At 54.0% G+C, this 56,376-nt stretch carries 57 protein-coding genes, 1 tRNA gene and 2 pseudogenes (2 of these 60 cut by a window edge); 32 read left to right on the forward strand and 28 right to left on the reverse strand.

Annotation, left to right across the window (positions count from 1 at the left end; genetic code table 11):
- Positions 1-23 carry the final stretch of a linear amide C-N hydrolase gene (locus V0288_RS01790; protein WP_332863289.1) on the forward strand. 1,096 nt of this gene lie to the left of the window's left edge, so 23 of the gene's 1,119 nt are visible here — the last part of the coding sequence; its start codon lies off the left edge, out of view; its stop codon occupies positions 21-23.
- Positions 24-217: 194 nt separating this feature from the next.
- On the opposite strand, the gene V0288_RS01795 is transcribed toward V0288_RS01790, so the two are convergent.
- Both V0288_RS01795 and V0288_RS01800 read right to left on the reverse strand, forming a co-directional pair.
- The gene (locus tag V0288_RS01795) at positions 218-1,201 is read right to left on the reverse strand and encodes an ABC transporter ATP-binding protein (protein WP_332863290.1); all 984 of its coding nucleotides are present in this window, start codon (positions 1,199-1,201) and stop codon (positions 218-220) included.
- Between the two features lie 134 nt (positions 1,202-1,335).
- Complete coding sequence (locus tag V0288_RS01800; RefSeq protein ID WP_332863291.1) at positions 1,336-1,917, reverse strand: HdeD family acid-resistance protein; 582 nt, start codon at positions 1,915-1,917, stop codon at positions 1,336-1,338.
- Positions 1,918-2,164: 247 nt separating this feature from the next.
- Here V0288_RS01800 and pgsA point away from each other — a divergent pair, with 247 nt between their 5' ends.
- Together pgsA and V0288_RS01810 are read left to right on the forward strand one after the other, a co-directional pair.
- A complete protein-coding gene (pgsA, locus tag V0288_RS01805; protein WP_332863292.1) occupies positions 2,165-2,683 on the forward strand; it encodes a CDP-diacylglycerol--glycerol-3-phosphate 3-phosphatidyltransferase in 519 nt (172 codons plus the stop codon).
- A gap of 275 nt (positions 2,684-2,958) precedes the next feature.
- A complete protein-coding gene (locus V0288_RS01810) occupies positions 2,959-3,921 on the forward strand; it encodes a calcium-binding protein (protein WP_332863293.1) in 963 nt (320 codons plus the stop codon).
- Between the two features lie 35 nt (positions 3,922-3,956).
- Here the strand turns inward: V0288_RS01810 and V0288_RS01815 are convergent, their stop codons facing one another.
- The 4 genes from V0288_RS01815 to ribH form a co-directional block, all read right to left on the reverse strand.
- Positions 3,957-5,204 carry a glutamate-5-semialdehyde dehydrogenase gene (locus tag V0288_RS01815; RefSeq protein ID WP_332863294.1) on the reverse strand — a complete coding sequence of 416 codons (1,248 nt, stop codon included), beginning with the start codon at positions 5,202-5,204 and terminating at the stop codon, positions 3,957-3,959.
- A gap of 9 nt (positions 5,205-5,213) precedes the next feature.
- Positions 5,214-5,621 carry a hypothetical protein gene (locus V0288_RS01820; protein WP_422661865.1) on the reverse strand — a complete coding sequence of 136 codons (408 nt, stop codon included), beginning with the start codon at positions 5,619-5,621 and terminating at the stop codon, positions 5,214-5,216.
- Between the two features lie 139 nt (positions 5,622-5,760).
- Positions 5,761-5,832: transfer RNA gene (locus V0288_RS01825), tRNA-Gly, on the reverse strand.
- 65 nt (positions 5,833-5,897) lie between these two features.
- Positions 5,898-6,473, reverse strand: a complete 576-nt coding sequence (ribH, locus tag V0288_RS01830) for a 6,7-dimethyl-8-ribityllumazine synthase (protein ID WP_422661866.1) — start codon at positions 6,471-6,473, stop codon at positions 5,898-5,900.
- An 11-nt stretch (positions 6,474-6,484) separates the two neighbouring features.
- Between ribH and V0288_RS01835 the strand changes: the two genes are divergently transcribed.
- On the forward strand, positions 6,485-6,622 hold the full coding sequence (locus tag V0288_RS01835; RefSeq protein ID WP_332863296.1) for a hypothetical protein: 138 nt from the start codon (positions 6,485-6,487) through the stop codon (positions 6,620-6,622).
- A 129-nt stretch (positions 6,623-6,751) separates the two neighbouring features.
- Here the strand turns inward: V0288_RS01835 and psbZ are convergent, their stop codons facing one another.
- Complete coding sequence (gene psbZ / locus V0288_RS01840; RefSeq protein ID WP_332863297.1) at positions 6,752-6,940, reverse strand: photosystem II reaction center protein PsbZ; 189 nt, start codon at positions 6,938-6,940, stop codon at positions 6,752-6,754.
- 233 nt (positions 6,941-7,173) lie between these two features.
- On the opposite strand from psbZ, the gene V0288_RS01845 reads away from it, so the two are divergent.
- Positions 7,174-9,885, forward strand: a complete 2,712-nt coding sequence (locus V0288_RS01845; protein WP_332863298.1) for a CBS domain-containing protein — start codon at positions 7,174-7,176, stop codon at positions 9,883-9,885.
- On the opposite strand, the gene V0288_RS01850 is transcribed toward V0288_RS01845, so the two are convergent.
- Both V0288_RS01850 and V0288_RS01855 read right to left on the reverse strand, forming a co-directional pair.
- On the reverse strand, positions 9,882-10,043 hold the full coding sequence (locus tag V0288_RS01850) for a hypothetical protein (protein WP_332863299.1): 162 nt from the start codon (positions 10,041-10,043) through the stop codon (positions 9,882-9,884). The genes V0288_RS01845 and V0288_RS01850 overlap by 4 nt on opposite strands.
- 108 nt (positions 10,044-10,151) lie before the next feature.
- The gene (locus V0288_RS01855; RefSeq protein WP_332863300.1) at positions 10,152-10,442 is read right to left on the reverse strand and encodes an RNA recognition motif domain-containing protein; all 291 of its coding nucleotides are present in this window, start codon (positions 10,440-10,442) and stop codon (positions 10,152-10,154) included.
- Positions 10,443-11,055: 613 nt separating this feature from the next.
- Between V0288_RS01855 and V0288_RS01860 the strand changes: the two genes are divergently transcribed.
- The 8 genes and pseudogenes from V0288_RS01860 (at position 11,056) to V0288_RS01900 (ending at position 18,765) form a co-directional block, all read left to right on the forward strand.
- Entirely contained in the window at positions 11,056-11,724 is a 669-nt protein-coding gene (locus tag V0288_RS01860) for a hypothetical protein (protein WP_422661867.1), read from the forward strand.
- Between the two features lie 219 nt (positions 11,725-11,943).
- Positions 11,944-12,498: pseudogene (locus tag V0288_RS25040) on the forward strand (hypothetical protein).
- Positions 12,499-12,605: 107 nt separating this feature from the next.
- A complete protein-coding gene (gene pyk, locus V0288_RS01875) occupies positions 12,606-14,384 on the forward strand; it encodes a pyruvate kinase (RefSeq protein ID WP_332863304.1) in 1,779 nt (592 codons plus the stop codon).
- 356 nt (positions 14,385-14,740) lie between these two features.
- On the forward strand, positions 14,741-15,235 hold the full coding sequence (locus V0288_RS01880) for a gluconokinase (protein WP_332863305.1): 495 nt from the start codon (positions 14,741-14,743) through the stop codon (positions 15,233-15,235).
- Between the two features lie 30 nt (positions 15,236-15,265).
- Positions 15,266-16,081 carry a HEAT repeat domain-containing protein gene (locus tag V0288_RS01885; RefSeq protein WP_332863307.1) on the forward strand — a complete coding sequence of 272 codons (816 nt, stop codon included), beginning with the start codon at positions 15,266-15,268 and terminating at the stop codon, positions 16,079-16,081.
- Complete coding sequence (locus V0288_RS01890; RefSeq protein ID WP_332863308.1) at positions 16,081-16,716, forward strand: HEAT repeat domain-containing protein; 636 nt, start codon at positions 16,081-16,083, stop codon at positions 16,714-16,716. The genes V0288_RS01885 and V0288_RS01890 overlap by 1 nt, the downstream gene beginning before the upstream one ends.
- 54 nt (positions 16,717-16,770) lie before the next feature.
- On the forward strand, positions 16,771-17,544 hold the full coding sequence (locus V0288_RS01895) for an ABC transporter permease (RefSeq protein WP_332863309.1): 774 nt from the start codon (positions 16,771-16,773) through the stop codon (positions 17,542-17,544).
- 282 nt (positions 17,545-17,826) lie between these two features.
- Entirely contained in the window at positions 17,827-18,765 is a 939-nt protein-coding gene (locus V0288_RS01900) for an ABC transporter ATP-binding protein (protein WP_332863310.1), read from the forward strand.
- Here V0288_RS01900 and V0288_RS01905 read toward each other — a convergent pair.
- From V0288_RS01905 to V0288_RS01915, 3 genes are read right to left on the reverse strand one after another with little or no spacing between them, the layout of a single operon-like run.
- The gene (locus V0288_RS01905; RefSeq protein WP_332863311.1) at positions 18,735-19,529 is read right to left on the reverse strand and encodes an aldolase/citrate lyase family protein; all 795 of its coding nucleotides are present in this window, start codon (positions 19,527-19,529) and stop codon (positions 18,735-18,737) included. The two genes, V0288_RS01900 and V0288_RS01905, sit on opposite strands and share 31 nt — an antisense overlap.
- A 56-nt stretch (positions 19,530-19,585) precedes the next feature.
- Positions 19,586-20,353, reverse strand: a complete 768-nt coding sequence (locus V0288_RS01910) for a Uma2 family endonuclease (protein ID WP_332863312.1) — start codon at positions 20,351-20,353, stop codon at positions 19,586-19,588.
- Between the two features lie 47 nt (positions 20,354-20,400).
- Positions 20,401-21,930, reverse strand: coding sequence for a YifB family Mg chelatase-like AAA ATPase (locus V0288_RS01915; protein ID WP_332863313.1), 1,530 nt, complete (start codon positions 21,928-21,930; stop codon positions 20,401-20,403).
- A gap of 661 nt (positions 21,931-22,591) precedes the next feature.
- Between V0288_RS01915 and V0288_RS01920 the strand changes: the two genes are divergently transcribed.
- The 3 genes from V0288_RS01920 (at position 22,592) to V0288_RS01930 (ending at position 23,880) form a co-directional block, all read left to right on the forward strand.
- On the forward strand, positions 22,592-22,933 hold the full coding sequence (locus V0288_RS01920; RefSeq protein ID WP_332863314.1) for a histidine triad nucleotide-binding protein: 342 nt from the start codon (positions 22,592-22,594) through the stop codon (positions 22,931-22,933).
- Positions 22,934-23,051: 118 nt separating this feature from the next.
- The gene (locus V0288_RS01925; RefSeq protein ID WP_332863315.1) at positions 23,052-23,582 is read left to right on the forward strand and encodes a retropepsin-like aspartic protease family protein; all 531 of its coding nucleotides are present in this window, start codon (positions 23,052-23,054) and stop codon (positions 23,580-23,582) included.
- Positions 23,583-23,685: 103 nt separating this feature from the next.
- Positions 23,686-23,880, forward strand: coding sequence for a hypothetical protein (locus tag V0288_RS01930; protein WP_332863316.1), 195 nt, complete (start codon positions 23,686-23,688; stop codon positions 23,878-23,880).
- Here V0288_RS01930 and V0288_RS01935 read toward each other — a convergent pair.
- The 4 genes and pseudogenes from V0288_RS01935 to psbU all read right to left on the reverse strand — a co-directional run bounded on the left by V0288_RS01935 (position 23,877) and on the right by psbU (position 28,407).
- On the reverse strand, positions 23,877-24,941 hold the full coding sequence (locus tag V0288_RS01935; RefSeq protein ID WP_332863317.1) for a glycosyltransferase family 4 protein: 1,065 nt from the start codon (positions 24,939-24,941) through the stop codon (positions 23,877-23,879). The genes V0288_RS01930 and V0288_RS01935 overlap by 4 nt on opposite strands.
- Positions 24,938-26,020, reverse strand: coding sequence for a HEAT repeat domain-containing protein (locus V0288_RS01940; RefSeq protein WP_332863318.1), 1,083 nt, complete (start codon positions 26,018-26,020; stop codon positions 24,938-24,940). Before V0288_RS01940 ends, V0288_RS01935 begins: the two co-directional genes overlap by 4 nt.
- A gap of 247 nt (positions 26,021-26,267) precedes the next feature.
- Positions 26,268-27,893 (reverse strand): annotated as a pseudogene (nadB, locus tag V0288_RS01945) (L-aspartate oxidase); the annotation flags it as partial.
- Between the two features lie 112 nt (positions 27,894-28,005).
- Positions 28,006-28,407 (reverse strand): photosystem II complex extrinsic protein PsbU, encoded by a 402-nt coding sequence (psbU, locus tag V0288_RS01950; RefSeq protein ID WP_332863320.1) that lies wholly within the window; start codon positions 28,405-28,407, stop codon positions 28,006-28,008.
- A gap of 524 nt (positions 28,408-28,931) precedes the next feature.
- Between psbU and V0288_RS01955 the strand changes: the two genes are divergently transcribed.
- The 3 genes from V0288_RS01955 (at position 28,932) to V0288_RS01965 (ending at position 31,101) form a co-directional block, all read left to right on the forward strand.
- Positions 28,932-29,567 carry a peroxiredoxin gene (locus tag V0288_RS01955; protein ID WP_332863321.1) on the forward strand — a complete coding sequence of 212 codons (636 nt, stop codon included), beginning with the start codon at positions 28,932-28,934 and terminating at the stop codon, positions 29,565-29,567.
- A gap of 188 nt (positions 29,568-29,755) precedes the next feature.
- Positions 29,756-30,103 (forward strand): DUF4359 domain-containing protein, encoded by a 348-nt coding sequence (locus V0288_RS01960; RefSeq protein WP_332863322.1) that lies wholly within the window; start codon positions 29,756-29,758, stop codon positions 30,101-30,103.
- 35 nt (positions 30,104-30,138) lie between these two features.
- Entirely contained in the window at positions 30,139-31,101 is a 963-nt protein-coding gene (locus V0288_RS01965; protein ID WP_332863323.1) for a bifunctional riboflavin kinase/FAD synthetase, read from the forward strand.
- 15 nt (positions 31,102-31,116) lie between these two features.
- Here the strand turns inward: V0288_RS01965 and V0288_RS01970 are convergent, their stop codons facing one another.
- Positions 31,117-31,296, reverse strand: coding sequence for a hypothetical protein (locus V0288_RS01970; protein WP_332863324.1), 180 nt, complete (start codon positions 31,294-31,296; stop codon positions 31,117-31,119).
- Here V0288_RS01970 and cax point away from each other — a divergent pair.
- The gene (gene cax, locus V0288_RS01975) at positions 31,290-32,372 is read left to right on the forward strand and encodes a calcium/proton exchanger (RefSeq protein WP_332863325.1); all 1,083 of its coding nucleotides are present in this window, start codon (positions 31,290-31,292) and stop codon (positions 32,370-32,372) included. The genes V0288_RS01970 and cax overlap by 7 nt on opposite strands.
- A 130-nt stretch (positions 32,373-32,502) precedes the next feature.
- On the opposite strand, the gene ahr is transcribed toward cax, so the two are convergent.
- A complete protein-coding gene (ahr, locus tag V0288_RS01980) occupies positions 32,503-33,507 on the reverse strand; it encodes an NADPH-dependent aldehyde reductase Ahr (protein ID WP_332863326.1) in 1,005 nt (334 codons plus the stop codon).
- 309 nt (positions 33,508-33,816) lie between these two features.
- On the opposite strand from ahr, the gene V0288_RS01985 reads away from it, so the two are divergent.
- Positions 33,817-34,980 (forward strand): hypothetical protein, encoded by a 1,164-nt coding sequence (locus V0288_RS01985; RefSeq protein ID WP_332863327.1) that lies wholly within the window; start codon positions 33,817-33,819, stop codon positions 34,978-34,980.
- A 194-nt stretch (positions 34,981-35,174) separates the two neighbouring features.
- Here the strand turns inward: V0288_RS01985 and V0288_RS01990 are convergent, their stop codons facing one another.
- Complete coding sequence (locus V0288_RS01990; RefSeq protein WP_332863328.1) at positions 35,175-37,361, reverse strand: lytic transglycosylase domain-containing protein; 2,187 nt, start codon at positions 37,359-37,361, stop codon at positions 35,175-35,177.
- Positions 37,362-37,539: 178 nt separating this feature from the next.
- Between V0288_RS01990 and cysC the strand changes: the two genes are divergently transcribed.
- Positions 37,540-38,085, forward strand: coding sequence for an adenylyl-sulfate kinase (gene cysC / locus V0288_RS01995; RefSeq protein ID WP_332863329.1), 546 nt, complete (start codon positions 37,540-37,542; stop codon positions 38,083-38,085).
- 56 nt (positions 38,086-38,141) lie between these two features.
- Here the strand turns inward: cysC and V0288_RS02000 are convergent, their stop codons facing one another.
- Positions 38,142-39,332, reverse strand: coding sequence for a class I SAM-dependent methyltransferase (locus V0288_RS02000; protein WP_332863370.1), 1,191 nt, complete (start codon positions 39,330-39,332; stop codon positions 38,142-38,144).
- 82 nt (positions 39,333-39,414) lie between these two features.
- Entirely contained in the window at positions 39,415-39,825 is a 411-nt protein-coding gene (locus V0288_RS02005; protein ID WP_332863330.1) for a response regulator, read from the reverse strand.
- Between the two features lie 406 nt (positions 39,826-40,231).
- Here V0288_RS02005 and V0288_RS02010 point away from each other — a divergent pair, with 406 nt between their 5' ends.
- Positions 40,232-41,020, forward strand: coding sequence for an SAM hydrolase/SAM-dependent halogenase family protein (locus V0288_RS02010; RefSeq protein WP_332863331.1), 789 nt, complete (start codon positions 40,232-40,234; stop codon positions 41,018-41,020).
- Positions 41,021-41,109: 89 nt separating this feature from the next.
- Here the strand turns inward: V0288_RS02010 and hemH are convergent, their stop codons facing one another.
- Positions 41,110-42,273 (reverse strand): ferrochelatase, encoded by a 1,164-nt coding sequence (gene hemH / locus V0288_RS02015; RefSeq protein ID WP_332863332.1) that lies wholly within the window; start codon positions 42,271-42,273, stop codon positions 41,110-41,112.
- A 113-nt stretch (positions 42,274-42,386) separates the two neighbouring features.
- Here hemH and V0288_RS02020 point away from each other — a divergent pair, with 113 nt between their 5' ends.
- Positions 42,387-43,010 carry a class I SAM-dependent methyltransferase gene (locus V0288_RS02020; protein WP_332863333.1) on the forward strand — a complete coding sequence of 208 codons (624 nt, stop codon included), beginning with the start codon at positions 42,387-42,389 and terminating at the stop codon, positions 43,008-43,010.
- Positions 43,011-43,089: 79 nt separating this feature from the next.
- Here V0288_RS02020 and V0288_RS02025 read toward each other — a convergent pair whose 3' ends face one another.
- Positions 43,090-43,401: a hypothetical protein gene (locus V0288_RS02025; RefSeq protein WP_332863334.1), complete on the reverse strand. Its 312-nt coding sequence runs from the start codon at positions 43,399-43,401 to the stop codon at positions 43,090-43,092.
- 4 nt (positions 43,402-43,405) lie between these two features.
- The gene (locus V0288_RS02030) at positions 43,406-43,744 is read right to left on the reverse strand and encodes a type II toxin-antitoxin system RelE/ParE family toxin (RefSeq protein ID WP_332863335.1); all 339 of its coding nucleotides are present in this window, start codon (positions 43,742-43,744) and stop codon (positions 43,406-43,408) included.
- A 299-nt stretch (positions 43,745-44,043) separates the two neighbouring features.
- On the opposite strand from V0288_RS02030, the gene V0288_RS02035 reads away from it, so the two are divergent.
- The 3 genes from V0288_RS02035 (at position 44,044) to V0288_RS02045 (ending at position 46,577) form a co-directional block, all read left to right on the forward strand.
- A complete protein-coding gene (locus V0288_RS02035) occupies positions 44,044-44,598 on the forward strand; it encodes a YqeG family HAD IIIA-type phosphatase (RefSeq protein WP_332863336.1) in 555 nt (184 codons plus the stop codon).
- Between the two features lie 353 nt (positions 44,599-44,951).
- Positions 44,952-46,070, forward strand: coding sequence for a glutamate 5-kinase (proB, locus tag V0288_RS02040; RefSeq protein ID WP_332863337.1), 1,119 nt, complete (start codon positions 44,952-44,954; stop codon positions 46,068-46,070).
- Between the two features lie 90 nt (positions 46,071-46,160).
- Complete coding sequence (locus V0288_RS02045) at positions 46,161-46,577, forward strand: DUF1816 domain-containing protein (RefSeq protein WP_332863338.1); 417 nt, start codon at positions 46,161-46,163, stop codon at positions 46,575-46,577.
- A gap of 25 nt (positions 46,578-46,602) precedes the next feature.
- Here the strand turns inward: V0288_RS02045 and V0288_RS02050 are convergent, their stop codons facing one another.
- Positions 46,603-46,797 carry a hypothetical protein gene (locus V0288_RS02050; protein WP_332863339.1) on the reverse strand — a complete coding sequence of 65 codons (195 nt, stop codon included), beginning with the start codon at positions 46,795-46,797 and terminating at the stop codon, positions 46,603-46,605.
- Between the two features lie 501 nt (positions 46,798-47,298).
- Here V0288_RS02050 and V0288_RS02055 point away from each other — a divergent pair.
- A complete protein-coding gene (locus tag V0288_RS02055; RefSeq protein WP_332863340.1) occupies positions 47,299-47,790 on the forward strand; it encodes a hypothetical protein in 492 nt (163 codons plus the stop codon).
- A 293-nt stretch (positions 47,791-48,083) separates the two neighbouring features.
- Here the strand turns inward: V0288_RS02055 and V0288_RS02060 are convergent, their stop codons facing one another.
- The 3 genes from V0288_RS02060 to V0288_RS02070 all read right to left on the reverse strand — a co-directional run bounded on the left by V0288_RS02060 (position 48,084) and on the right by V0288_RS02070 (position 51,344).
- Positions 48,084-49,739 carry an NAD(P)H-quinone oxidoreductase subunit 4 gene (locus tag V0288_RS02060; RefSeq protein ID WP_332863341.1) on the reverse strand — a complete coding sequence of 552 codons (1,656 nt, stop codon included), beginning with the start codon at positions 49,737-49,739 and terminating at the stop codon, positions 48,084-48,086.
- Between the two features lie 123 nt (positions 49,740-49,862).
- On the reverse strand, positions 49,863-50,564 hold the full coding sequence (locus V0288_RS02065; RefSeq protein ID WP_332863342.1) for an ABC transporter ATP-binding protein: 702 nt from the start codon (positions 50,562-50,564) through the stop codon (positions 49,863-49,865).
- Entirely contained in the window at positions 50,565-51,344 is a 780-nt protein-coding gene (locus V0288_RS02070) for an ABC transporter ATP-binding protein (RefSeq protein WP_332863343.1), read from the reverse strand.
- 207 nt (positions 51,345-51,551) lie between these two features.
- Here V0288_RS02070 and V0288_RS02075 point away from each other — a divergent pair, with 207 nt between their 5' ends.
- The 4 genes from V0288_RS02075 to V0288_RS02090 all read left to right on the forward strand — a co-directional run.
- Complete coding sequence (locus V0288_RS02075; protein ID WP_332863344.1) at positions 51,552-52,082, forward strand: 2TM domain-containing protein; 531 nt, start codon at positions 51,552-51,554, stop codon at positions 52,080-52,082.
- 68 nt (positions 52,083-52,150) lie between these two features.
- Positions 52,151-52,909, forward strand: coding sequence for a Uma2 family endonuclease (locus tag V0288_RS02080; protein WP_332863345.1), 759 nt, complete (start codon positions 52,151-52,153; stop codon positions 52,907-52,909).
- A gap of 252 nt (positions 52,910-53,161) precedes the next feature.
- Positions 53,162-54,553: an efflux RND transporter periplasmic adaptor subunit gene (locus V0288_RS02085; protein ID WP_422661872.1), complete on the forward strand. Its 1,392-nt coding sequence runs from the start codon at positions 53,162-53,164 to the stop codon at positions 54,551-54,553.
- Between the two features lie 110 nt (positions 54,554-54,663).
- Positions 54,664-56,376, forward strand: the 5' portion of a protein-coding gene (locus tag V0288_RS02090) for an efflux RND transporter permease subunit (RefSeq protein WP_332863347.1). Its footprint extends 1,353 nt past the window's final position; 1,713 of the gene's 3,066 nt are visible here — the first part of the coding sequence; its start codon is at positions 54,664-54,666; the stop codon falls past the right edge of the window.

The raw sequence follows: 56,376 nt of genomic DNA on the forward strand, positions 1-56,376 counted from the left end.
GAGCGGCGAAAGCGCCGTTTTAATTGTCTGTTTGCCGATCGTCTAGCGCGGGCGATCGGTAATATTTCCCTCTCGATCGAGCCGGAGAATTAATTATCGTAATGAAACCGACAGGAAACGATTAATATTTCCCCGCCACCATCTCTATATACTCAACGATGTCCCTCCGCACTCCGTCGCGACCGATAGCCGAACTCGCGCTTTCCTGTTTCGTTTCCTAATTCACCGCGCCCCGCGTGAATAGTTGTCCGATCACTTCCTCGATCGGTGGGTCGTTTACACTCAGATCTAATACTTCAAAATTAGCCAGAATTCGCGATACCGTCGCCGTTAACTTTTCCCGCGGGACGAGAAAACGGGCTTCCTGCCCCTCGATCGCCTGAATCTCCCCGAACTCTTCCAATAAATCCCGACTCACCGAATGTCCGAATTCCACTTTCACCTCGCGACAGGGAGCGAATTTTTCCAATAATTCCTCTAAATCCCCGTCATACATCAATTGTCCCTGATGGATCAACAGCACCCGTTTACAGAGTGCCGTAATATCCGCCATATAGTGACTGGTGAGCAGAATCGTCGCCTGATAGCGTTGATTGTACTCGCGTAAAAAATCCCGAACCGCCACCTGCGCGTTCACGTCTAAACCTAGCGTCGGTTCATCGAGAAACAATACCCGCGGGTGATGAATTAGCGCCGCGAGTAATTCCGCTTTCATCCTTTCCCCTAACGATAATTTCCGCACCGGTTGGGTTAATTTTTCCCCCAGCGAGAGCATTCCCGCGAGTTCGTCCAAACGTCGATCGAACACCGTTTCCGGAATATTATAAACCGCCGCGTTAATACGCAGGGAATCGAGCGCGGGCAGATCCCATAGCAATTGTTGTTTCTGCCCCATGATCAGGCTCATTTTCTCTAAAAAACCCGCCTGACGACGGAAGGGAACGTATCCCGCCACCCGCACCGTACCGCTAGAAGGATGGATCAACCCCGTCAACATCTTCAGCGTGGTGGTTTTTCCCGCGCCGTTGGGGCCGAGAAAACCGACGATTTCCCCCTCCTCGATCGAAAAAGAAACCTCCAGAACCGCTTTCACTTCCCGATAAACGCGACGGAAAAAATGCGCGATCGTTCCCTGTAATCCCGGTTGTTTGACGGCGACGGGATAAATCTTACTGAGATTCTCGACGGTAATAATAGCCATACAACGGAAACGGAGAGAGCATTTCTATCTTACTGAAACGCGCGGGCGATCGAGGGGAAAAGGGACAAGGGGAAGGGGGAAAGGGAAAAGGGAAAACACTACTTTTCATCCCCCCATCTCCCCGTCCCCGAAAACTATGCCCCGGTAGCCGAGGGATCGCGATCGGGCATTCCGGAAATCGATCGACCGTTCAACGACATCATCACCCGCGAGATCCCCGTCACCAGTACACTCGCGCCGACAAACGTACCCAGCAACCAGGGCGCGTTAAACGGCCACTGGAACCAGATCAGTAAACCGATAGCGATCGTGACCAGTCCGTTAATCAGCGCCCACGTCCAGTTATGTTCCGGACGGAGACGGAAGGCGAGAATTAACTCGAACGTCCCTTCCGTGAGCAGGAAAGCCCCTAAAAACAGGGTTAGCGTCAGAATCCCGTTGAAAGGGTTGAAAAATAGCAGAGCCCCGGTCAGCACGTAGAGAACGCTGAGGAGGATTTTCCAAATAAAGCCCCCGCGCTCGCGCGTTTGGAAGGCGTAAGCGAATTTCGCCCCTCCCGCGGTGACGAGCATTAACGCGATCCACGCTTCCACTACCAGCGTCGAGAAGTTCGGGAGAACGATCCCGATGATTCCCAGCACGATCAGCGCGACACCGATCCATAAGGGTGAATTCGGGGCTTTTTCGGGCAGATTCTCGGAAACATTGGTGGTCATGAAATTTTCCCCTGGAGAAAGTACAGCTTAAATTCAGGCTAAAGAATTTTCGCGAGCGTCACCAGATTCCCCGGACAGACGCGCGGGGGGGAATTTTTCTTGTCGATCGCCCCGCTATCTCTGACAATGGGGGATGGACAGACGAGAGAAAACCTGTCGCCCTTCCAGGAGAAAAGTACCGCGTGGGAGTACAAGCTTTCGCCCCTCCTGCCTCCTGCCTCCTGCCTATTGCCTCCTCTGACCCCCGATGAATATCCCCAACTGGATCACCGTTTCGAGACTGTTAGGACTGCCGTTGATCCTTTACTGGTTACATCAGGATAGCGAGATCGATCGATGGTTGAGTTTGACGGTGTTTCTCGCGGCCGCCAGCACCGACTGGCTAGACGGTTATCTCGCGCGAAAATTAAACCAGATTACCGAACTCGGCAAGTTCCTCGATCCCCTCGTGGATAAATTACTCGTCCTCGGGCCCCTTCTCGCCTTGATCGAGATCGGTTCCGTTCCCGCGTGGGGGGTGTTTCTCATTCTCGGCCGGGAACTGGCGATCGCCGGTTGGCGCGTCAACCCGAATTTAACAGGAAACGCTGACATTCAAGGAGCGAACTGGTGGGGAAAAATCAAAACCGTCTCGCAAATTGTCGCGATCGCGTTTTTAATCGCTCCTCTGCCCGATTCTTACGGCCCGATCGGTTCGATCGCTTTCTGGCTTTCGGTCATTCTCACCCTAGTTTCCGGTGTGATTTATATAACACCGAAAATGTGATTTTTTTGTTAAGTCGAGAGATCGTTGATTTATTCTAAAAAAAATTCACGAGTTTTTGGAATTGATAATCCCACCTTATCAAGACATCTCACGAGACGGAAACCTAAAGCGGGACGAATTTTCGCGGATAGTTACGGATAGGGAAAAGTTGATGACCAATGGCTTCCCGCTAGATCGGAGAAATCACGGTTGTTATCTTACAATGAAAACGAGAGGATCACCAGAGAACCTAGTGCCTTCCCTTCAGCAAAGACGTTATTCAAGGAACGATCGAAATGGTTAATATTATCATCTCCGCCCCTCTTGGCCTCACGGGTAACACCACGGGTTATACGATTAACGCCCCGACCGCTTCAACCATCGGTGCTTATATGACCGATCTCGCCAATGTCAAATTAGCGGTCTCCATCCCCCAATCAGCTATTATCACTTCAGGCCCGGCGGACACCAGACGGATTTTTTCCTCGATGGGAAGAACTACCGGGGTGGGTACTACTTGGAGATTCCGTAACGGGGTCGGACAGTCAGATGTCGCTTCCGCGACCCTATCCGCTTACGGTGGAGGGTTCAGCGAACAGTATTTTCTACCCACGGGTATGGATACCTTCATTACATCCACGGTTATCTCGGGTTCCGCCACTCATCTTCTCAACTTTCCAGGCTTTAGCAACACGAAAGCGGCGGATAACCGCGCGGTAAGCTCTATCTACACGATACAAGCCGCGGATACTTTCGAGCTTAGAGGCGCGGGTGGCGCCGATATCCTCAACGGCGGCGATCGGGTCGATACTTTAATCGGGAACGCGGGTAACGATACCCTCACGGGAAACGCGGGAAACGATATCCTTACCGGGGGAAGTGGTTCCGATACCTTCGTTTTCACCGATACGTTTCAAGATTCAATTACGGATTTCACGAACGGTACGGGAGGAGATGTATTCGGGTTTCGTGGGGGCGTGGATTACCTTGATGTTCCCGCCCCCGGCACGACCCCGACCCTCGTAGACGCGGCAAATGCCCAAGACGATTCCAGCTACATCGTCGTTGATTCCCTCGCGAATATTCAAGGTATAGCTTCAGAGTTCTTTTTTCTTCGTTTCGCCTACGCGACCGACCTCAATCAGCTTCTCTACTCCTCGGATGGGTTTGGCACTATCGAGACGATCGCCAATGTCACTAACCTAGCACCCAATACTATAACGACCTCATCAACTTCTAACTTCGCTTTCGTCGCGTGAACTCTCCGGCGCGTCAACCCCGGCGCGCCCCCTCTTTACCCCTGTACCACCTGTTTCAGCGTGGTAAAGGTTTCTAGATTAATTAACCCCCGGCGCTGTCCTTTCTGATTGGAAACGCCTAGAAACACCGATTCTCCCTGTTTGGGATTGCGGGAAAAGCGCGGGGAAGAGTTGATGTACAGTAGCGCGCTATCGGTTTCCATCGCGAACTGACGGCTCTCGCGATAGGACTCGGTAACGATACAATCGGCGTGGCCACTACTGTACTTATTGATCCAGGCGATCGCGTCGCCGAGATTATCCACCAGTTTAAACGCGACAATTTTTTCTAAATAGGGCCGATGCCAATCGTTATCGTTGGCCAGCGTCAGGTGATCGGGAAAATCGTTCGTTAGCACCGCGTCCCCCCGTAATTTAAACCCTTTCTCCTGCAAGCTATTAAACAAGCGGATCAGCGACGAGGAATTCTGATGCGGGCTGATCAGTACCTTCTCGATCGCGTTCACCGGGTCGGGTACACTGGCGTGACTATCGATAATCACCTGCCGGGCCAACTCCAGATCCCCGCTAGGCGACCAGTATAGATAACAGTTTCCCATCGCCGCCCGCAGTACCGGAACCGTGGCCAACTGACTCACCTGACCGATCAGGCCGGGACGACCGTAGGGAACGATCAGGTTGACGTACTGTTCCTGGGTGACTAATTCCTCTAGGGAGGGATTGCCATCGCAGGGCAGACCGTTGACACAGCCGGTCGGTAATCCCGCCCGCTCTAACGCCTCCTGTAAAATCTCGATAATTACCGCGTCGGAATGACTGGACGAACTGGAACCCCTCACGATTAAACTATTACCGCTTTTCAAGCAAAATGCCGCCGCGATGGTTCCCAGTTCCGGAAAACCCTCGTAGATAAGAGCGATAACGCCCAGGGGCATCCGTTGACAGTAGGTTTGCGAGGGGTTGAGTTGATCGACGGCGTTGATCACCTGTTGTAAGGGGTCGGACGCTTTGGCCAGTTGCTGTAAAACCTCTACGGTGGTTTCCAGACGTTCGGGGGTCAGTTTCAGCCAGCGGATCATCTGTTCGGAAACCGCCATTTCCCGACTTACCTCAAGATCGAGGGTATTGGCTTCGAGAACCCGATCGAAACTCGCTTTGAGTCCGTCGGCCATCGCGATCACCCCGCGATCGCGTTCGTTCCCGTGGAGTTCGCCCAGTCTCAAGAAAGCTTCATAAGCTTGTTTGACCGTCGCGAGGGGACTTTTCGGAGAGTTAGCGATCATAGGTTCCGTTTAGCGTCGATAGGCTAACCAAAGGATGAGCGCGGGCAAAATAACTAATAGCATAACCAGAATCGCCCCGAAAATCACGCCCACGTTCGGGGGGGACTTGAGAATCAGCGGGAGCCAGACGATCGACAGTAACAGCAGAATCCCGAGAATCACCGGCAAAACGCCCTCTTCCAGTCGTTGATTCCCGTTCACCCAACGGAATCCCGTCCAGCGCCACGTCCGCTTATAGGGATAGTGGGAGGATAACTGCTCGATCGTCTGTCCGTTTTCCTGGACGACAAAGATCTGCTGACAGCGATCGCATCCGAACGCCTCGGTCAGAATAATCGGCTGAAGTTTCCCTTTCCGACGGCACGGACAGGGATATTCTTGATTTTGATCGATCTTCACATATTTCTGCGGTCGCACGAGCTAAATTTGCTAAAACAGGATAAAAAACAGTATCTAGTCTATTTTTAGAAAATCTCTGGAGAATTTCTATACCGATCATTACCCATGTTAATGGATTCGATCGGAATCTTCATCCTCTCTTTAGTATTCTTTGGGAAGCGGGCAACGCGATTCGAACGCGCGACATTCACCTTGGCAAGGTGACGCTCTACCACTGAGCTATGCCCGCAAATTTCATACTTTTTTTAGTATCGCCCGAATTCCCGGATCTGTCAAGAAAGTTTTTCGATCGATTTACTCGACCTCGACACTTTTAAGACGCTGGGGTTCGCCGTCGCGACCGGTACCGGGCAGGACGGGAACGACATTTCCCCCGTTTTCCCCCTCCTGGTGGCGCAATTGACGCATGAGACTGGCCATTTCCAACGCCGACAGCGCGTAATTCCAGCCCAGATTGCTCTTGATGCCGGCGCGCTCTAAAGCTTGCTGGAGGGTATCGGTGGTGAGAATGCCGAAAATCACGGGAACTCCCGTCTGGAAACCGGCCGCCGCGATTCCCTTGGCCGCTTCCGCCGAGACATAATCGAAGTGGGGCGTTTGACCGCGGATAATCGCCCCCAGACAGATCACCGCGTCGTAGCGATGGGATAGCGCTAACTGACGGGCGACGAGAGGCACTTCAAAACTGCCCGGAACCCACACGTAATCGACCTGTACACCATCGGGATCGACATCGATGCCGTGACGCTTGAGACAATCCTGACAGCCGGATAATAGCTTATCGGTGACGAGATCGTTAAAGCGGCCGATCACGATCGCGAAACGCAGGGCAGAAGTATCCCCCGCGAAGGTTCCCTCGAATACAGTCATGAAAATTACCCTTGTTGTCGTCAGGAGGCAGGAGGCAGGAGTCAGGAGTCAGGAGGCAGGAGGCAGGAGGCAGGAGTCAGGAGTCAGGAGTCAGGAGTCAGGAGTCAGGAGTCAGGATTAAAAAACTTAAAATCCACAAATCTGGTTAATTCTCTATTTTTATCGAGAAATCTGACACTTTTTCTCGTGATCTTCTTTTCTGGCCGATCGAAATTTTGCCGGATTCGGAGTGTCGGCGATCGATCTCGAACCCGGATCGATCGCCAGCCGACCCTCGGTTAGATGACCAGAAAGTTCAAGATACCGACGATGATCACTAAAATCGCCCAGATCCCGGAGCCGAGATACAGCAGGGGTTTGGACTGATCCCAGTTTTGGGGCGAAGCGTAGGCAACGGGAACCCCGATCACCATCAGTAACGAGAATAGAACGAGCGCGATGAGAAAAAACTGGAAGATGATAGACATCGTTCGGTTCTCCTAAAGCAATTGATATTAATGAATTCTCTCTGATATAGTACCCTACCAAACTTTGCCCCCTAGCGCGAGAAAAAGGTGAGAGTGGGGGGATGGGGGAGGTGAGGGAAATGGGGAGGTGAGGGAGATGGGGGAGATGGGAAAGATATGATAGAGAGAAAGAATTTGATTTCCTGGCTCCTGGCTCCTGCCTCCTGCCTCCTGACTCCTGACCCCTCGAACCAATGGACTTAATTCTGTGTCATCAAACGGCGGATTTCGACGCTTTGGGAGCGGCGGTGGGGTTGTCGCGGTTGAAGGCCGGGAGTCGGATCGTGTTGACGGGGGGAGCGCACCCGACGGTGAAAGAGTTTCTCGCCCTGCATCGGGACGAGTTCCCGCTGATCGAACTCCGCAGTGTTAACCCGGAGACGATCCGATCGATCGCCATCGTCGATAATCAGTGGCGCGATCGTTTGGGAAAGGCGGGGGAATGGCTGGATCTGCCTCATTTACAGGCGATCGAGATTTACGATCACCATCTCGACGGTCGATCGAGTTCGGATATTCCGGCCACGAGCGTTCAAGTGGAGGCGGTGGGCGCGGCGACGACGCTGATCGTGGAAGCTCTGCAAAAAGAGGGTATCGAACCGAATTCGATCGAATCTACGGTGATGGCGCTCGGAATTCACGTCGATACGGGATCGCTCACCTTCGGGGGGACGACGGCGCGGGATGTCTACGCGCTGGGCTGGTTGATGACGCGGGGCGCGAACCTGAAAACGATCGCCCGCTACTGTGAACCGAGTTTTTCCCCGCGACTGCAAGAACTTTTCGGCGAGGTGTTGGAAACCGTGGAAACGGAGACGGTGCGAGGCTATAAAATCGCCCGCGTCCTCCTCACCACCGAAGATTTTATCCCCGGTCTATCGGGATTGGCGGAACGTTTGATCGATCTCGCGGACGCGGACGCGCTCCTGTTCGGTCACACCTACTCGAAAGGCGAGGAAGAAAGCGCCCGGCATCGTCTGACGGTGATCGGTCGTTCCCGCGTGGACGGGGTGAATTTAGCCACCTTATTCGCTCCCTACGGGGGTGGGGGACACCCGCGGGCGGCTTCGGTCAGTTTTCGGGACGTGGAACCGATCGAACGGTTACACGAGCTTTATAACGGTTTACTCGAACAGATCCCCCATCCCCCGACGGCGCGGGATATCATGTCCTCCCCGGTGCGTACCATCCGTCCCGATACCTCGATCGAACAGGCCGAGCGCGTCCTTTTCCGTTACGGTCATTCGGGCCTATCGGTGGTGGACGAGAGCGATCGACTGGTGGGGGTGATCTCCCGTCGCGACCTCGATCTGGCTCTCCATCACGGTTTCCGTCATGCGCCCGTGAAAGGATACATGACCCGCGACCCGAAAACGATCGCCCCGGATACCTCCCTCCCGGACATCGAATCGCTGATGGTGACTTACGATCTCGGTCGTTTACCCGTCCTCGATAACGGTCAACTGGTGGGGATCGTCACCCGTACCGATGTTCTGCGGCAGATCCACCGGGAACAGAAAACCCGTTCCGAAGCGAGTTACCCGCTGATCTCCTGTCTTCTGCCCTCCCTACAAGCCCGGCTCGCTCCCGTTTTCTGGGAATTCCTGCGATCGGCGGCGAGCGCGGCGGAAAAACGGGGCTGGCATCTGTATCTCGTCGGCGGCGCGGTGCGCGATTTACTACTCGCGGAAAACGCGGGAACCCTCGTTTTACAGGATATCGATCTGGTGGTGGACGGTTTCCATCGATCGACGGACAGCCGCGCGGGGGTGGAACTGGCGGGCGATTTACAAAAGCTGTACCCGGAGGCGCGGGTTTCGATTCACGGGGAATTTCAAACCGCCGCGCTGTTATGGCACAAAGACGAACGTTTCGGTTCGTTATGGGTGGATATCGCGACCGCGCGCACGGAATTCTATCCCTATCCCGCCGCGAACCCGCAAGTGGAATCCAGTTCCATCCGTCAGGATCTCTACCGCCGCGATTTCACGATTAACGCGCTGGCGGTACGCTTGACCTCGCCGAGACCGGGGGAGGTGTTGGACTTTTTCGGGGGAATTCTCGATTTAAAATCCCGGCAGATCCGGGTATTACACGCGAATAGTTTTATTGAAGACCCGACGCGCATCTATCGCGCGGTACGTTTCGCGACGCGGTTGGGATTCTCGATCGAACCGATGACGGAGGGCTATATCCGCTACGCGATCGAGAGCGGGGTGTTCGATCGATCCCGCGGCGAGAATCTGTCCGTTCCCGCGCTGGCGACGCGATTGAAGGCGGAATTAAACTATATTCTGGAGGCGGATTACTGGAAAGCGGCGCTGAAATCGCTCGCGGCTCTAGACGCGCTGAAGTGTTTACACGCGGATCTCGTTCTCGATGGCGCGCTCTGGTGGCAGGTTCGTTACGCGAGTCGCTGGTTACATTTTTCCCGCGTCGAACCGCCGTTAATTCCCTGGTTGACGCGTTTAGAGGTATTACTCGCCAGTTTACCCGATCGGGATCGACGGGCGATCGCCCTGAATTTACAACTACCGAAGGATAGTATCGAACGGTTAGGGCAGTTAGACAACGCGGAGAGGGAAATCGCCGCTCGTTTGCCCGAGTTACGAAGACCGAGCGAGATCGTCCGTTTTTTACGGGCTTATAAACCCGGACTGTTATCGCTCGTCGCCGCGCAGTCCGCGAGGGAGATCCGATCGATCCTCTGGCGTTACCTGAGTCGGTGGTCGAGAGTTCGCGCCCCTCTCGACGGTAACGATCTCAAGGCGATGGGATACAAGGCGGGGCCGCGGTTCGGAGAGATTCTAGACGCGCTCCTAGCCGCTACCCTGGACGGGAAGATCGGCGATCGAGAGACCGCGATCGCTTTTCTAGCGCGATTTCCCGCCGCTACGCGACGTTAGGTGTCGGCGGCCCCTTCATTCTCGTTGGATTTGTTACGCTCTCCCCCGAAACGCCCTCTTCCTTTGGTATTATTCCGAGAGGAGGACGCTCTAAATTGACGGGCGTAGGCTCGGTTGCGCTCGGCTTTTTCTTTTTTGAGATTACGACGTTTGGCCACTCGTTTTTCCTCGTGTTAGACGACAGGTAAATCGGAAAGCGATCGCCGCTTTCCGAGGGGAACGCTGAAAGCGGGCTAGGGAATTATAACCGATAACCGGCTCGAAATTTAGAATCTCCGGTCGCGATAACCGCCCCCGTTAAAGGAGCCTTTGTTCTCGCGCTCGCGGGCTTGATTGACTTTCAATTGCCGCCCCATCCACTCGGCCCCGTCGAGGGCGGTGATGGCGGAACTTTCTTGGGAAGCGGATTCCATTTCCACGAAGGCGAAGCCGCGTTTGCGACCGGTTTCTCGATCGATGGGGAAATGGACGCGTTTAACGGTTCCGTACTCGGTGAAAACTTCTTCTAAATCTTCTCGCTCGACCTCGAACGGGAGATTACCCACGTAAATTGACATAAACTGTATCCTCGTGAGGACGTGTAACGGTAAATGTGTAGAGAACCAAGATTTCGGGGACTAGCTGAACCAATACAAAACAGAAACGACTATAAACTCTAATTCGTTTTAATACTGACAACGAACTCGAACGCCGACTTTCATTCTCGATCGCTATTCTAACACGCGGGTTCGGCCCGGTTCTCGAACCGCTCCCCTTCCCGGGCCGCTCCCGCGCCGTCGGGCGGGTCTTCGGGGGAAGTTCTCGATCGCCCGAGGAAAATCTATTTCTTTAGATAGAGGGAGGGAAAGGGTCTCGCGATCATTGACTGATTCTTATATTCATGATACTAGAAGAGGTAGATAGCTGTATCGTTACTAACCAATGAGATAGGTAGCCGTCCGGGCTAGAGAACCGAACCTCGGGAGAACGTTCCCGCTATCGAGAAATCCATCCAAATTTTCAATGGCATCGATAGAAAATCCCCCGGATTCTCTTCGAGCGATTCGCCCTTCGTTCCCCGAGCCGGGATCGAGAAACGTTCCCGATATCCGGAGAAAGTCCGGGCGAATCTAGACCATCGGCGAGGTTACTTAGATTACCCCCATCGACCGACCCGTTTTCTGGAAGCTCATGACCGCGATCGTTGAAGAGATAACCCGTATGCAGATAACAACCATTCTGAACCGGTACCGATTCGAGATGCGAGGGTACAACACTCAGGAACTGCTCGATCGGTGGTTGCCGACGTACTCGCTCGACTGGATTCGTATGGCGGTACTAGAAGCCTTGTACCGGGGACGTTACAAGGCGATCTCGGTGGAAGAGATCTTGAAAACCTGGCAGAAACGGGGATACCCCACCTACAATTTCACCCGTGAATTCGAGCGTCTGGTGTGTAAGAATCTGCCCGGCGGGGCGATCGAGTCGAACGAACCGATCGGAACGGTCGAGACTCCCGCGCCATTGGTCAGAGGCAAGCGCGAGACGGACAAAGTAGCCCCACACCCGAGCGAGACCGCGCCCCTCCCTCTCACCCCCTTAGAACGCCCGGTTTTCGACGATCCTCGCAAGAAAATGAGCGATATCGGCGAATTATTTTCTAAATTGACCGTGGAAAGCGAGATCGTTACGGGAGAGAGCGAGAGCGACGGTAACGAGAGCGAGGGCAACGGCAAGGAAACGAACGGGGCGGACGGGCCGAGCGGTCCCTCGATCGACCAATTTATTCCCCTGTTAGACGGCTCGGAATTGTATTCTAAATTAAAGGCCGTGGCTCGATCGGGTTATGGCGATCGGTAAAATTCGATCGGGAAAATTCTCGCTCGATCGACGCTAATTCGTGACCGGAAACCGACGGTTTACAGTCTCCCTTTTCAGGGGAAAAGTTTTCGCCCGGAGATGGGGAAATTTTTCGGGGGAAAAGGCCACCGGAAAAGGGAAAAGAGCTTTCTTAAGCATTTCACCTTTTCCCTCTCTCACCTCCTGCCTCCCGCCCTCTCGGACGTTATCGCGATCGATATGACCCGTCAATTTCACGATCGATTCGCCAAGGATTACCTAGAGGAATTATTATCGCCTCTCGGAACGGTGAAAACGAGCGAGAAGGTGAAGGGGGAGATACGGGAAATCGATGTTCGGTTCGAGCCGGATTCGATCGGTCTCGCGCGAGATCTGCCGTTAGGGTTGTTCGGAAAAATCGCGGTCACATCCTGTTCGATCGAACCTTTCCGTAATCCCCCCTCGGAAATCGAAATTCGCGGTTGTTCGCTCAAATGATACGCGGTTCACGGCCATCTCATCCGAAAGGCGAAACGGGACAGGGGAGCGTATTTCCTGCCGAGTACCCTGAAGGCGGCGATCGTCGTTATCCAGTGGAAACAGAAAGGCACGATCGAGGGACAGCGATCGATGATCGCCGGCCTTCTCGAAGGACGGTTCGGAACGCTCGACGCGGAAATGTCGGGTTTGGTGGACGAGATCGCCCGAATGCCTTTACCGGAACCTTCCCAGTTACTGCTGTCCCTGATGGATTTATCCCGCGAGGACTGGTTAGCCCTGCTGAGAGCGAATTAATCGATCGACGGAAAGATTTAACGGGAAACGACCGGCCATTCGTGAGAAGATGGGCGAAGGTATTCCCGGCGCTATTCTATTGATCCGGCTTATTTTTACTCTCGTCTATGCACTCATTGTCTTGCCCCCGTCGCACGAAAATTGTCGCCACGATCGGCCCCGCCACCCAGAATAAAGAAACACTACGCCAGATGATCAAGGCGGGGGCGACAACGTTTCGCTTGAATTTCTCCCACGGCGATCACGACTATCACCGCAACAGTATCAACCTGATCCGCCAGTTAGCCTTTGAACTCAACCAACCGGTCGGTATCCTGCAAGATCTCCAGGGTCCGAAAATCCGTCTGGGAAAATTCGGCTGTGGTTCGATCGATCTCAAACCCGGCGATCCCTTCATCCTGACCTCGCGGGACGTGGAGTGCGATCGGGACATCAGTTCGATCAGCTATCCCTATCTCGCCCAGGAAGTGCCGTCCGGTTCGCGCATCCTCCTCGACGATGGTAAGGTCGAGATGCGCGTGGAATCGGTCGATCCCGACCAAGGGGATCTGTACTGTCGCGTCGTCGTCGGGGGCGTGTTATCGAGCAATAAAGGGGTGAATTTCCCCGGTGTCTATCTCTCGGTAAAAGCGCTCACCGATAAGGATAAAGAAGATCTCATGTTCGGTCTGCGCTGGGACGTGGATTGGGTCGCGCTCAGTTTCGTCCGCAATCCCCAGGATATTTTAGAGATTAAAGATATTATCGCGAGCGCGGGGAAATCCACGCCCGTGATCGCCAAGATCGAGAAACACGAGGCGATCGAGGAGATGGACGCGATTCTCTCCCTCTGTAACGGGGTGATGGTGGCCCGCGGCGATCTCGGGGTGGAATTACCGGCCGAAGACGTGCCGATCCTGCAAAAACGCCTGATCAGCACCGCGAATAAACTGGGAATCCCGATTATTACCGCCACGCAGATGCTCGATAGTATGGCGACGAATCCCCGTCCCACCCGCGCGGAAGTGTCCGACGTGGCTAACGCCATTCTCGACGGGACGGACGCGGTGATGCTCTCCAACGAGACCGCGGTGGGGAAATACCCGATCGAGGCGGTCGCGACGATGGCGACGATCGCCGAACGGATCGAGCGCGAGCAGATCAATACTCCCGCGGTCTCCGGCGGCAAACAATCGATCCCCAACGCCATTTCCTCCGCCGTCAGCCAGATCGCCGAACAGTTAGACGCGGCGGCGATTATTACCCTGACGAAAACGGGAGCGACGGCGCGTAACGTCTCCAAATTCCGCCCGAAAACGCCGATCCTCGCGGTAACGCCCCATCGGGAGGTCGCCCAGCAGTTACAGCTAGTCTGGGGCGTGAAACCGATGTTATTGATGGATCTGCCCTCGATCGGCCAGACGTTCCAGGTGGCGATGAATCTCGCCCAGGAAAATCATCTACTCGCGGACGGAGATCTGGTGGTGATGACGGCCGGAACTCTACAGGGGGTAGCGGGTTCGACGGATCTGGTGAAAGTCGAGGTCGTTAAATCGATCCTCGGGACGGGAACGGGAATCGGTCAGGGAGCGGCCAGCGGTCGCGCGCGGGTGGCTCACGCGGCGCGGGAAGTGGGCAGTTTTAACCCCGGCGAGATCCTCGTGGTTCCCTCCACCAGCGCCGAATACGTGGAAATGATGCGAAAAGCGGGGGGAATTATCACGGAAGATCCCTCGATGAGCAGTCACGCCGCGACGATCGGCTTAAAGCTGGGAATTCCCGTGATCGTCGGCGTGCAGGACGCGACGAAAATCATCCGCGAGGGGGTGATTATCAGTCTCGATGCCAAGCGCGGCTCGATCTACTCCGGCGCGACCGCGAGAGTGGCTAATAACGGCACGAGTTGAGCCGGGAAGTCAGAGGAGTCAGGAGTCAGGAGTCAGGAGTCAGGAGGAAATAATATTGTAATTCCATCTCCCTAGCTCCTCATTTCTGCATCTCCGCATCTCCTCGCAAAAACTTTTCCCGTCTCAAGAGGCTTGTAACCCGTTGGTTTCGGGTCAAGAACCTCGATCGATCTCCTGCAACCGTGAGAATCGAACGTCAAAATCAACTCGAAACTTATTTTTTCAGATATATTGGTTGAAAATAGGAATTTTTTACTTTTACAAGCTCTTTACTTCTTCTTTATCCTCCTGGCTCCTGAATACTGGCTCCTGTCTCCTGTCCCAACCAAAAATTTTTGATTTTTGCAGGAAGTTTGATGATTTGCGTCCTCATGGGAGTATCGGGATCGGGAAAATCGACGATCGGCCAGTTACTCGCGGAGCGTTTGGGCTGGCCGTTTTACGACGGGGACGATTTTCACCCGATCGCCAATATCGAGAAAATGCGTCGCGGCATTCCCCTGACGGACGCGGATCGTCTGCCGTGGTTGAACGCGCTACGGAAGAAAATGCGGCAGATCGATCGGGACGCGATCTTCGCCTGTTCGAGTTTAAAAAGCGGTTATCGGGAGTATTTACGGGAAGGGGTTGCCGATATCGTCTGGATTTATTTAAAGGGCGATTATTCCCTCCTCCGGGAAAGAATGCGGGGGAGAGAGGGGCATTTTATGAAGGCGGAAATGTTGCGATCGCAGTTAGAAACCCTAGAGGAACCGACGGACGCGCTGATTCTGGAGATCGATCGATCGCCGGAGGAGATCGTCGGGGCGATCGTCGATTTTCTGGAAAAGCGCGACCGCGAACCGCGATAAAATCGGGAGAGCGAAACGTGATCCCGAACCATGAGCGATTCCCCTTCCCCCCCGAACAACGACGCGCCCGCGATCACCGTCGAACAGGCGATCGCCAACCTCCGACAGACCGAGGACTCCGGCGCGAGATATTACGCGGCCTGGTGGCTGGGACGCTTTCGGGTGCGGGAGGACGGGGCTATAGACGCGTTAATCGAGGCGTTACGCGACGAGATCGATCGAACTCCCGACGGCGGTTATCCCCTACGTCGCAACGCCGCCACCGCGCTGGGAAAACTAGAGAATACCCGTTGTGTTCCCGCGTTGATCGAGTGTCTTTCCTGCGAGGATTATTACGTGCGCGAATCCGCCGCCCAAGCGTTAGAAGCGCTGGGAGATAAACGCGCGATCGAGCCTTTAGTTAAACTACTCGACGGGGGAATCGAGGCGGCGGTTCTGGTACCCGGAAAACCCCATCTCGTACAACCCTACGAGGCGATTATCGAGGCGTTGGGAACCCTGGGAGCGACGGAAGCGATCGGGCTTATCGAACCCTTTCTAGAGCATTCCGTCGAAAAAGTCCGTTACGCCGGCGCGCGCGCCCTCTACCAGTTAACCGGACGGGCGGAATACGCGGAAATTCTGGTTAACGCCCTGCGGGGAAAAGAATTACAATTGCGCCGTTCCGCTTTAATGGATCTGGGCGCGACCGGCTATCTACCCGCGGCGGGATCGATCGCCGGCACGTTCGCGGAAAATAGCATCAAACTCGTCTCTCTCAAAGAACTTCTCGAAACTCACCTCCGCGCTTTCCCCGATTCCCAACAGGGTCGAGAGGTGCTGGATTTAATGGATAGCTTGCTCTAATGACCACATCGACCACCGTACAAGACCTCATCCACGCCGTCGAAAAAGCGGACTCGGCTCAAAAACTCACGCTCGCCGTCGTCAATTTAGCCGCCCTCCGCGATAGCGCGGCGATCCCTACCCTGATCGACGTGCTGAGATACAACAACCCCGGCGCGGCCGTGGCCGCGGTCGAGGGTTTGATCGCGTTGGGAAAAGTCGCGGTTCCCCCCCTGCTCGAACATCTTGACGGCTACAACTACGGGGCTAGAGCCTGGGCGACGCGGGCGCTCGCGGGTATCGGCGACCCGCGGGGATTGGATCTATTACTCGACGCGGCGGTGAATGATTTTTCCTTTAGCGTGCGTCGCGGGGCGGCTAGAGGCTTGGGACGGATTATTTGGTCTGATTTGGAGGAAAGTCGGATTAAAGAGGCTCAAGAGGCGGTTTTTCGGGCGTTGGAGGGACTTTCGCGCACCGATCCGGAATGGGTGGTACGGTACGCCTCGATCGTCGGCTTGCAGGGGTTGGCGGAATCGGTCGTCGAATTCCGCGGGCGGGCGATCGAACTGTTAGGACAGCTTCGGGAGACGGAGAGCGAGATCGTGATCGTCGCCCGGATCGATCGCTCTTTGGAACAGTTAACGACTGCCTAAGTCAAAGGAAAACGGTATAATCTGTCGGAAAAGATCTATTCCGAACGAACTTGTATGAAATATTGGCGAGAAACGATCGCGATCGCGGGTCGAATTTTGGTGGAATTAATTCGGCGCGGCCGTAGTTTGGTTCTCTGGGCGATTTTCCCGATCTCGGTTCTCCTGCTCAACGGCTATATTATGTCGGGAAAAGGCAATATTCCCCTTTCTGAAGCGATGGCTCTCGCCTGCCCGCCCACTCTGGTCGGGGCGGCTCTTTTCTTTAGTTGTTTGGGCGGGACGGTGGCGACGGTGGTAGCGGAACGAGAACAACAGACCCTAAAACGCCTATTTCTGTCCCCGTTAAGCGGGGTTTCCTATTTCGTGGGGATTTTTCTCGCGCACAGCGCGATCGCGGTCTTTCAGACGCTGTTAGTCTATTTCGTCGCTTCGGGATACGGGGCGACTTTCAAGGGGTCGTTTCTCGGGGAATCGGTGATTATTTTTCTGAGTGTGGCGGCTTATGTCGGGTTAGGGTTTATTCTCGGCACGAGACTGGCGAAACGTACCGAGGATGTCAATTCTCTCGTGGGATCGTTCGGGGTTCCCTTGTTGATTTTGGGCGGCGTTTTCCTGCCGACCGCTTTATTCCCGAAAGAATTAGTCGATCTGGCGCGTTTTAACCCGATCTATCACATGAACGAGGCACTGATCGCGGTTTGGGCGAAGGGAGAAACGCTACAGGAAGTAAGCTCGCATTTTCGTTTCCTGTGTATCTTCGCGCTGGTAACGGTGGCGGGGGGATGGTTGACCTATCGACAGATGTTACACCTCGAACGAAGATTGTAAGTTATAGACACCGTTCGTCGGAAGATCCGAGGGTTTCCCGTTGATTTTTTAGCCCTTCCGCGTTTACATTACCTATAGCACTAAGCTTTCAGTTTCCTGCTAGAAGTTGACCGATCGAAGGTAACAGGCTTTTTCTCTGTATTAACCGAAAGCCGTAGCGCTAGGTCATCGCTCTCCCTACACCTTACATCCGCTCCTAGCGGCTCTTCTAAAGGTTGAAAAGCTTATTCGCCGTTAATTTCATTAACTTTAAATTTCAACAATTTTGTCAATCTACTGAGAATGCTTCAACTTAATAATGTTAGAAAACGCTACGGAAAACGTCAGGTTTTAGAAAATTTAAGTTTCCAGATCGAATCGGGGGAAATTTACGGTTTACTCGGTCCCAACGGCGCGGGAAAAACGACCACGATCAATTTAATCTGTAATTTATTAAAGCCCGATTCGGGGAAAATCACTTTTAATAATCTACCGATCGAACGGGTTACGAAGGCATGGATCGGGGTCGCGCCACAGGAAAATTTACTCTATAAATCTTTAACTTGCGAGGAAAATCTCGATTTTTTCGCCCGGATTTACGGCTTGGATAATCAGAAACGTCGCCATCGGATTAAAACCTGTTTGAACGCGGTGAATCTGCTCGATCGAGCGAAAAGTCCGATCGAGACGTTAAGCGGGGGAATGCAGAGACGGATGAATATCGCGGTGGCGATCGTCCATCAACCGAAGTTATTAATTCTCGATGAACCGACGACGGGTTTAGATATCGAGTCCCGTTATGAAATCTGGGATCTAATCGAGCAGTTACGGGAACAGGGGATGACGATTTTATTAACCACCCATCTCCTCGATGAAGCGCAACGTCTCTGTCAATCGATCGGCATTTTAAAACAGGGTCGAATTATCGCCGAGGGCAGTTTAGCGCGCTTGCGTCAATTGATTCCCGCGCGGGAACTGATTACCCTCGATACGGAGGATACCGCGACGGCGATCGAACGGGGAATCGAATTAGGTTTCACCCCGAAATTTTACGGTAAGGTATTAAATTTTTGGGTATCTAAGCCGATAGAATTCAGCGAGATCGTTACCGCTTTCGAGGGAATCGAGATCCGATCGCTATCCCGACAATCGATACAGTTAGAGCATATTTATATCGAAGTGATGGAGCGGGGAACGATCGAGGATTACGATTATAACGCTCCCTCGATCGAGTTCCGGTAGCGCTCTTCAAGAGTTGCCAGACGCGCTTCATCCTGCCGATCGATCGCCCCGTAATAATGCTGTTTATTTTTCAACCAGAGAATCTCGAATTCGAGGGCTTTCTGAAAAGCTACCGCGGGATTTTCTAACGCTTCGGGAGCGCGAAAGACGACCTTACGGGTTTCAAAGCGATCGATCTGCCCGACGGGAAAGGTTTTCAAAAACGGTAAAGAGAGAAAAGAAATTCCACCCCCGATCGCTACTTCCAATCCCGCCGTTTTCGCTTTTCCCGCCATTTCTAACGCGAGCTTTCCGATAATTTCTCCCTCGACCTCTTTCGAGGATAATCCCATCGATCCCGCTAGATCGGAACGTCCGATCACGATACCATCGAGCGCGGTGATTTCGGGAATCGATAGCATCTCGTCCAGGTTTTTAAACGCGGTGATCGTTTCTAAATTGACCGAGAATTTTACCCCGCTCTTTCGCGCGAAAACGGTATCGATCGCCAGAAGATATTTCTGTAACGCGTAGGCGGTTTCGACCATCGGCGCGACCACTCGATCGACCCCCAGATCGATCGCCTCGAATAAATCTTTAATCGCCCCACACCCCCCGATTTTTAAGGTAAAATCTAACCCCACTTCCCGGCTGATTTCCCGGAGACGAGAGGCTTCCTCTAACCGAGTTCCTTCCGTCTCGAATTCCGCTTTCACCCCGATGACGTGATATCGTTCTCGAAGTTCATCGAGAAGTTCGAGCATCCGTTTTTCCGTTCGATTCATATTCGCGATTTCTGATGTAGAACCCTATCTTTCGAGAAAAATCCCGAAATCTTCGTTTATAAATTTTCGGGATCGACCCCCATCTCCCGTAATTTTTCCGCTAATTGTTGACGGGCGATCCGCTCTCGATCGAGTTCTCGTTCGGCCTGTTCCGCGCGCTCACGTTCCTGTTCCAAGCGTTCGCTCCCCCATAATAGTAAATTTCCCGAGCTATCCCACCAACGCAACCAATAGGCGGTGTTTTCGGCTTTTTTGCCCTGCCACACTCCCAGAAACAAGTTCATTTCCTCGATCCGGTAGCGATGATTTTCGTCGGGAACTTGTTGCTCGTATTTTCCCGAAACTAAGCGATAAAACTCTAAATCTCCTGTTTTGGGATGAAAAATGCCGTAAATAGGAACCTGTAGGATTCGCTCGTAAAAATACCATTTCCCGTAAGGATAGTGGGGGTTGATCGAGTATTCTCCCCCCTCGGTTTCCGAGACAAATTCGAGAACCACCAGCGGGAGATCGCCCTCTCGACAGGGGGTGTAACTCCGTCGGATCGCGCCCTCGGTCACGGGAATCACCGAGGGGATATAGACCCAATCGGGGGCTTTAACGACGATTTTATCGTCTACCGTGGCGCAGATGCCGAAATTCGTGGCGATTATCATAGATTCTAGAATTAATCCCGCTAGTTCTAGAGATTCTCGTAAAGCGGCCGCGAATAGAGGTTGTAGGAGATTGTCCGCGGGGTCATCGGGTAGGATAAAGTCTTCGGGCAGTTTTTCCCAGGTGATCGCGGGGAGGGAGGGGGATTTGCGGATCGGTGTGGTAGTCATGGGAAAGATCGCGGGGAGAATCGATTCGGGGATATCTTACAGTTACCTTAACTCATTCGATCGAGCGTCCGGTATTGAATCGCCTCGGCAACGTGAGCGCTTTTCACGTCCTCGCTGTCCGCGAGATCGGCGATCGTCCGCGACACCTTCAACACCCGATCCATCGCCCGCGCCGATAGTCCCAACTTGCGGATCGCCCCCTCTAACAAGCCCCGACCGCTCTCGTCGAGGGAACAGAAGCTTCTAAGGTGATCGGGAGTCATTTCGGCGTTACAGACGGTTCCCCGCTCGTTTTTAAAGCGATCGCCCGCGATTTTTCGCGCCCTCTCCACCCTCTGCCGGACGGCGATCGAATCCTCCCCGGTACTCTGTCCGGTCATTTCCTCCGGTTTCAATCGGCTGACGGTAACTTGCAGATCCACCCGATCGAGAAGCGGCCCGGATAATTTCGCCCAGTATTGTTCCCTCTGCCGCGGCGAACAGGTACAAGCCTGGAGCGAATCGCCGTAATACCCACAGGGACAGGGATTCGTACTCGCCACCAGCGTGAATCGCGCCGGGAAAGCCACCGCCTGCCGGGCCCGGGAGATACTGACGAAACCATCCTCTAACGGTTGACGCAGATACTCCAACACGTTGCGCTTAAATTCGGTCAACTCGTCGAGAAACAAGATCCCCCGGTGCGCGAGGGAGATCTCCCCCGGCCGCGGGAACGATCCCCCCCCGACTAACGCCGCGCCCGACGCGGAATGGTGGGGACTGCGAAAGGGACGCTCGCGCACGAGAGAGCCGCGTTCTTTGAGTAATCCGGCTACCGAGTGGACGCGCGAGACCTCTAGGGATTCCTCGAAGGTGAGCGGCGGGAGAATTCCCGGTAAACGGCGCGCGAGCATGGTTTTTCCACTGCCCGGCGGCCCGACGAAAATCAGGTTATGACCCCCGGCCGCCGCGATTTCCAAGGCTCTCCGGGCGTGGTGTTGACCTTTAACATCCTTGAGATCGGCTAGAAGCGATGGCGATCGCCCGAATTCCTCGCTCGCGGAGAACCGGACGGGAGCGTGTCGATCGGGATCGTTCAAAAATTCCACCACTTCCGAGAGGCGATCGAACCCGTATACCTCGATATCGTTGACAACGGCCGCCTCTTTCGCGTTATCGGACGGCACGACCAACCCGGAACAGCCCATCGCGCGCGCGGCCGCGGCGATCGGTAACACCCCGGCCACGGGTCGTAAACTCCCGTCGAGCGACAATTCCCCGAAAAACAGAAAATCTCCCAATAAACTCGCGTCCACCTGCTCGGAAGCCGCCAGAATCCCGACGCTAATCGGGAGGTCATAACTGGGGCCTTCTTTGCGTAAATCGGCGGGAGAGAGATTAATGACGATTTTGCGGGCGGGGAAGGCGAAACCGGCGTTTTTAAGGGCGGCTCTGACCCGTTCACGCGACTCGTTGACCGCCATATCGGGTAAACCGACGACGGTGATGCCCGGCAGTCCTCCCGACACGTCCACCTCGACCCCGATACGGGTCGCGTCGATCCCGATAATCGCGGCGCTCCAAACCCTAGCCAGCATTTTTCTATGGTTCGTTCTAATAGTTACGCTCGATTCTAACAGACCGCTCGCGACGACGGCGATCGATCGACTGTCCCCGTTGATTTCTCGATCGACGCGGGATGATCTACCTCTTGCGAAGATCGAGAATCTCTGGTTAGGACAGGAGTTAGGAGGAGAAAGGAGAGATAAAGAGCTTTCAAGGGAATAAAAAGCTTATTTTTCCTTAAATATTTTTAAAATCGCAATTTTTAAGTCAAATTCGATTTACAATTCTCACGCTCGCGGGAGGTCTGATATAGTGAAAGATAAAGCTGGGAATCGGTCGATCGTCTCGACATAGCATCTCTGAAGGCTAAAAATCGGCAAAATAAACTTGATTTAAATGATTCTGACGCGAATTACCGGTTAGACGGTCACGATTTCTCGTTCTCTCTCTAAAGTCCGACCCATACCGGACCGCGGGGAAAAACGATCGGGAGACCTCCCGCGCGATTCGTTTTTGAAGGTCTAAAAACTTCAAAAACTAAAATTTTACAAGATAAATACCAGATAAATAAATGTTTTTTTTAATTTTAGCTATAATATTCTTTATTCTTTCTCCTGGCTCCTGACTCCTGACTCCTGACTCCTGACTCTCTAACCACACGACAATTTTTAAAATTCCGTAAGAGGTCTCCGTATGAGCGATACCATTTTCGGGAAAATTATCCGCCGGGAAATTCCCGCCTCGATCGTCTACGAGGATGAATTCGCCCTAGCCTTTAAAGATGTTAACCCCCAAGCGCCGACCCATCTCCTCGTGATCCCGAAAAAACCGCTCCCGAAATTAGAGGAAGCGACGGACGGGGATCGAGAATTACTCGGTCATTTATTACTAATCGCCAAAAAAGTGGCGGCCGACGCGGGATTGAAAAACGGCTACCGAGTGGTGATCAATAATGGTGCCGATGGCGGTCAGACCGTTTACCATCTTCACCTGCACGTTCTCGGCGATCGACCCCTCGGTTGGCCGCCGGGGTAAGCGCCGCCCGATCGGGCGCTATTTTCCACCCGCTTTTCGGGAATGGTAAGAGTGGGAAGCGGCCTTTTGTCGGGAGCGCGCCCGGTTTTTATCCATCTATTTTCCAACCGTGACGATCATGAATAAGTCCCTGTCCGCGCTGGTTCTCTCGATCGGTCTATCCTTCTTTACCCCGGCTTTCCTCGCTCGTGCCGGCTCGGAATGTTTTCTACAAGCGCCGAACGGACGACAGATCGATCTATCCCGTCTCTGCGGCGAAGAATCGGTGGTCACGCCCGCGAAAGTATTTCACCTGCCGATCGTGCGCAGGGTCGGCGGTGTCCCGGTGGTCAGCGTTACCTTCAACGAGCGTCACCGTTATGAAATGTTATTCGATACGGGAGCGAGCGAGACCGTCGTGACCGAAGCGATGGCCGAGAAGATCGGCGTGAAAAAAGAGATCCCGATCATCGCCAAAACAGCGGCTGGCACCATTACCGCTCATGCCGGCCGGGTCTCTTCGGTGAGCGCGGGCGATTTAATCCAGCGGAATGCCGTCGTGGGTATCGCTCCCGGTTTGGAGGGAAACGGATTATTAGGACAGAACTTTTTTAGAGACTACGACGTGACGATCAAGCGGGACGTGATCGAACTGCGTCCCCGCCACTGAGCTTTTCTACTTTTTTCCACTTCGGCACCGATCGTCCGTGGGACTGACATCACCCCGAGGGCGCTCCTATTCTGAGGGTATCCGAGGAAAGGAGACGAGAACGATGTTAGTCAATACCGCCAACACCGCCGCTATTCGCAATTACCTGATCCTGACGCTCTCGGTCGTGATGGTGAGCGCGGGACTATCCGAACTCGTCAATAATCCCGCGAGAATCGCCCGTCAAGATCGGCTCGATGGTTATGTTCCCTACGTCAGCGCGGGTTTGGTCAGCGGGGCGGTAAAATCGGTTCGTTAAGCGTCGAGAATCTCGGTAAACCAGTCCAGGACCCGATCGCCGAAAGCTTCCCTCGAATATTCCCGTTCCGCCCGCTCGCGACAGTCCCGCCGAGCGATCCGATCGAGCGAGTCGATCGCGCGAACCAATCCCCCGATACTATCCGGTTCCACCAGAAATCCCGTTTTCCCGTCCTCGATAATTTCCGCCGGGCCGCCGCGCCGGTAGGAGATCACCGGAACCCCGCAGGCCAGGGCCTCGATGGCCACGTTCCCGAAAGCTTCCACCCACCGGGGGGTCATCACTAACCCGCGACAGTCTCCTAACTCCGCCTGTAGGCGATCGGTCGGCAAAAACCCGCGATAATCGAGATTCGCGTTCGGATACTTCGTTAATAATTTTTCCCAGTACGCCCGATCGGGAATATACCCGAAAACCCGCAAGGGAACCCCCGCCCGATCGCAGGCCTCGATCGCGTCTTCGAGGGCTTTTTCCGGGGCGATCCGGCCCACCCAGGCGAGAGCGGCCGAAGGATTCTCCCGGAATCGATAGCGGGAGAGATCGATCCCGTTACCGAGACAGCGATAGGGGGCGGGGAGCGGGAAAGTTTCCGCCTGAGCGACGGTGTGAAAGGCGATCGAGCGGGGGAAACGAGCGTGGATATCTTGCAGGGCCCGATCGATCGCCTCCGCGAGCGAGGCCATCCCGATCAGATGGGCGACGGGACGCTCGAAAAAGGGGGTCAGGTATAAAGGAAGCCAATCGTAGGCGAAATTGACGATCAGATCGTGGTCTCGCTGGATCTGTCGGGCGCGCTCCCACATATTCGCCAGCACCGAATCCGGGGGAAGCTCGATCGGGGCCTCGCGGCCGGTGTTCTGCGCGGACACCTGCGGGGTTCCGGGCACGGTCTCCAGGGGCAGGCCGTCTAAAACCGAATTTTCCGGGGCGATCGTCGTTACCTGTATTCCCCGTTCCTCCAGGGCGCGCGCGAGATTATAGAGGGTCAGTTCCACGCCCCCGCCCGACCCCGATCCCAGCGGGCCGACCGGCGTGGAGAGAAACAATACCTTGTCGATCAATTTTGCACCTCGGTGGTTTCCGTGTAGGGCGTTTCCGGCACTTCCTCCTCCGGTTCCCCGGTGGTCTCCAAGGGACCGATCTCCAGTTTCGGGGGTAATTGCAGATTTAACTGACGCATCGCCCAACTCGCCGTTTCTTTTACTTCGTCGTCGGGATCGTTGTTCGCTTTATAGATAATCAATTGACTGATCTGGGACATGACATCGTAGAGACGGGTTAAGTCCCGAATGGCGTTTTTCCGAACCTGGGGGTTTTTATCCTCTAGGGAAACCGCCAACGCTTGGTTCATCGGTCGGAGAACCCGCGTGCAGATCTGCGCTAACGCTTCGAGGGTTAAACTACGCTCGTAGGAATCCCCGTCGATCATGCCATCGACCAGGGGTTGCATGGAGCGGGAGTCGGACATCTGCGCCAACCTCCAGATCGCCCGTCGTCGAACGCGCGGGTCTTCATCGCGGAGATTATCGATTAACCGCAGGACGAGATCGACGTTGGGAATCCGCGAGGTGGATTGAACGGGGAGGGAATCCCGTTCGGGATCGTCGTCCCGGAGATCGCCGAAGTTGTTGGTCTCGGATTTCGGGGTTCCGTTTTCCTCGAAGGAACGATTTTGATTTTCTTCTCCTAGCGGTCTAACGCGGGCTTTCGCTTTCTTTTTCGGGTATTTACGGGAGGGGGCCGAGCGCGAGACCACCGAGGCTAAGGCTCCGGCCAGGGCGATCGTCAGCAGGGCGCTCCCGGCGATCAGGGGCCAGGGAAGAGTATTCGGATCGAGCGCGGGAGGGTTCGCCTGGGCGGGCGAGCGACCGAGCGACTTTTCCGCGTTGGCGATGGCGCTTTGGGCGGCGGGATCGTTGGGGCGTTCTCGGAGAGCCTGTCGGAAGTTCTCGATCGCTACCGGATAATTTTTTCGGGCTGTGGCTTCGTATCCCGCTTTCATTAACCGATCGTAGGTAGCGACCGTTACGGTCGGGGTGGGGCTTTGGGCGAGCGCTACCGGCATCGGTACTACGGGATTTCCTAGCCCCCAACTACTCATACCGATAGCTACTAACAGGATAAAGCGGGATTTATTCATAAAACAGCTTACTCTACAGCAAAATTGCCAGTTACCTCGCATCGGACAGGTGGAAATGAGGTCGGGTCTCTCGCGCTCGGAATCTATGGTTCTCGTGTCTTTTCGATACGCCGGTCGCCCGGATTCTGCCGTTCAATGTATCTTATCTCGAGGGTATCCGTCCATTGATTGTAGCGGACAAGTCTCGAAAATCCAAATCATCGTCATTTCCTGCCGAAATCGGTGTTTTCCAAGAGCGTTCGCCTTGTATAACCGTATGCGCTCGCCACTCTTCCAGGGGAAAGGGATAATCTCCCCGGTAATGTCCCCCCCTGCTCTCGCACCTGGCTAGAGCGCCCCGAAGGATCAAGTCGGCGATATCTAAAAGATTGAAGGTTTCGATCGTGATTCGGAGGTCGGATTCGACCGTGGGAGAAGAGAGGAAGACCTCCCGAGCGGGGGGTAGAGTGAGAAGAAATCGGGCGCTCTCCGGCGAGGATAATTCTTGTTTCCAGCGTCGCACCTGTAGGATAGCGGATTCTAGCTCGTTTTGAAATCGGCAAATTCCCGCGTTTTCCCACATCAGAACCGGCAATCGTTCCCGGATCGATCGAACCGTTGACCGGTCGCCCGGCCCGCTCCACCGGATCGGTTCGGGGGTTCCCCCGTCGCTCGTTCCCCCGTCGCCGGCGAGATCGAGCGTCGCCAACCTTTCCGCGAAAACGATACATTCTAATAGCGAGTTACTGGCGAGACGGTTAGCCCCGTGAATTCCCGTGCTGGCGGTCTCGCCGATCGCGTACAGGCCGGGGATCGAGGTACGAGCGTCCAGATCCGTGACGATCCCCCCCATCCAGTAATGAGCGGCGGGCGCGACGGGAACGAGATCGCGAAACACGTCGATCCCCCATTTCTGGCAGACGCGGATAATATTGGGAAACCGGTGGCGGACGCGCTCGGGATCGATCGAGCGTAAATCTAAATACACCCGATCGCGCGCGGGATCGGCGGAAGTTTTCTGTAGATGGCTAAAAATCGCCCGACTCACCACGTCTCTCGGCGCTAATTCCCCGTCCGGGTGGTAATCGAACGCGAATCGTTTCCCGGAGCGATCGATCAGGTGCGCTCCCTCGCCCCGAACCGCCTCGCTGATGAGAAAACGCGGCGCGCCCGGCACGGTGAGGGCGGTGGGGTGAAACTGGAAAAATTCCAAATCCCGAACCAGCGCCCCGGCCCGCCAGGCCAGCGCGACCCCATCCCCGGTACTGACCGCGGGATTGGTGGTTTGGGCGTAGACCTGACCGCCTCCCCCGGTAGCCAGGATCACGGCCGACGCGCCGAGCCAACGGACGCGATCTCGATGGAGGAGCGAGATCCCCCGACAACGCCCCGTGTCCGGATCGATCCATAGTTCCAGCGCCAGCGCGCGGGGGATAATTTGAATATTCGCCCGTTCCCTAACTTTCGCCATCAGGGTGCTGACGATCGCCCGCCCGGTCCGATCGGCCGCGTGGAGTACCCGCGGTCGGGAGTGCGCCGCTTCCAAGGTCATGGCCAGACCGGAATCGACCCGATCGAAACTCACGCCCAACTCGATCAGGGACTCGATGGCGGCGGGCGCGTGCTCGACGAGAAAACGGACGGCCCTCGGTTCGCACAATCCCGCTCCAGCTTGTAAAGTATCCTCTAGATGCAGTTCCGGCGAATCGGTCGGAGAGGTGGCCGCGGCGATGCCTCCCTGCGCCCAATCGCTCGCGCCCGTTTCTAGATCTTCTTTCGTGACCAAGCCCACCCGTAAATTCTCGGGCAAACGGAGGGCGGCGTACAGTCCGGCCGCTCCCGACCCCACTATTACTACATCTAGATAACTCGGCAGTTCAGAGGATTCGACCATCGCGGGGTAACGCTATAAATTCCATCCATTTTAGCGTTACCGGTCGTTTGCCTCGCTAAAAATTTCGGGCGGGCCATCGCCCACCCGAAATCGATCGAACCGTTAATTCGATTTAGTAAACACCGGGGTTAAAGCGATCGTCGCCCTCGATAAATTCTTTCGAGGGTTCGGTAACGGTAAATTTATCGAGATTCGCTTGTAAACGTTCTTTTTGTCCCTCGGACAGTCCGGGAATATCTAACACGTCCTCTACAGAATCGTAGGGAGCGTTTTTGATGATTTTACCGGCGAGGTTGGGATAGAAACCCCGAAGATCGCGGAAATCCCGAATATCGCTGTTGTTGAGATCGATTTTATTGCCGAGTTCGACGAGTTTCGCGTCCGCCGCGTTTAACGCCGCCATCGGGGTCAGGGACGGAGCGATCGAGGGAATCGTCAAGGCGCGCGAGGGTTGTCCCCAGAAGGAAACCAGAACGAACGCGACCACCGCCAGAAAACGAACGACACTTTTCATGGATACTTTTGCCTCCTAAAACAAAAAGAAGTTGACCGCTAGGGGTCGAGGGGAAACAGTCCGGAAGAATTCAAGTAAAAAAAGTTATATCATGCCACGAACCCGATCATACCTTAGTTTGAAGCGCTCGGTCAGGAGGCGGGAGGCGGGAGGCGGGAGGTGAGGGAGGGGGAAAAGGGTAAAGGGTAAAGGGTAAAGGTGAAAAGAGTAAGAAAGCTCTTTACCCTTTTCCCCGGGCCCTTTGCCCCGAAAAATTTCCCCATCTTCCCCACCCCCCCCTCTTTCCCCCCCCCCCCCCCTCCCCCCCCCCCCCCCCCCCCCCCCCCCCCCCCCCCCCCCCCCCCCCCCTCCCCCTCATCTTCCCCTCCCCCTCACCTCCCTTACCCCCCCACCTCCCGACACCCCACTCCGGCCACGAGCGGGTCAAGAATTGTTATAAATCCCTAAAATTCTTGAGGGGTTGGTTATTCCTATGGGAAAATTAAAGGTGATTTGTCTGAAATGTCTATAGGAATTACGCGATTATGGCTCTTCAATTGGGTGATGTCGTTCCGGATTTCACGCAAGACTCTAGCGAGGGAACGATTTCTTTTCACGAGTGGGCGGGAGATAGCTGGGTCGTCCTTTTTTCCCATCCCGCCGATTACACGCCCGTTTGCACCACGGAACTGGGTACGGTCGCCAAGCTGAAGCCGGAATTCGAGAAGCGGAACGTGAAAGTGATCGCGTTGAGCGTGGATGACGCGGAATCCCATCGGGGTTGGATCGGCGACATTAACGAGACGCAAAACACGAGCGTGAACTACCCGATTCTCGCGGACGGCGATCGCAAGGTCTCGGATCTCTACGGGATGATCCACCCCAATTCGCTCAATAACTTAACGGTTCGATCGGTGTTTATCATCGACCCCAACAAGAAATTACGGTTAACGATCACCTATCCCGCCAGTACCGGACGCAATTTCGACGAGATTCTCCGGGTGATCGACTCGCTCCAGTTAACCGATCACTACCAAGTGGCCACTCCGGCGAACTGGAAAGAGGGCGAGGATTGCGTGGTGGTTCCCTCCATCCCCACCGAGGAAGCGCGGCAGAAATTCCCCAAAGGGGTGCGGGAAATCAAACCCTATCTCCGGATGACCCCGCAACCGGATAAGTAATCCCGATTTTCTCAAAACACGAGATCTTCGTAACGGGTAAAGGGGAAAGGTGGACGGGATTTGCCTTTCCCCCATCCGTATCCCCGCTACAACTCTAGAAATTCGCGGTAAATTCTTTACCCCCCTAGGCAGATGCCGAAAGTGTTGACAGAATAGAAATAGCCAGCCCGATTAGGAGACTGCCCGCGATGACGGGAAATATAATCAAAGGAGCGATCGCCCTGGGAGGACTCGCGGTGGTGATGGGAGCCACGAATCCGGGGCAGGCCACCTATACGGAATACGCGTCGGAGCATCTGCTCGATAAAGCGGGAAAGGTGGCTTGCGAGAGAGTGAGCCTGTGCGATGCCACGAAGGATATGCCGGTCATCGCTAAGAATATGCTCAAAAATCAGATCTTGAAGCCGGCGATCGAGGCTTCCACGCGACAACAGAATCTGGGGGTTTTCAGCCTCTACACCACCGAAGTCCCCGGCGTGGCGACGATTAAAACCCTCGGCGTGTTCGGGAATTTCTTCACTTTTTCCGAGAGTTAGATCGCCCGCGCGAAATTCGTGTCAGAATGTAAGGCGTGTGGATTGTAGACTCGCCAACGACCCCGATTTTAGTCCCCTGTGCCATCGCTCTCGGTAATTTTGACGGCATACACTCGGGACATCAGACGGTTTTAGCCCCGATTTTGAACGCCCGCCGAGAGTGCGACGCTTATCCGACCGTGGTGACTTTTACCCCTCACCCGCGGGAGTTTTTCACTGGCGAGAAACGGGCTTTATTAACCCCTGTCGCGGAAAAAATCGAGATTTTAGAGAAATTAGGCATCGAGCAATTAGTTCTCCTGCCGTTTACGGCGGAAATGGCCGCGCTGAGTCCGGCGGAATTCGTCGATCGAATTATCGTCGAGAAATTACAGGCGAAATCGATTAGCGTGGGCGAGGATTTTCATTTCGGCCATCGTCGCGCGGGGAGCGCGACGGATCTGGCCACTTTATCGGAGCGTTTCGGGATACGAACGCGGATCGTTCCTTTGAAAAATTGTCGGGATTGTTCGATCGATCCCTCGGCACGGGTGAGTAGTTCCCTGATCCGTCAGGCGCTGGCCGGGGGGGACGTGGAGCGGGCGCGGCAGATGCTCGGTCGTCCGTACCGGTTGATCGGGCGCGTGGTGCGGGGACAACAGTTAGGGCGAACGCTGGGCTTTCCGACGGCGAATTTGGAACTGCCGGGGGATAAATTATTACCGCGCTTCGGGGTGTATAGCGCGCGGGTGTCGATCGATTCCGAGGAACCGATCGCGGCGGTGATGAATATCGGTTGTCGTCCCACGGTGGACGGTTCGGGGGTAACGGTGGAGGTGCATCTGCTGGACTGGTCGGGGGAATTAGTCGATCGAACCCTGAGTATCAGCCTCGTCAGTTTCCTGCGCCCGGAACAGAAATTTAATTCTCTCGACGAGTTAAAAAATCAGATCGCGCGGGACTGTCTTCGAGCGCGGGAATCTTTGGCGATCGATCGGGGAAACGGGATCTTCGAGTGACCGGAAACCATCGGGTTACAAGCCTCCCTTTTTAAAGGGAAAAGTTTTCGCCGGGAGTCCAAGATCCCGGACAAAACCCGCCTCCTGCCTCCTGCCTCCTCTGACGAGCCAGGGATAGATCGCGGGAGGTCTGCCGATTTTCCCGGTATGATCGAGGGTAATTTTCCCGATTAATCCGACAATTCCCGATGACACTTCAGAAAAAGATTCTTTTAGGAATGCTGGCTTTCGTTCCGGCGGCGATCGGCGCGGAATGGCTCCATTTACCCCCCGTGGCGGTTTTCGTCCTCGCCGCGCTGGGGATCGTGCCTCTCGCGGCCTCGATCGCCGAAACGACGGAGGAAATCGCCGTGGTGATCGGCCCGGTTTTCGGGGGATTACTCAACGCCACTTTCGGCAATTTAACGGAAATGGTGGTCGCTTTCGTGGCCTTGAAAGCGGGTTTAGTGGAGGTGGTTAAAGCGAGTATCCTCGGCGCGATTATCGCTAACTTACTATTGGGTTTAGGATTGGCGGTACTCTTGGGGGGATTACGCCACGGGGAACAGAATTTCCAGCCGAAAACCGCCCGTCTCAACGCCTCCGCTTTACTGTTAGCTTTGTTGGTGCTATTAACGCCTAGCGCGATCCATTCTACTTCGACGGGATTAACCGATCCCGTGATCGAGAAATTTTCCTATGTCGCCTCGATTTTGCTGTTAGTTTTCTACGGATTCAATCTCTTTTTCTCCTTTCGATCGACCGATTCTCTAGAGATGGTAGAGGCATTAGAAACCGAGGAAACCATCAAAGAAGTCGAAAAACACGGATCGAAAAATGTCTGGAAACAAGTAATCGCCCTGTTAGGATTCACGGTTATTTTAGTCGTGATATCCGAGATCTTGGTGGGCAGTTTAGAAGAGACGGTGAAAGTTTTGGGACTGACCGAACTGTTTACCGGGATTATCCTCCTGCCGCTTTTCGGGGGAGTTGTCGAGTATATTTCCTGCGTTTCCGCGGCGGTAAAAAATCAGATGGAACTGGCGGTTTCCGTGGCGATCGGCTCGACCTTACAGGTGGTTTTATTGGTGACTCCCGTTCTCGTTCTGGCGAGTTTACTATTCGAGACCCCGTTAACTTTAGAGTTTAATATTTTCGGGATGTTCGCCGCGACCGCGACGGTTTTAGTCACGAATTCGATTAGCTCGGACGGTCAATCGAATTGGTTGGAGGGATTATTATTATTAATCCTGTACGCGGTTTTAGGGGTGGCTTTCTATCTACATCCCTAGGAGGTAAGAGAAAAGGGGAAAGGGGAAGGAATGAAAAGTAGTATTTTTCCTTTTTCCCAAAAAACTCCCCCATCTCACCCTTTTCCCGAAACACTCCCTCTACCTTACTTGATAGCGATTTTTTCCTCCGTTAATTCATTTTCAAAACGAGGCGATATTTCGGTTGTCCCGATCGCATTTTTTCCATCGCCTCGTTCACCTGTTCGATCGGGTAGGTTTCCGTGATCGGTTCGATACCGTGACGGGCGGCGAATTCGACCATTTTGGCGATCGTGGCGGGGCTTCCGGACGGACTGCCGGAAATGCTTCTCTGTCCCGCTATCAGGGGGAAAACATGGCTAGAAATCGGATCGGGAGCGACTCCGACGATGTTTAGGCGACCTTTGGGACGTAGGGTGGAGATATAGCTACCCCAGTCGAGATTCGCGGAGACGGTGGAGAGAATTAGGTCGAAATAGTTGGCGACCGATTGTAAGGCGGCAGGATCTTTGGAGTTGATAAAACGCGTCGCGCCTAACGCTCTGGCTTCCGCTTCCTTGTCGGGGTTGGTGGAGAAGGCCGTCACCTCGCATCCCCAAGCGTTGAGAAAGCGTAGGGCGAGATGTCCGAGGCCGCCGATGCCGATCACCCCGACGCGGGAGGTGGGGGAAATATTAAACTGAACGAGCGGGTTAAACACGGTATTCCCCGCGCAGAATAGGGGGCCGGCTTTGGCGGGATCGAGGCCGTCGGCTAGGGGAATCACCCAGTCGCGATGGGCGCGCACCCGTTCGGCAAAACCGCCGTAACGACCGACGACCGTGCTTTCTACGGTCGCGCAGAGGTTCTGATCGCCGGAAAGACACCACTCGCACACCGTACAGGAACCGGAATACCAACCGAGGCCGACCCGTTGACCGATCGAGAATTCCGGGACTTTATCCCCTTTCGCGGCGATCGTGCCGACCACTTCATGCCCTGGAACGAAGGGATAGGTGGTCATTCCCCACTCGTTATCCAACATACTCAGATCGCTATGACAGAGGCCGCAGTATTCGACCCGGATCTCGACTGCTTCCGCTCCCAAGATCCCCGGATCGTACTCGAAGGGTTCTAGTTTTCCCCCCGGTTCTTTGGCGGCATAGGCTCGAATCATGATTCCTCCGGTGTAGTCTCGTTTAAGCTCATTGTAGCGTTATCGATCGAGGGTTTTCGTCCCGAACGCGAAACTGTTGAAAGGTTTCGGGGATTCGATCGGGAAAATTTTCTCTGCCGACCGCGAGAGACTACCTCCATTTTCACGAGGGAGTATCCGGCGATTCTCGCGATACAAATCTACAAGATCCAGCGACTTTTAAAAAATGGATATTGCTTGACAAACTCATCTTTTTTAGAATAAGCTATCTATAGGAAAACTAGCGATTAATTCGATATAAATTTTCAGAAATCAATATACACAATATACATGATGCGATCGATCCTAAATTTCCCTTCTTTCAGGAGCGTTCCTAGTAGATTACTACGCTCTTTTTTTCTCGGTTCGTTTCTGCTCGTTCCGTTTGCCCTGCCCGCTCGATCGCAAATTCCCCCGCAAGAAAAAGACAATTATCAACTCCCCGCGAACCATCGAGCGCCGGGTTGTTCGCTCGCGGACGGAATTCACGCGGATAGTGAGTTTAAAATCGATTGTTCTCCCGTACCCTACGCGTCGAAACCGGGGAATACCGCTCCTTCCGGACAAGCTTACTACGATATAGTAATTTCCGTGAACACGTTCAACTCGAAAGGAAAGTATTGGGATGGAGTTTTACTCGACGCTTACGATTCTCGAACCGGGTTGAGTTCTCGCGCTCCCGATATCGCCGTCTGCGTTCAAGTGGATAATGGTTCCACGCGTTGCACTCCTGGAAGCGAGAAAAATCTTCCCTACTGCGCGAATGATTATTCCTGTGTTTTTGAAAATGTTCTCCTTCCCCGGACGGGAACTGTCAAAATAAAGATCGTTGATGTCGATAAAAAATTTAACGATTCGATCGGCGAAGCTACCTGTCAATTAGGAGCGAACGGGATCTATTTAAAAAAATCTTCCTCGTTATGGAATCGAATTTTTAACGCTAATGCCAAGGATATAAAATTATCGAATCCTTGTGTAGCGGGGCAGGCATGGGTCGCGGTCACTCGGCAAACCGGTTTGATCCCTGAAGATTTACTCGGATTCGACCCGCGAGAGTTAAACCAAAGTTGTACGGCTTTACTGCAAAGTTACGGAAATTTTATCAATCTGACTTCTCTCTCGCGGTTGGGACAAGAAGGACTTGTTTCGCCTAGGGTTACGCCTCCGTATACGCAATTAAAGACATTAATTAAATTATTACTACCGAGAATTGAAGAATTAGAAAATATGGGAGTTGCCTTTCATTCCGATAATAGCTGGATGATGAAAACATCGCCTCAAACATGGGATTACGATCGCTGGGTAGACTATTTCGCACGAGCCGTATTGATTCGAGATACGATGCAACAACAAATGCGAAAAATGAATACTTCCTTTAGCCAAGTTTGTGTGGATTCGGCTAACAATCCTCATTCGTTCGATTCCCTCGATCGATTGCTCGGAGTTACTAAATGAAAATTCTGATTTTTCACCGCTCAAGAGTGTAAAAAAAATTTGACAGTCAACTATCTAGATAAATCGAAAGATCGGTAATACCTGTTCTAATTCTATCGTGAACACGCGGTTAAAAGTGGGACGGGAAACGGCGAGATACAGGTCTCGATCGCTCCCCATCTCATCGAGAATTTTCGGAACGCTATCACTTACCGTTAGGAAGGTTTCGGAACTTTGGCGAGTTGTTGTTGAAGTTCGGGGTTGTAGATCTGGAGGTAGTTCCAGTAATTGCCGAAAACCGATTCCACGTAACCCTTCGTTTCGTCGTAGGGAATATTCTCGACGAACTCATCGGGATCGCTGAAACTGAAACGTTCTTTCCAGCGCGATACCGCGCCCGGCCCCGCGTTGTAACTGGCGACCGCGAAAAGGGAATTCCCCCCGTATTTATCGTGGGTGTAATCGAGATACCACGTTCCCATCATGATGTTATCTTCGGGATCGGTGAGGGAATAACTTTTCGTTCCCGTGTTACCGGCGATGTATTTGCCGGTGTCGGGCATGATCTGCATTAACCCGACCGCGCCGACGGGAGAGCGGATTTCTTTTTCAAAACGCGATTCCTGACGGATTAGGGAGGTAACGAGGAGAGGATTTAAGCGGCGTTCTTTCGACCATTGCAGGATCGTTTCGTAGTAGGGGAAGGGAAATAGCGCGTGCCAATATTTATCGCTATCCCGTAACGCTTTCCATTGTTGTTGTTCTTCCGGGGTGTCGCGTTCGCGTAGGCGCCAGATCAGGTTAATCCCCTCTAAATTCTGATTGAGCGCGAGTTTATATAAACCGAGGTTGAATTGTTCTTCTATCGTGAGATTCCAGGGATCGGCGATCTCGGCTTGAAAGAGATTCCACGCGTCGGTATCTTCGCCGAGACGGTAGAGTTCTTTAAACGCTTCCGATCCCGCGGGGGGCGCGATACGGGTGTCGGGTTTGACGGTGGTGGGATTGTGGGAACGCACGTCGGTGAAGTCGCCCACGTCCCAACCGAGGGCTACGGCCGATCGCCACGCGTAATAGGAATGGGGAAAACGGGCGATCGTGTACAGGAACGCGTCGTTGGCTTCTTTCTGTTTGCCCATTTTTTGCGCCCATTTGCCGATCCAGAAGGAGGCTTTCGGGGCTTCGGGACTGTCGGGATTGTTGGTGGCGATCGGTCGCGCCCATTCCCAAGCTTTAACGGTGTTGCCCGCTTTCATGGCTTTTCGGGCCATATCCCAGCGATATTCGGCGGCTTCGTCGGATTTCGGGTATTTGGTCAGCAAGGTTTGCCAGGCTTGGTTAGCGGCGGCGGGATTGGTTTTTTCGAGAAGTTGGGCTTTTTGCTGTAACGCCCGCGGCGCGACATCGGGGAATTGTTGGACGGCCCGATCGAGATAACCGATCGCGTCTCCTCCCGTGGACAGTCGCGCGAGACGAAGTAAGCCTAATCCCGTTTCTTCCGCCTTGGGATAGGTTTTAATCAGTTTCTGATAGGCGGCCCGAGCTTCCGCGGTTTTCTTCTGGATCTGTAACGATCGAGCGTACCGATAGGCTTGTTCCGGGCTGGGGGTGGCTTTCGCGTAGGCTTTATAGGCTTTCTCGTAGAGTCCCGATTGCCAGTAACCCGCGCCGATACTCGCCCAATCCGCCGGGGTTAATTGATCCGCGTAGTCTTTGACGAGGCGATCGCGCGCTTGATTGAGTGTCGGATCGAAAGGATTGGCTTTCGCCAGTTGTAGCCAGAGGGGGAACTGATCCGGGTTTTCCTTCAAACGCTCGCGGATCAGGGCGAGCGTTTTCGGGTGACGGGGATAGTCGGTGAGTAGTTTGTCGTAATAGCTCGGATCGGATTTGCCGAGAGCGTACAACGCGTCGGCGACAACGGGAGAGGTGGGATAGGTTGCGATTAATTCTTTCCAGACTTTTTGCGCGGACTCGTTATCGTTGGTGAGTTCGTAGGCGCGTCCGCGTTTAAGGAGGATCTGGGGCGCGAGTAGGGGATATTGTTTCTCTAATCCTTCTAATTGGCGTAAAGCGGGGCCGCCCTCGTATTTTCTCAAGAGATCGGCGGCGAGGAGATAACGGGCGCGGCTTCGATCGAGCGAGGGGGCGTTCTCGTCGGCGATGGTTTTTAACTTGACATCCCGCTCGTTTTGTGATAAAGATTCGACTCCCACCACTTGGGAAGGTTGATTCGGATCTTCCTGTAGGGGAGCGGCGGAAGTGAGGGAAAGGGGAGTATTGCGATCGATCCAATCGATAAACCGAGGATTCAACAGCAGAACGCCGGAAATCGCGGCGAGAGCGACCCCCGAACCGAGGCCGAGCGCGAGGGTGGTTTTGCCAGTGAGTTTGTTGGGCATTGCGAGAGTCTAGTAGTCAGGAGCGATCGATATTTATTATCAACGATCGAGGCCGGGTTCTGTATTGTTTCCCGGTTCGAGGGGCGATCGGTGTAAACGTTGATTCACGCTATCCGAACCATCTCGTGATACGCTAAACAAGACTTGAACGTTTCTATATATACCGAATATACCGATTATGAAACAACGTGGCGTGACCGTTTGGCTCACCGGATTGAGTGGCGCGGGCAAAACTACCATCACCAAAGCGCTGGAAGAAAAATTACTGAAGGAAGGCTACGATATCGAAGTCCTCGACGGGGACGTGGTACGGACAAACCTTACTAAAGGATTAGGATTTAGTAAAGCCGATCGCGATGAAAATATCCGTCGTATCGGTTTCGTGGCTAATTTACTCACCCGTCACGGGGTGATCGTGTTAGTTTCGGCGATCTCTCCCTATCGCGACATCCGCGACGAGGTTAGAGGGAAAATCGGCGATTTCGTCGAGATCTTCGTCAACGCTCCCCTGGACGTGTGCGAGGGACGGGACGTGAAAGGATTGTATAAAAAAGCGAGAGCCGGCGAGATCAAGTCCTTCACGGGGATCGATGACCCCTACGAGGCTCCTTTGAACCCGGAAGTGGAATGCCGGACGGATCTGGAAACTTTAGAGGAAAGTGTGGCCAAAGTTTGGCGTAAGTTAGAAGATTTGGGCTATATCGGATTAGAAGTAGCGGTCTAGAGATTTTCCAGCCCGAGCGAGGGGATTCGCTTTATCCTCCCCTCGCGTTGAATTTTTTACCCCAGAATCAGTAGTTGCCGTTCCCGGAGCGATCGAACTCCCGGCAATCCTAACTCGATCGAGCGATCGATTTCCCCTACCGTGGATTTCCCGTCACAGGCTTGCAAAAAGGCGAATTCCGTGGGCGTTAGCGTCACCGGACGGTAATCGAGATCGAGAACGCTCTCGCTCGGCCAGCCGAAAAGACAGGGATGCACCGTCGGGACGGCTTTTAGTAACTCGCTATCCTTCGACCAATCCGTGATAACAATCGGCGGTTTCGCGAGAAAAAATTCAAAATGGGTGATTTCCGGGTCGAGGCTCTCGATCAAGCGGTAAAGCTCCCGTTCTCCTAGTTGTTCCACCCGCTCCATTAACTCCGGGGATCTGCCTAACAATCGTTCCACTTCCCAGTAAGCGGGGTTGGAAAAGCCGAGAAAAGCCAATCCGGACGCGTCGATCAGTTCAAACAGACTATCGATGTCGTAATCTACCTCGCGCGGGTGAACGTACATATCGGCGAAAGATTCATCCCGGTGATTTTCGATCGCCCAACGTTCTTTTTCCCGTTTCAGGAGACGATTATCCTCGGGAAGACTCGCGAAAATCCGGCGACCGACCGCGACACCATCTTGATAATCGCCGCGTCGATTTCCCTGTAACAGAGCGATCGCCCTCTGCATGAGGTGAATTTCCCAGCGTCCCCAACGCGCGTAGACGAAAATGTGGAACAGTCCGCCGGGAGCCAGTTTTCGGGCGAGGGATTGAATTCCTCTCACCGGATCGGCGAGGTGATGCAGTACGCCGACGCAATTGATCAGATCGAACTCTCCCGGTAACGCGGCCGCTTCCTCGATGGGGAGATGGTAGAACTCGATCGATCCCCGATGGGCGCGGGCGACACCCGAGCGTTGACAGCGTTCTTCGGCGATCTCTAGCGCTTTCTCGCTGAGATCGATACCGACGATATTCGCGTCGGGATTGAGGGCGATTAAATACTCGGTTCCCGCGCCCGTCCCGCATCCCGCGTCGAGAATCCGGATGTTCGATCGCTCCGGGCGGCGATGATAGCAGAAGTTATAGGCCGCCGTCCAATTCCAGCGCCAGTTATAGCCGGGCGGCGGTTCGTCGAGAAGGGGTTCGGGGGGAAAGGGATAGGTATTATAAAGATTTTGAACGGCGGAGCGGGTAGAAGCGTCGTCGAGCATGACGGGTGGGGGAATACGATTACACTCGATCGATTTTCCCACGGAAGAGAGACGGGCGATCGTCGCTGTTCGCGGATTTCCTCTAGCGTCGATCGGCCGTGAAAATCGGTTGTTCTAGCTTCCAACCGAAGATTTGTGCCACGCGCGCGGGCAGGGAGATGGGATTAAACGGTTTTTCCAGCGCGGCCACCACGCCGATCGATTCTAGATGACGGCGGGAAAACCAACTCGCGTAGGCGGCGATCAGGAGGATGGGGATCGAACCGGTCGCGGGGTCGTTTTTCAGGGAACGGATAAACGATAAACTCTCCACGCGATCGATCGCCAGATCGAGAACGATCGCGTCGGGTTTTCTCTCGCGTAACACGTCCAGTCCCTCCTCGATCGTGGCCACGGCGATCACGTTCCAACCGCCGAGATAATAAAAACAAGTAGAGAGGATTTCCCGGACGCTATCCTCTCGATCGATCAGTAGAATGAATTTCCTGGACATAGTGAGAGCGTTTCCCCTAGAAAGCACGAATACGAGCGAGTTCCCGCCACTTTACCAAGAAAAAATAATAAACTTATAAGAATTCCGGGTGAATTAAAAAACGATTCGATCGGGGCGAAAATATCGACGATCCAACGATTCATCTACCGATCGAGGGATTTCAGGGCGAGAGAGCGAAAATTCCCACGGTCTCTCGCCGTCCGGGATAGAATCGAGATCGTCGCTCCCCGGTGCAAAATCCCTAGACCTCGAAGCGCGATTCTGTCAAAAAAAGAAATTTTTAAAGATAAATAGGCGTTTTAAAAGTCTTTTAGGTATAATGTTCTTTATTATTTCTCCTGGCTCCTGAATTCTGGCTCCTGACTCCCTACCCACACGACAATTTTTGAATTCCGCGAGAGGTCTCATGCTCGATCGCCCGATCGTCACCTTACTAACCGATTTCGGCCTACAGGACGGCTACGCGGGAGTGATGAAAGGTGTCATCGCCTCGATCGCCCCCCACGCGCGAGCGATCGATATCACCCACCAGATCCCCCCCCAAAACCTCATCGCGGCGAGATTTTGTCTGATGAGTTCCTACGCCTATTTCCCCCGCGGCACGATCCATCTGGCCGTGGTCGATCCGGGGGTGGGAAGTCAACAGCGCGGGGTAGCGATCCGTTTCGCCGAGGGCTATCTCGTCGGGCCGGATAACGGACTTTTTAGCGGGGTTTTAAGCCTATCCGAAGCGATTTCCGCGGTCTCTCTCACCAATCCCGAATACTGGCGCGTTCCCTCTCCGAGTTCCACCTTTCACGGTCGCGATATTTTCGCCCCGATCGCCGGGCATCTGGCCGATGGCGTACCTTTAGAAGTGTTGGGAGACTCGATCGATCCCGATAGTTTAGTCCGTCTACCCATCGAACCCCTAGAGATTCACGGCGATCGCGTCCTCGGTTCGATTCAATACATCGATATTTTCGGCAACCTGATCACCGACATCCCCTCGGTAGTGGTAACGGGAAAAAATTGGTCGATCGAGTTCCCGGAACGAACGATTCCCGCTCGATCGACCTATAGCGATGTTCCCGAGGGGGCGATCGTTCCCCTCATCGGTAGTCACGGTTATCTAGAGATCTCCGTGAACCGGGGAAACGCGCGGGAAGCCTTACAACTCGATTGGGGCGATCGGATCGCGGTGAAATTAGAGTAGGAAGATGGGGGGATGGGGAGATGAGAGAGAAGAGGAATATTAATTTCCTGCCTCCTGCCTCCTGCCTCCTGCCCCCTGCCTCCTGCCCTCTACAACAGCCCCACGAAATGAAGCGGCCCGTGACCGGTGATTAACTCGATAATCAGGGCGATAAAGCCGATCATCGCCAATCGACCGTTCCAAACTTCCGCGGCGGAGGTCATACCCCATTCCCAGCGCTCTTGGGGATACATTTTCATATTTTCCGCGGGACGGGCGATCGAATCGAAAGTGGTCGGTTTCTCGTCGAGCGATTTCACGACCAGATCGGAAAGGGATTCGATAAATACCGGGTGCGTGTTGAGCGCGGGAACCCGGCGGAAATGTTCGATTCCCGCTTCTTCCGCGATCTCCCGGTACTCGATATCGATTTCCTGTAACGTTTCGATGTGTTCCGAGACGAAGCTAATCGGCACGACTAATAAATCTTTGACTCCCTGTTCCCCTAACTCTTTTAACGCGTCTTCGGTGTAGGGTTTCAGCCATTCCACCGGGCCGACGCGGCTTTGATAGGCGAGGGTGTACTCGTTGGGGCGATTTAGGGTATTCATAATCGCTTTCGTACATTCCTCGATCTCCCGCTGGTAGGGATCGCCGGCTTCCTCGACATAGCTTTGCGGGACACCGTGGGCGCTAAAGAAAATGTGAACTCGATCGGGATCGGAAGAGCGGTCTAGTTCGGTGGAGATCAGATCGGCCATCGCCCGGAGATAGGCGGGATGATCGTACCAGGAGGGAATCAGGGTGTATTCCGTCAGCCGTAGGTAGGGATCGTCCTTCCACATTTCCTCTAAAACCCGGAAACTCGATCCGCTGGTGCTGATGGAAAATTGCGGGTAGAGAGGGAGGATGACCAATTGTTTAATATGGTCGCGCTTGATCCGCTCGATCGCTTCCTCGGTGAAAGGGTGCCAGTAACGCATCCCGATATACACGCTCACCTCTCGTCCCATCTCGATCAGTCGTTCCTGGAGGGCTGACGCTTGAGCTTCCGTGATCTTGAGCAGGGGCGAGCCACCCCCGATCTGCCGGTAATTTTCCCGCGATTTGCCCGCGCGGAGGGTGGAGATCAGCCACGCGAGCGGTTTCTGCAATCCTTTGATCGGTAAGCGGATGATTTCGGGATCGGAAAACAGGTTAAATAGAAAGGGACGTACATCCTCTAACCGTTCCGGCCCGCCCAAATTTAATAATAAAACCCCGACACGACCCATAGTGTTAACCAATAATTGTTAAATTTTCAGATTCTTTACCAAGTTTAACAATAGATCGTTAAAACGTTAAAAGAAATTACAGAGTACCGGATGCTAACACGGGAGGTTCCCCCTTGGCTACTATTTTACGCGCGTTGAGCTATCAACACCAATGGCTTTACGATGGAATTTCCCGTCTGGCCGCGCTCGCGGTCGGTGGCGAGGGCAGATTCCGTCAACTCGCGCTGAGTGGGTTGGCGATCGAGAAAAATACCCGAATTCTCGACCTCTGTTGTGGCGCGGGTCAGACCACTCGCTATCTGGCGGATCGATCGGATCATTGCACCGGTTTGGACGTTTCCCCCGTGGCTTTAGAGCGCGCGAGAAAAGCGGTGCCGGGGGCGACTTACGTGGAGGGACTCGCCGAAAAAACGCCCTTCGCGGACGGTGAATTCGATCTCGTCCACACCAGCGCCGCGCTTCACGAGATGGAACCGCGACAGTTACGGGAAATTCTTGAAGAAGTGTATCGAATTCTGAGACCCGGGGGAATTTTCGCCCTCGTCGATTTTCACGCGCCGACGAACCCGCTTTTCTGGCCGTCCTTGGCGTTATTCTTGGGTTTGTTCGAGACGCGTACCGCCTGGCAGTTTATCGATACCGATCTGGCGAGCTTATTACAAGAGGTCGGTTTTCGGGAGTGTAAGCGGGAACTCCACGCGGGGGGCAGTTTACAGGTGATTCAAGCGACGAAGTAGGAGAGTGTCTATTTATCGCGTTTTTTCCGTCGCTCGCTCCGTTATTCAGGTTGTATCCCGCTTCGATCGCCGATGTTTCTCACCGATGCCGGGAAACGGGTGGAAAATCGATCGTGAGTCCCACCGAGTTCAACACCGAGACGAGAGTTTCTAGGGTCGGATAGCCTTTATCGGTCGAAAGAGCATCGAAAGGTGCTTCGGAGACATCGGCTTTACCGGTCTTCTCTCGATCGAGATTAGTCGCGTCCACGAGATTCTGTAGGGCCAGCAGAAACGCCTCCCGATTCCCGTCCCGAAGCGTTTCATCCCATGCCGCTTTCAGATATCGCGAGGCGTAGTCAGCGTCCGCTAGTCTCGCGAGCAGGTCTTCTCGATAGTTTTTGGTCGGCATAAGTTCAGCTATCTCCCCGTTCATTCTGATAGGCCAGCCACAATCCCCGGGCTATTTCGATATCTTTATTCTGGCTTTTCTTCGTTCCCCCGGCCAGAAGGATCACGATCCGATTTCCCGCGATCCCGTAATAAATTCGATACCCCGGCCCGAAAAAAAAGCGTAACTCGTAGACTCCTTCGCCAACACTCCGATGATCGCCGAAATTACCTAGACTCACCCGATCGAGGCGAACATCGATTCTCGATCGGGTAGTGGCATCAAGCCGATCGAACCATTCATCGAACGGACACGCGCCGGTCTCGGTGACATACTTTTGGATCTCCCATCTAGGTTGGTTCATACCGAGTTCCTCCGTCCCATTCTGTCACGGGTACGAGATGGTTTCAAGAGGGAGGGCTACCTTTGGCGATCGAGCGGTAATCTCGATCGCCCGGAAACTCGATCGCTCCCGTCCGGGCCGATTCCCGAATATACTGGGGAATGGTCTTTTCCATCAGGACAGAACGGGATTCGAGGTTTCTTACCGAAAAAATGTCTCGAAAGATAGATGTAGTTGGAAAAAATAGCGATTCCGACTCCCTTTCTCCCTTCTAATTCCTCCTGCCGACCGCCGACCGTCTCCCGCCCCTCCAATTACCGATGACTAGAGCGAAAATTCTCCAACCCGATTTAATTTTAGGAAAGACGATCCTCGGATTAACGCCCGATATCTTGAATAAATACCGGATCGGGGGACTGGTTCTCGACGTGGACGAAACCCTCGTTCCCTTTAAAGAAAAGACGGTTTCCGAGGAATTGCGGCAGTGGGTGGAGCGATTTCGCCCGGATTTTCCCATCTGGCTCGTCAGTAACAATATCAGCGAGAATCGCATCGGCACGATCGCCCGCTCCCTCGATCTGCCCTATCTCTTCGCCGCCGGGAAACCCTCGCGGCGGAAACTGCGTCAGGCGATCCGCGAGATGGATCTGCCCGTTTCCCGCGTGGCGATGGTCGGCGATCGCCTGTTCACCGATGTCCTCGCCGGAAATCGTCTGGGAATGTTCACCATTCTCGTCGAACCGATGGTCGATTCCCTCGCCGCGGTTCGATCGCACCCGGTTCGCGACCTGGAGGTTTGGATATCACAGATTCTCGGCGTTTCTCTGAGCGCGCAACATCATTTAACAAATCCGGACAAATCCTCACAAAAGTAAATCTAAAGAAATACTTAAGGATAGGGCTGTTCTCGAAAAAACGCGGGATTCTATATACAGATTCAAATGAGGTCAGCCGAGATAAAGACCTTAAGCATAAAAATCCATTACTCTTTCAATGCCGGTCGAAGCGGGGATACGCGGGAGACCGGCATTATTATTGGCGGGAAAATTTCTGAAATCGTGAAAGACCTCGTATACTGAAGGATCGGGAACGCCCGATCGAGAAAGCAGTCAGGAGAAAGCATTGACAGACAAGTTACTGGGAAGCGATATAAGATACCGCTGTATCGTGACCATTTCCAGATTTTTCGATTTTTTGCGTTTTTAAAGCGATTTTTTTCAGAATTCTGATGAATCAAACCATAGTAGTCAAGATCGGAACTTCCAGCCTGACCGATCCGGAAACCGGACACCTCGCGCTCTCGACGATCGCCGCGTTGGTCGAGGTATTGACCCGACTGCGCGCGCTGGGAAATCGGGTGGTATTGGTTTCCTCCGGCGCGGTAGGGGTCGGTTGTCGTCGTCTGGGAATGAACGAGCGCCCCAAGAAAATCGCCCTCAAACAGGCGATCGCCGCGGTCGGTCAGGGTCGCTTGATTCGCGTCTACGATGACCTATTCAGTAGTCTCGGTCAGCCGATCGCCCAAATTCTGCTGACCCGTCCGGAATTGATGGAACGGAACTGTTACGTGAACGCCTACAACACCTTTCAGGCGCTGTTTGAACTGGGAACGATCCCGATCGTCAACGAGAACGATACGGTGGCGATCGACGAACTGAAATTCGGCGATAACGATACCCTATCCGCGCTCGTGGCCAGTTTGATCGAGGCGGACTGGTTATTTATCCTCACCGATGTCGATCGCCTCTACAACGCCGATCCCCGGCTAGTTCCCGACGCGCGCGCGATCGCCGTGGTCAGCCCGACGGAACTGGCGGAACTCTCGATCGACGCGGGAAGCAGTGGCAGTCAGTGGGGAACCGGGGGGATGGCGACGAAACTGGCCGCGGCCCGCATCGCCACCAGCGCCGGGGTACAGATGGCGATCGCCCGAGGGCGAGATCCGGGTAATATCCTGAAAATTCTGAACGGGGAGGCGATCGGCACGCGGTTCGAGCCGCAAACGCGGAGCGAGAACGCCCGCAAACGCTGGATCGCCTACGGACTCGCGCCCATGGGGACGATCCACGTCGATAGCGGGGCGGCGCGGGCGATCTGTCAGGGGGGGAAATCCCTACTCGCGGCCGGAATCACGCGGGTAGAGGGAGATTTTAGCGCGTCGGATTCGGTGCGACTGCTCGATACGAACGGGCGGGAGATCGCGAGGGGAATCGTCAATTATAGTAGCGGCGAGATCGATCGGGTTAAAGGACATCATTCCGATCGCATCGCCGATTTACTGGGCTATATGGACGCGGAAACGATCATACACAGAGATAATCTAGTTGTCCTCGTTCCATCAAATTAACTTATGTAACGAGCGGGTTCGGAAAAATCGGTCGCTATTCTGTAATCTTGGTTAAAGATAAACCGTACATCGATCGGGTTAATCATCAGTATGCAAGAGGCTAACAACAGGAAAGACAGTCCGATCTTTCTTTACGAGGTGGTTTTTCCTAACCCTGGCGGGTCGTTCACCCGACGTTTCTCCCGCGTGATCCTGCGAGTACCGAGAAACCGTATGGGCGCGGAAACCAAACGAATTCTCCGCGAGGGCGGTACGATTCTCGCGATCAAGCCTTTATCGATCGATGGTGGTGTACCGGAAACCGTTCCCGATGTCCTGCCCTGGTGGGTGGAGATCGGGACCGAAGAACCGAGATGTTTATATTATTTCGGACCCTTCGATAGTTACGAGGAAGCGCTCTCCAATCAAGCCGGTTATATCGAGGATCTAGAATCCGAATCGGCGATCGGGATCGTGACGGCTATCAAACAATGTCAACCGGAGATTTTAACGATAGAAGATTTTTAAAAAACGTGATGGATGATACGGATTTTTAGAGCGATTTGAGAGTGGCCTGCTCGCGCTTGATCGTTCCCTTTCCGGCACAGAACTTACAGGGGATCGTCGCTTTCAGGGTTTCGGAGGCGATCGACCCCTGACCGTGGCAGTGCTGACAGCGAATCGGTTCTTCCCGCCAGAAGTTAGCTAGAAAGACCTCATCGGTAATATAGGTAAAGTCCTCGTACATGGAGATATCCTCTCGGTAAAAATCGGGAAATGCTCCGCGATCCGATCTCGCCCGCTCGCGATCGATCGCTTTTGCCTAGATTCTAAAAAGATTCTAGGAAGACGGGCGGGATCGCAATAAATATTCACACGAATCCCGATCGCTTCTTATTCTCGCGAGGTTAGACTTCTAGCCGGGGAGTCCGTCGGCGCGAGATCGGTCGGGTTTCAAGCTCGCTCGAACGCCGTCCGCCTCACCCTACCCCCTGTTGTTGACGCTACAATAGCATCGAGAGCGACGGTAGCCGACGCGCTCGCTCGACCCCCGTTTTCCGGACGTTGGTAAAAAATTCCGCTCGTTTTCCGAATCGATCGAAACGTCACCATCGCCTCATCCGATTTTCCCGTTTTTCGTTAACGAGATCTCCCCATCTACTGACAGTTCATTCGTGTTTTTATGAAAAGAAAAAAAATCGATATAACTAAACATTTGCGGGCGGTCGAGCGCGGAAAATTCTTAAAATTGCTGATCTACCCATCCGTTTTAGCCGTTGCCATCGCTTCCTTATTCGTGGTACCACCCCTTTTACCTTGGTCTTTCCAACTATTTCTTCGCTGGGTCTTCCGAGGGGGAGATCTCGATACAATTCCCGCGAAATTTCACGCGGAATTGAACGAGATGTGTTATAAGGCGGCGGACGAGAACGGGGTGGTCAAAGGGAGAGAATACTCGAACAATATAGAGATCGCCGAGTCTTTAGGAACCTTTCATTGTAAGAAAGTGAACGGTGGACAAGAGTGGTTAATTCAGGATCACAAGTCTTTCGCTTCCGCGGACGAGGCGATCTTGGGAACCGGTATCGCGGAGTTCTTGGTCACGATTTTAGGGACGGATTATAGTTACGATATCGAGGCGAGAATTCCGAATCTTAAGGATAAACCATCCTCGATAAATCTAAAAACGAACTCGATCGAAGCTCCCGCCATCGCCGATAGAAAAAATCAAAAAATTTAAAGGGAACAGGGAACAGGGAAGGCGCCCCAAGGGGGCGGGACTTCTGACCCGTTGGTCGGCCATTGGAAACCGGCAATCATTTCCCCTTGCCATCTAAAACCTTTACGGTTGCCGGTTGCCTGTTCCCAAGGGCCGGAGGCCGGTGAATCGATCGGGGAAATTCCCGATCGAACCGCCTCGCGGGTAATCGCGTCCTCGAAAATCAAGAGCGCCGTTCGGGGAGTGGGAATATAAAAAAAAGGGAAGATTTCTCTTCCCCTACACCGATAGTCAAATCGGGAGATAGTAGCCAATTATTCGAGAATCGTCGCCACTTTCGTCGTTACGTTGTCGCTGGCGTAGATACCGGGTCGATCGCTGGCGAGCGTCGTGTAAGCCTCGCGGACTTGGGCGTTCACCGCGACCGTTTTCACATCGTACAGATTGGTAGCCAGTTTCGGATAGAAGCCGATACCGACGATGAGAACGAGGAAAGAGACGGCGATAAAGATCTCTCTCGGTTTCGCGTCGCTATACAGCGCGTTTTGGGGTAGAACACAGTTCGTACCGAAACAAACCGCTTCCTCGTTGGTGCTACCCTTGCCCGCGTCCGCGAGTTCACAGGTGGAACCATCGCCGTAGAAAACCTGACGGAGCATCGAGAGTAGGTAAACCGGGGTGAGGATTAAACCGACCGCGGCGAGGAAAACCGTTACGGTGCGGAAGGTTTGGCTATAGACATCGCTGGAGGTGACACCGACGAACACCGAGATCTCGCTGGCGAAACCGCTCATTCCGGGCAACGCGAGGGAAGCCATCGCGCCGGCGGTGAACAGGGCGAACACTTTCGGCATGACCCGAGCGATACCGCCCATCTCGTTGAGGGCGAGGGTATGGGTGCGATCGTAGGTGACACCGGCGAGGAAGAAGAGAACCGCCGCGATTAAGCCGTGGGAGAGCATCTGCAACATCGCGCCGCTAATGCCCACATCGGTGAAGGACGCGATCCCGAGGAGGACGAAACCCATGTGGGAAACGGAAGAGTAGGCGAGACGGCGCTTCATATTCTGTTGTCCGAAGGAAGCGAACGCGCCGTAGATAATGTTGACGACACCGAGAATGGCGAGGACGGGAGCGAAATAGATATGCGCGTCGTGGAGAAGTTCTAAGTTCAGACGGATTAAACCGTAACCGCCCATTTTCAGGAGAACACCGGCGAGAATCATAGAAACGGGCGCGGAAGCTTCACCGTGAGCGTCCGGAAGCCAGGTATGCAGGGGGAAGATAGCCAGTTTCACCCCGAAGGCGATCAGTAAACCCGCGTAGAGCAGTAATTCCAGTCCGAGGGGATACTCTTTTAAGCCTAATTCCGCCATGTCGAACGTCATCGGTCCACCCCCGGCGAGCGCCATCCCTAAACCGGCGACGAGGATAAAAATCGAGGCGGCGGCGGTATAGAGCAGGAATTTGGTGGCGGCGTAGCGGCGTTTTTGACCGCCCCAGATAGAAACGAGGAGATAGACGGGAATCAGTTCGATTTCCCACATTAGGAAGAATAGTAATAAGTCTTGGGCTACGAATACACCGATCTGGGCGGCGTACAGCACCAACATTAGAAAGTAAAATAATTTCGGTTTGCGATCGACCTGCCACGCGGAGAGGATCGATAGCGTTGTCACCAGTCCCGCCAAGAGAACGAGCGGCGCGGAGATACCATCGACGGAAACCGCCCAACTAAAGCCGATTTGCGGAATCCAGTCGAATTTATCGACTAGCTGAAAACCGGGGTCGGCAAAGTTGTAGTGTTGGGAAAAGACGTAACACATGAGAACGAAGTCCGCCAACCCGACACCGAGCGCGAACCAGCGAACTCGTTTTCCATCCTTGTCGGGGATTACAGGGATGAGGGTGGAGGCGAACAGGGGAAGCAAAATGAGCGTTGTGAGCCAGGGGAAATGTTCCGTAAACATGACGGTAAGAAAAAATACCTATCGGTTGATAGGTTTATTCTAGGCTAAGATGTAAAGTTTTGTGAATATTTTTTTGTCGTTACAACGATAGCATTTAGTCAATGAATTTTTATTTTCGATTGACTAGCCTAAATAAGCCTGTCTGACCCGCTCATCGTCGAGGAGATCGCGCGCGTCCCCGGCGATCATCAAGCGTCCGGCTTCCAAGACGTAGCCCCGTTTCGCGCTCTCCAGGGCGAGATTGGCGTTCTGCTCGACGAGGAGGATCGTCACTCCCGATTCGTTTAACTGTCGGATGACGCTGAAGATCTCTAGAACGATCTGGGGGGCTAATCCGAGGCTGGGTTCGTCGAGGAGGAGTAATTTCGGGCGACTCATCAGGGCGCGGGCGATCGCTAACATCTGTTGTTCCCCCCCGCTCAGGGTTCCCGCTACCTGATGGCGGCGCTCCGACAGTCGGGGGAAGATCTGGAACTGGCGCTCGATGTCGCTTTTAATGCCCAGTCGATCGCCTCTCGTAATAGCACCTAACTCCAAATTTGTCAATACCGTCTGGCGCGCGAGAATCCGTCTTCCTTCCGGGCTGTGGGCGAGTCCCCGACGCACGACCTCGTGAGCGGGAACGCGGGTGATATCTTGACCGAGATAGAGAATTCTGCCCGTTTTCGGTTGGAGGAGGCGGGATATGGTTTTTAATGTCGTCGTTTTGCCCGCGCCGTTCGCGCCGATCAGGGTGACGATCTCCCCCTCGTTGACGGTGAGATTGATTTGTTGTAGGGCTTGAATTCCCCCGTAATTCACCGATAGATCGATAATTTCTAGCATTTAGCTATCCCCTAAATACGCCTCGATCACCGCGGGATCGTTCCGCACCGTGGCGGGATCTCCGAGGGCGATTAATTTCCCGAAATCTAACACGGCCACTCGATCGCATAATCCCATGACGAGGGGGACATGATGCTCGATTAAAATGACCGTTAATCGTAACCGATCGCGAATCTCCTGGATTAATTCGCTTAAACCGCCTTTTTCACTGGGATTCATCCCGGCGGCCGGTTCGTCGAGAAGTAATAAAGTCGGTTCGAGGGCTAACGCGCGGGCGATTTCCAGGCGACGTTGATCCCCGTAGGCGAGATTTTTGGCGGTTCGATTACTCTGATCGCTCAATCCTACTAGATCGAGTAATTCTTTGGCTCGATCGAGGGTTTTCCGTTCCGCTTTCGTCGCGGCCGGTAGACCGAGAATCCCGGCGAATAAGTTCGAGGTATCGTGGATGTGTCCGGCGATCGCCACGTTTTCTAAAACGGAGAGGTCGCCGAATAAACGTAAATTCTGGAAGGTGCGCGCGATGCCCAGGGTGGCGATCTGGTGGGGACGAGATTTAGCGATCGAATTTCCCCGATAGACGAGATCCCCGGACGAGAGCGGGATTAAGCCGGTGATCAGGTTAAATAAGGTCGTTTTTCCCGCCCCGTTCGGCCCGATCAGCCCGAAAATCTCATCGCGCGCCACCGGGAAAGAAACCCCGTCCACCGCGACCAATCCCCCGAAGCGACGGGTCGCCCCGCGCAGTTCTAATACGGGTAATTCCGACGAACCGTTCATTTTGTCTGACTAACGCGTAAACTCTAGCATTTTACACCCGGATTCGTTCGGATCGATCGACACGCTCTATCCGATTCCCCCTCTTCCGTGTCTTGGCAATTCCTCTCATTACATCGTTTATCTTTTTGCCAGTTCCATCATCCCGAATGAAAAATTCGGGAATCCGGTCAGAGTTTTCATCCCCGTTCGGTTTCGGTGACGCGCATAATGGAAGAGGAACCCAGTTTGCACGATCCGACCATGTATCCCGCCGACCTACCGACTCCCAAATCCTACAGCCAAGAAGAAGTTCAGGAAATCCTGTATCTAGCGATTTCCCGTCAGGTAGACAAAGGCGAGATCACCCGAGAACAATTATTAGAGATCGCTGAAGAGTTAGCCATTGAAAGCCAGGATCTAGAAGCGGCGGAAAGAGAATGGAAACAATCGAAACTCATTCACGTTAAACGGCGAGAATTCGATCTCTATCGCCAGGGAAGGTTAAAAGAGCAAACCACGCGCTATCTGATCGTTAACGGTTTCCTCGTCGCGATCAACCTGATTAGCGCGGGAACGATTTCCTGGGTGATTTACCCGGCGCTGATGATGGCGATTCCTCTCTCCCTGTCCGCGTGGAAGACGTATCAAAGGGAAGGACAAACCTACGAGCGAGATTTCCAACGCTGGAAGATACAACAGGAAGTGAAAGAGTCGTTCACGAGCCTATGGACGAGAATTAAAAAGTTTTTACAGCTATAACGTTCTTTATCCGCGGCAACGATGCTCGATCGATCCCGTTACACTAGACGATAAACCGGCTTCTCACCATGTTAGAAGACCTCGAATCCCTTCCCTCTTCCCTCGAACTGCCCGATTCCGACGATACCCCCGTGGATAACGAGATCCGGAATCTAATTCCCAATCTTCTCAAAGCCATTCTAGGATTTATCTGGGGCGATCGAACCGATTGGTTTTTCGGGGTCGATATGGGAATATACGATCGCCAGGGACAGCGAACGCGAACCCCCATCATTCCCGACGGTTTCCTGAGTCTCGGAGTGGAACGGCTAACGGGGGAACGGGGAAGATTAAGCTACGTCCTCGCCGAAGAAAACAATATCGCGCCGATTTTGGTCTTAGAACTGGTTTCACAAACCTACGGCGGCGAATACGATCGAAAAATGCAAGAGTACGCCCGCCTGGGAGTTCTCTATTACGTTATCTACAATTCCCACCACTGGCAGAGAGACCGACACCAACCCCTAGAAGTCTATCGTTTGGTGAATGGAGTCTACGAACTTCGATCGGGTTCCCCGGTATTCATGCCGGAGATCAATCTAGGAATCGGCGTGGAACGGGGCGTGTACGAGAGATGGGAACGGGATTGGCTATACTGGTACGATCGAGCCAGAAATCGCTACGAAACCCCCGAAGAACGCGTACAGAGAGAACGCTTACAAGCGGAACGAGAACGCGACAAAGCCGAGATCGCCGAATCCCTACTCCAACAGGAACGTCAACAACGCGAGGTCCTAGAAATCCGTTTACAACAATACCTCGATCGCTTCGGGAATTTGCCGGAATGAATTAGCGGGAGGCAGGAGGTGAGGGGGGGAAAAGGTGGAAGGGTAAAGGGTAAAGGATCGAGGAAGTTCTTTTCCCTTTTCCCCTTCCCCTTTCAGGCGAAAACTCTCCCATCTCCCCCATCTCCCCACCTTCCACGCTCGGCAATTTTCCGTTAGATTAAAGAGAGATAAGAAACTTAACAATTTCTCCAGAATTTATCGAGAGGGCCGATCGTGCGTCTAGATGATAATAAACCGGAAACGGAATCCCCGATAATTCCCGATCGAACCCCGATCGAGTACGACATCGAACCGAAAACGAGTACCGGTAATTGGTTATCGGGAGGGCGCGGGCTAATACTCGGTATCGCGCTAGGAAGCTTTGTTACCTTCGGGGCGACTCGTTTTACCTCGGCGCCGCGAACCTCTCGACCCCCCGTCGCCCCACCGGCCGTCGCGAAAACGGAAGCCCCCGCGCAAAATGTGACCACGGCGATCGTCAGTACCACCCGCGTCGATCGCTCCCAGAAAGCGACTGGAACCGTGGCGGCGCGCGAGTTAATCCCCGTTCTCTCCCAGGCGACCGGACTACAGATTCAAGAGATTTTCGTCGATAAGGGGGACACGGTGCGCGCCGGCCAACTCCTCGCCCGACTCGATGATAAAGTATTACAGGCGCAACTGAATCAGGCGATCGCCAATGTCGCCGCCTCCTCAGCCCGTCTCGCCGAATTGCAGGCCGGGGCTAGGAGTGAAGAGATCGCTAGGGCGAAAGAAACGATCCGACGCATAAAAGCGGAAATAAGTCAAGCGACTTCCGATAGAGATCTGGCGAGAAAACGGGTAGAACGTAACCGAACGCTAGAAGCCGAGGGAGCGATCGCCCGCGATCGACTCGATGAAGTCCTTAACGAAGAACGGAATAAGGAAGCGATCGTTCAACAGGCGCGGGCGAGACTCGCGGAAGCCGAACAACAACTCGCCCAACTTCAAGCCGGAAACCGTCCGGAGGCCATCGCCCAGGCCGTCGCCCAACTCGCGGAAGCCCGAAGCAGAGTTCAGATCGTCCGGGCGCAATTAGACAATACAAGGATTATTTCCCCCGTGAACGGCAAGATTTCCGAGAGAAACGCGCGCGTGGGCGATACTACCAACGGGCAGAACGCGCTATTTCGCATTATCGAGAACGGACGCTTAGAATTAGCCCTGAAAGTGCCGGAAACGCGATTACCCGCGATTCGCGTCGGTTCCCCGGTCACGATCACGTCCGACGCGGACACCAGTTTAAAACTATCCGGACGGGTACGGGAGATCGATCCCGTGGTCGATGAGGAATCGCGACAGGCGACGGTGAAAGTCGATCTACCCAACACGGGAGGCTTAAAACCGGGGATGTTCCTGCGGGGTTCGATCGTCACCGATACCGCCACCAGTTTAACCGTGCCGATGGAAGCCGTTTTACCGAAAACCAACGATCGAGCCACCATTTACCGAGTCAAACCCGATAACACCGTAGAAGCGAGAAACGTCACGCTAGGGCAGATTCTGCCGGGCGATCGAGTCGAAATTCTCGATGGCGTAACCGCGGGCGATCGCGTCGTCGTCAAAGGCGCGGCCTACCTCGGCGACGGCGACAAGATTAAAGCCGAATCGGGAGGCGTTTAGTGATTAGGAGGAAGGGGGAAAGGGATTAAAAGTAGTCTTTTCCCTTTTCCCGAAAAACTCCCTCACCTCCCCCATCTCCCTCATCTCCCCCCGTCCCATTCCCCGAAACCATGTCTTTCAACATCTCCAGTTGGTCTATAAAAAATCCGATCGCCACGATCACGATCTCCCTCGTCATGGCGTTGGCGGGATATATGTCCTTTCTCGGACTGGGGATCGATCGAACGCCGAATATCGATATCCCCGCGGTGATCGTCACCGTCACGCGACCCGGCGCGGGGCCGGAGGAATTGGAAACCCAAGTGACCAAGAAAGTCGAGGACGCGGTGGCGGCCTTGGGGAATATCGATCAGATTACTTCTAGCGTGAACGAGGGAAGTAGTACCACCACCGTTAACTTCGTACTGGGAACCGATAGCGATCGGGCGACCAACGACGTGCGGAACGCTATCGCCCAGATCCGGCAGGATTTGCCGCAGGACGCGAACGAACCGATCGTCCAGCGCCTGGAGTTCGCCGGGGGATCGGTAATGACTTACACGGTCTCCTCGGATAAACGATCGATCGCCGAGTTGAGCGATATCGTCGATCGACAGATCGCGCGCGCGTTAACCGGGGTTTCGGGAGTGGCGAGAGTCGATCGGGTGGGAGGGGTCGATCGGGAAATCCGCGTCGATCTCGATCCGAGTCGCCTCTTAGCCTACGGACTGACCGCCACGGGAGTCAACGACCAGATCCGTAACTTTAATATTAATTTACCCGGCGGACGTTCCGAGATCGGCGGCGCGGAACAAACTGTTCGCACCCTAGGAAGCGCGGAAACCGTCGAAGATCTGCGAAATTATCGAATTATTCTGCCTAACGGCGATACCGTTCCTCTAGGCGACCTGGGAACCGTCAGCGACGCTTCTAGCGACCCGAGACAAGCCGCCTTTCTCGACGGGAAACCGGTCGTCGGTTTCTCCATCCTGCGCGGGACGGGAAGCACCCTCGTCACCGTGGAAAAAGCCGTTCGCGAGGAAATCGAGAATATTAAGAAAAATCTCCCGAAAGATATTCAATTTCAATTAATTTTTACCCGCGCCGACTCGATCCGGGAAAGTTACGAGGGATTACTGGGCGATCTGATCACCGGTTGTATCATGACGGTGATCACGGTGGGGTTATTTTTACGGAACTGGCGCGCCACGGTGATCACCGGATTAGCGTTACCCCTGTCGATTTTCCCGACTTTCTGGGTAATGCAGAGCTTGAATTATACCCTTAACGGGATGACCTTACTGGCGTTGGCGTTGGCGTTGGGGAACCTCGTCGATGACGCGGTGTGTATGGTGGAGGACATCGACCAACATCTCGCGATGGGGAAAAAACCCTTTCAGGCGGCCTTTGACGCGTCGCGGGAGATCGGGTTGGCGGTATTGGCGAGCGCGGCGGCGATTATGGCGGTATTTCTGCCCGTGGCGTTTATGGGCGGCGTACCGGGGCAGTTTTTCCAGCCTTTCGGCGTGACGGTGGCGGTATCGACGCTATTTTCCAGCCTGATCGCGGTGACGATGACCCCGATGTTAAGCGCGTATTTATTCAAACCGAAGAAAAATACGAGTTTAGCGAATCCGAATCCTTCTTCCCGTCCCCGTTTCCATCCCTACCGGAGTCTTTTAAGCTGGGCGTTACGGCATCGGATTATTACCTTACTCGTCGCGCTGGCGTTTTTTATCGGTAGTTTGCAATTGGTGCCGTTAATTCCCAAAGGGTTGTTTAGTTCGGGCGATACGGGCTTGAGTACGGTGAATATCGAACTTCCTCCCGGCGCGAGATTGGAG

This window comes from Pannus brasiliensis CCIBt3594, from assembly GCF_036688125.1.
In the GTDB taxonomy this organism is placed as follows: domain Bacteria; phylum Cyanobacteriota; class Cyanobacteriia; order Cyanobacteriales; family Microcystaceae; genus Pannus; species Pannus brasiliensis.

What these genes read in the sequence shown, in the direction of transcription:
- V0288_RS01795 (WP_332863290.1), bottom strand. Translation starts at nt 1,201, where the DNA reads ATGGCTATTATTACCGTCGAGAATCTCAGTAAGATTTATCCCGTCGCC.
- V0288_RS01800 (WP_332863291.1), bottom strand. Translation starts at nt 1,917, where the DNA reads ATGACCACCAATGTTTCCGAGAATCTGCCCGAAAAAGCCCCGAATTCA.
- pgsA (WP_332863292.1), top strand. Translation starts at nt 2,165, where the DNA reads ATGAATATCCCCAACTGGATCACCGTTTCGAGACTGTTAGGACTGCCG.
- V0288_RS01810 (WP_332863293.1), top strand. Translation starts at nt 2,959, where the DNA reads ATGGTTAATATTATCATCTCCGCCCCTCTTGGCCTCACGGGTAACACC.
- V0288_RS01815 (WP_332863294.1), bottom strand. Translation starts at nt 5,204, where the DNA reads ATGATCGCTAACTCTCCGAAAAGTCCCCTCGCGACGGTCAAACAAGCT.
- ribH (WP_422661866.1), bottom strand. Translation starts at nt 6,473, where the DNA reads ATGACTGTATTCGAGGGAACCTTCGCGGGGGATACTTCTGCCCTGCGT.
- psbZ (WP_332863297.1), bottom strand. Translation starts at nt 6,940, where the DNA reads ATGTCTATCATCTTCCAGTTTTTTCTCATCGCGCTCGTTCTATTCTCG.
- V0288_RS01845 (WP_332863298.1), top strand. Translation starts at nt 7,174, where the DNA reads ATGGACTTAATTCTGTGTCATCAAACGGCGGATTTCGACGCTTTGGGA.
- V0288_RS01855 (WP_332863300.1), bottom strand. Translation starts at nt 10,442, where the DNA reads ATGTCAATTTACGTGGGTAATCTCCCGTTCGAGGTCGAGCGAGAAGAT.
- V0288_RS01860 (WP_422661867.1), top strand. Translation starts at nt 11,056, where the DNA reads ATGACCGCGATCGTTGAAGAGATAACCCGTATGCAGATAACAACCATT.
- pyk (WP_332863304.1), top strand. Translation starts at nt 12,606, where the DNA reads ATGCACTCATTGTCTTGCCCCCGTCGCACGAAAATTGTCGCCACGATC.
- V0288_RS01880 (WP_332863305.1), top strand. Translation starts at nt 14,741, where the DNA reads ATGATTTGCGTCCTCATGGGAGTATCGGGATCGGGAAAATCGACGATC.
- V0288_RS01885 (WP_332863307.1), top strand. Translation starts at nt 15,266, where the DNA reads ATGAGCGATTCCCCTTCCCCCCCGAACAACGACGCGCCCGCGATCACC.
- V0288_RS01890 (WP_332863308.1), top strand. Translation starts at nt 16,081, where the DNA reads ATGACCACATCGACCACCGTACAAGACCTCATCCACGCCGTCGAAAAA.
- V0288_RS01895 (WP_332863309.1), top strand. Translation starts at nt 16,771, where the DNA reads ATGAAATATTGGCGAGAAACGATCGCGATCGCGGGTCGAATTTTGGTG.
- V0288_RS01900 (WP_332863310.1), top strand. Translation starts at nt 17,827, where the DNA reads ATGCTTCAACTTAATAATGTTAGAAAACGCTACGGAAAACGTCAGGTT.
- V0288_RS01905 (WP_332863311.1), bottom strand. Translation starts at nt 19,529, where the DNA reads ATGAATCGAACGGAAAAACGGATGCTCGAACTTCTCGATGAACTTCGA.
- V0288_RS01910 (WP_332863312.1), bottom strand. Translation starts at nt 20,353, where the DNA reads ATGACTACCACACCGATCCGCAAATCCCCCTCCCTCCCCGCGATCACC.
- V0288_RS01915 (WP_332863313.1), bottom strand. Translation starts at nt 21,930, where the DNA reads ATGCTGGCTAGGGTTTGGAGCGCCGCGATTATCGGGATCGACGCGACC.
- V0288_RS01920 (WP_332863314.1), top strand. Translation starts at nt 22,592, where the DNA reads ATGAGCGATACCATTTTCGGGAAAATTATCCGCCGGGAAATTCCCGCC.
- V0288_RS01925 (WP_332863315.1), top strand. Translation starts at nt 23,052, where the DNA reads ATGAATAAGTCCCTGTCCGCGCTGGTTCTCTCGATCGGTCTATCCTTC.
- V0288_RS01930 (WP_332863316.1), top strand. Translation starts at nt 23,686, where the DNA reads ATGTTAGTCAATACCGCCAACACCGCCGCTATTCGCAATTACCTGATC.
- V0288_RS01940 (WP_332863318.1), bottom strand. Translation starts at nt 26,020, where the DNA reads ATGAATAAATCCCGCTTTATCCTGTTAGTAGCTATCGGTATGAGTAGT.
- psbU (WP_332863320.1), bottom strand. Translation starts at nt 28,407, where the DNA reads ATGAAAAGTGTCGTTCGTTTTCTGGCGGTGGTCGCGTTCGTTCTGGTT.
- V0288_RS01955 (WP_332863321.1), top strand. Translation starts at nt 28,932, where the DNA reads ATGGCTCTTCAATTGGGTGATGTCGTTCCGGATTTCACGCAAGACTCT.
- V0288_RS01960 (WP_332863322.1), top strand. Translation starts at nt 29,756, where the DNA reads ATGACGGGAAATATAATCAAAGGAGCGATCGCCCTGGGAGGACTCGCG.
- cax (WP_332863325.1), top strand. Translation starts at nt 31,290, where the DNA reads ATGACACTTCAGAAAAAGATTCTTTTAGGAATGCTGGCTTTCGTTCCG.
- ahr (WP_332863326.1), bottom strand. Translation starts at nt 33,507, where the DNA reads ATGATTCGAGCCTATGCCGCCAAAGAACCGGGGGGAAAACTAGAACCC.
- V0288_RS01985 (WP_332863327.1), top strand. Translation starts at nt 33,817, where the DNA reads ATGATGCGATCGATCCTAAATTTCCCTTCTTTCAGGAGCGTTCCTAGT.
- V0288_RS01990 (WP_332863328.1), bottom strand. Translation starts at nt 37,361, where the DNA reads ATGCCCAACAAACTCACTGGCAAAACCACCCTCGCGCTCGGCCTCGGT.
- cysC (WP_332863329.1), top strand. Translation starts at nt 37,540, where the DNA reads ATGAAACAACGTGGCGTGACCGTTTGGCTCACCGGATTGAGTGGCGCG.
- V0288_RS02000 (WP_332863370.1), bottom strand. Translation starts at nt 39,332, where the DNA reads ATGCTCGACGACGCTTCTACCCGCTCCGCCGTTCAAAATCTTTATAAT.
- V0288_RS02005 (WP_332863330.1), bottom strand. Translation starts at nt 39,825, where the DNA reads ATGTCCAGGAAATTCATTCTACTGATCGATCGAGAGGATAGCGTCCGG.
- V0288_RS02010 (WP_332863331.1), top strand. Translation starts at nt 40,232, where the DNA reads ATGCTCGATCGCCCGATCGTCACCTTACTAACCGATTTCGGCCTACAG.
- hemH (WP_332863332.1), bottom strand. Translation starts at nt 42,273, where the DNA reads ATGGGTCGTGTCGGGGTTTTATTATTAAATTTGGGCGGGCCGGAACGG.
- V0288_RS02025 (WP_332863334.1), bottom strand. Translation starts at nt 43,401, where the DNA reads ATGCCGACCAAAAACTATCGAGAAGACCTGCTCGCGAGACTAGCGGAC.
- V0288_RS02030 (WP_332863335.1), bottom strand. Translation starts at nt 43,744, where the DNA reads ATGAACCAACCTAGATGGGAGATCCAAAAGTATGTCACCGAGACCGGC.
- V0288_RS02035 (WP_332863336.1), top strand. Translation starts at nt 44,044, where the DNA reads ATGACTAGAGCGAAAATTCTCCAACCCGATTTAATTTTAGGAAAGACG.
- proB (WP_332863337.1), top strand. Translation starts at nt 44,952, where the DNA reads ATGAATCAAACCATAGTAGTCAAGATCGGAACTTCCAGCCTGACCGAT.
- V0288_RS02045 (WP_332863338.1), top strand. Translation starts at nt 46,161, where the DNA reads ATGCAAGAGGCTAACAACAGGAAAGACAGTCCGATCTTTCTTTACGAG.
- V0288_RS02050 (WP_332863339.1), bottom strand. Translation starts at nt 46,797, where the DNA reads ATGTACGAGGACTTTACCTATATTACCGATGAGGTCTTTCTAGCTAAC.
- V0288_RS02060 (WP_332863341.1), bottom strand. Translation starts at nt 49,739, where the DNA reads ATGTTTACGGAACATTTCCCCTGGCTCACAACGCTCATTTTGCTTCCC.
- V0288_RS02065 (WP_332863342.1), bottom strand. Translation starts at nt 50,564, where the DNA reads ATGCTAGAAATTATCGATCTATCGGTGAATTACGGGGGAATTCAAGCC.
- V0288_RS02070 (WP_332863343.1), bottom strand. Translation starts at nt 51,344, where the DNA reads ATGAACGGTTCGTCGGAATTACCCGTATTAGAACTGCGCGGGGCGACC.
- V0288_RS02075 (WP_332863344.1), top strand. Translation starts at nt 51,552, where the DNA reads ATGGAAGAGGAACCCAGTTTGCACGATCCGACCATGTATCCCGCCGAC.
- V0288_RS02080 (WP_332863345.1), top strand. Translation starts at nt 52,151, where the DNA reads ATGTTAGAAGACCTCGAATCCCTTCCCTCTTCCCTCGAACTGCCCGAT.